Origin of the sequence: Candidatus Liberibacter africanus PTSAPSY (assembly GCF_001021085.1) — a bacterium.
Taxonomy (GTDB): domain Bacteria; phylum Pseudomonadota; class Alphaproteobacteria; order Rhizobiales; family Rhizobiaceae; genus Liberibacter; species Liberibacter africanus.
The window spans coordinates 122,501-180,171 of sequence record NZ_CP004021.1; the positions used below are offsets into that span (position 1 = coordinate 122,501).

The window sequence follows — 57,671 nt, forward strand, 5'->3', positions numbered from 1 at the left end:
GGCAAAACCAACTCCCATGGTGTGACGGGCGGTGTGTACAAGGCCCGAGAACGTATTCACCGCGGCATGCTGATCCGCGATTACTAGCGATTCCAACTTCATGCACTCGAGTTGCAGAGTGCAATCCGAACTGAGATGGACTTTGGGGATTAGCTCCGCCTCGCGACTTCGCAACCCATTGTAACCACCATTGTAGCACGTGTGTAGCCCAGCCCATAAGGGCCATGAGGACTTGACGTCATCCCCACCTTCCTCCGGCTTATCACCGGCAGTCCCTATAAAGTACCCAACATCTAGATAAAATCTAAACTTGATGGCAACTAGAGGTAGGGGTTGCGCTCGTTGCGGGACTTAACCCAACATCTCACGACACGAGCTGACGACAGCCATGCAGCACCTGTATGAAAGTCTCCGAAAAGAAAATATCATCTCTGATATCGTCCAACATATGTCAAGGGCTGGTAAGGTTCTGCGCGTTGCATCGAATTAAACCACATGCTCCACCGCTTGTGCGGGCCCCCGTCAATTCCTTTGAGTTTTAATCTTGCGACCGTACTCCCCAGGCGGAGTGCTTAATGCGTTAGCTGCGCCACTGAATGGTAAACCACCCAACAGCTAGCACTCATCGTTTACAGCGTGGACTACCAGGGTATCTAATCCTGTTTGCTCCCCACGCTTTCGCGCCTCAGCGTCAGTATCAGGCCAGTGAGCCGCCTTCGCCACCGGTGTTCCTCCGAATATCTACGAATTTCACCTCTACACTCGGAATTCCACTCACCTCTCCTGAACTCTAGACAATCAGTATTAAAGGCAGTTCCAAGGTTGAGCCCTGGGATTTCACCTCTAACTTAATCGCCCGCCTACGCGCCCTTTACGCCCAGTTATTCCGAACAACGCTCGCCCCCTTCGTATTACCGCGGCTGCTGGCACGAAGTTAGCCGGGGCTTCTTCTCCGAATACCGTCATTATCTTCTCCGGCGAAAGAGCTTTACAACCCTAAGGCCTTCTTCACTCACGCGGCATGGCTGGATCAGGGTTGCCCCCATTGTCCAATATTCCCCACTGCTGCCTCCCGTAGGAGTCTGGGCCGTGTCTCAGTCCCAGTGTGGCTGATCGTCCTCTCAGACCAGCTATAGATCGTAGCCTTGGTAGGCCTTTACCCTACCAACTAGCTAATCCAACGCAGGCTCATCTCTCTCCAATAAAATCTTTCCCCCAATAGGGCGTATACGGTATTAGCACACGTTTCCATGCGTTATCCCGTAGAAAAAGGTAGATTCCTACGCGTTACTCACCCGTCTGCCGCTCGTATAAAATACGCGCTCGACTTGCATGTGTTAGGCCTGCCGCCAGCGTTCGTTCTGAGCCAGGATCAAACTCTCATGTTCTTGCCAAAGGCATCTAACATGTAAAAAATCCAATGCTATAAAACATCTTCCAACGTCATAACAAAAGAAAAACATGAAAAAAAAAACAACGCCTCTAACATCGTAATTAAAATATAATTACAAAAATAAAAAATCGGCGTCCATGTCTCCCTTACTTCTCTATATTCTCTTCTCAAATAACGATACCAATACTAATACACATCAAATAACTAAGTCAACAAAAATTACTCATAAAAAATAACATCATACAACAATAAACATGCAACAAATATACAATATTTGACTCTTGTTTAAAAAAAATATATCCCCTTACAAAATTTGATATTACTGTTAAAAAGGAAATGTAAAATATTACAGATAAAATGACATTTTATAGCACAGTAAATAAAAGAAACATACTACTTTCGTTTGGTGACAATCCTCCTATTCTAGAAGATAAGGAGGATAAACTATTTATCAACAAACGCGAAGTTGTGATTAAGTGGTTATCTACAACATTTTTTGCAGGGATAACATCTGGAATCATTATAGGGGGATCGCTTTTAACTGCCTTAGATGGAAATCATAAAATAGTAATACCAGCAAAATTATCCCATCAATTATCAGATAAAAATGCTACTAATTTGCAAACAATACTATCTTCCATGCAAAGGGAACGGCTGTCCCAACAAAAAAAATCCAAGCATCCTGAAAAAATAATCATTGATGTTCCAACCCTTATAAAAGATCATGATAAAGATATCATCAGAAAAATTCCGTTTGCTTATGCCAAGATGACGTTTTCTACACCATATCCAAACACACATAATTATCCAAAATTTGATCCATTAAAAATTTTTTCTGAAGGGAAAGCTGAAGCATCATCTCAAATGTTAATGGATACAATTAACAACGTTGACACTTTATATGGAACAGAATCTAAACTTGAAATCACTATTAAAAAAATCAACTTTCCTATAGATATAAGTAATCTAAAAGTAGACGCTACTCCAAAAGACGAAGAAATTAAAAACGCAATCATACATCAGACTTCTTTATTAAATAACAAAAACAATCAATCATTTATCCTTTATTATACTGATCAAACCCAATCCTCACATAAAGGGAATGAAACCTCTATTGCTCATAATACAACATTCAGAATAATTGAAGAAAATAGGACAATAACAACACCCCAAATATTGATAGATAAAACCCCAGAATTTGCTGATGATTTAATTCCAATACAAAATAATACAACTATATTTGATGCCATGATACATGCCGGCTATTCTAACAGTGATAGCTCCACAATAGCTAAATTCTTACACGACAAAGTACATGTTGATAAACTAACAAAAGACAATGTTATCCGAGTTGGAATTTTACAAAAAGATGATAAATTTACAATAATAAGATTCAGCATCTACCATAAAAAAGAACATCTATTGACGATTGCTCTTAATGATAGTAACGAATACGTTCTAGGAGCTGAACCTGTCAAAATAGACATGAACAATCACACAAGTAATATACAAAATTATGATGAATCATCAAGTATTTATGATGGAATATGGCGTGCTAGTTCTTTCAATGGCATGAACAAAAATCTCGTGCAATTAGTCTTGAAAATATTAGCAGGAAACATAAACTTGCAAGCAAGTTTAAAACCAACTGATTTTCTCGAAACTTTTTTCTCTGCGAATCAAAGCACTGAAGATTCCGAACTATTGTATCTTTCTGCTCGTTTCGGAGAAACCAGAGCCCGCTTTTATCGCTTTCAAAATCCTATCGATGGATCAGTAGAATATTTTAATGAATCTGGCAAAAGTTATCGACCATTTTTATTGCGTACTCCTGTACCATCTGGACGCATGACTTCTGGATTTGGTGTACGGCATCATCCTATCTTGGGCTATTCACGCATGCATACAGGTGTCGATTGGGCCGCCCCAAGAGGAACACCCATCATCGCTGTGAGCGACGGTGTTGTTGAAAAATCCGGTTGGGCAGGTGGTTATGGAAAACAAACTATTATCCGTCATAAAAACGGATATATCTCTTCTTACAATCACCAAGATGCTATTGCTAAAAATATCCACGCCGGAGTAAATGTCAAACAAGGGCAAATAATTGGATGGGTCGGAACAACGGGACTGTCAACTGGTCCACATCTACATTACGAATTAATTGTCAACGGGATAAAAGTAGATTCCATGAAAATTAGAATTCCCGAAGGAAAAATCCTGAAAGGAGAAGACTTGAAACATTTTATTATGGAAAAGAAAAGAATTAATAACTTACTTAGTAATGGAGAAAAATTACCTCAAACATCTTTTTACTAATCATTTGATAGGACATTATTATATTAAATGTGAATAAAAAATATAGTATAAAATAGTAAAATAAAAAATGTAATTTAAAAAAAATTCATATTACAAATAAAAATTGCCTGATAAATTATCAATGAAGCACAATTATCCAAGTATAAAAATTTTATCAAAACAATACAAAATGCAATAATTGTATTTTCTAATACTTTTAACTAATTTTATTATAAAATAAAGTATTATTACCAATAGAAGAAAGCACCAAAAATTATAAAATATTTATCATATAATACTACAATACTATAACGTTCTAAATAACTCGAAAACATGGAATATTTTCTTCTGAGATAAAAACCTCAATAGAATTACCCTCAGATATTGTTTGAGAAAGAATTTTTTCAGCCAATGGATTCTTAATGTATCTTTGTATCACACGCTTTAATGGACGAGCCCCATAAGAAGGATCATAACCTTTATGAGATAGCCACTCAATTACTTGATCATCAAAATTCATCGAAATGTTTCTCTCTTTGATAAGAGATAACACTTTATTAAGTTGAATCAAAACAATCTGTGCCATATCCTCTTTACGCAACTTATTAAACAATATTATTTCATCTAAACGATTCAAAAACTCAGGCTTGAATGCAGAGCGAACAACTCCCATCACATTCTCATACACAGAATTAGAATCTTCTATTAGATATTCTGCTCCTAAATTAGATGTCATAATAATTAGAGTATTGCGAAAATCAACCGTACGACCTTGACTATCTGTCAATCTTCCATCATCCAAAACTTGCAATAAAATATTATGAACATCTGAATGAGACTTTTCTATTTCATCAAATAAAATAACTTGATAAGGATGCCTACGTATCGCCTCAGTCAAAGCCCCTCCCTCCTCATATCCAACATAACCAGGAGGCGCGCCTATAAGGCGAGATACAGAATGCTTTTCCATATACTCAGACATATCTATACGAATCATAGAGTTTTCATTATCAAATAAAAATCGCGCTAAAGACTTAACTAATTCAGTTTTTCCTACTCCAGTCGGACCTAAAAACATGAAAGAACCCATTGGACGCTGCGAATCTTGCAAGCCAGCTCGAAAACGACGCAACGCATTAGATACAGCTTTAACTGCTGGAAATTGTCCAACAACCGATTTAGAAAGCTCTTCTTCCATCCGTAAAAACTTTTCCCGATCACTTTCCAACATCTTGTCAACAGGAATACCAGTCCAACGCGATACAATAGAAGCAATATTATCAGATGTTACAACTTCCTGAACTATATCCTCTGCCACATGATCATTTTTCTCAACTTCATCCAATTCTTTTTCTGTTTTTGGAATCAAACCATAAGCAAGTTCTCCGGCACGTTCAAATTGTCCTTGACGTTGTGCTATAGCTAGTTCATTACGCATTAATTCTAAACGTTTTTTAAGATCAGCTGCATGGAATAGTTTTCTCTGACCTTCTTGCCAACGTAGAGTTAAAGCATGTGATTTTTCTTCTAAGGAAGATAACTCTTTTTCTAATTCCAAAAGACGCTCTTTAGAAAAAGAATCTTTCTCTTTTTTTAAAGCTTCTTTTTCTATTTTCAAACAAATGATCCGACGATCAATTTCATCTAAAACCTCGGGTTTTGTATCTATCTGCATACGTACACGAGAAGAAGCTTCATCCATCAAATCAATGGCCTTATCAGGAAGAAAGCGATCCGTAATATAACGATTAGAAAGGACAGCAGCACTGACTAATGCTGAATCAGAAATTCGCACTTTATGATGCTGTTCATATCTTTCTTTTAAACCTCGCAAAATAGATATCGTATCAGAAACTGTAGGCTCACCAACCAAGAGAGACTGAAATCTCCGAGCCAAAGCAGGGTCTTTTTCTATGTATTTACGATATTCATCTAATGTCGTTGCCCCAATACAATGTAACTCTCCTCGAGCTAGAGAAGGCTTTAGCAGATTAGAGGCATCCATCGCGCCATCAGTCTTTCCTGCTCCTACCAATATATGTAATTCATCAATAAATAAAATGATTTCTCCATCCTCTGATCGTATTTCAGAAAGAAGAGATTTTAATCGCTCCTCAAATTCACCCCTGAATTTAGCACCCGCAATTAATGCCCCCATATCAAGAGCCATTAATCTTTTACCCTTCAAAGACTCAGGAACATCTCCGTTAATAATACGTGAAGCTAAACCCTCAACGATAGCAGTTTTCCCAACACCAGGATCACCAATTAATACTGGATTATTCTTAGTACGACGCGATAAAACCTGAATCGAACGACGCATCTCATCATCACGACCAATGACTGGATCAAGCTTTCCATCCCGAGCTTCCTCTGTTAGATCACGACAATACTTCTTTAAAGAATCAAATCCTTGCTCGGCATTAACAGAATCAGCTACACGTCCTCTACGCATCTTTTTGATAGATTCTTCAAGAAGAGAAACCTGAAGTCCACATTTTTTAAGCAATTCACCGGCAGAACCCTTTTCTCTTGCCATTGCTAAAAAAAACTTTTCTACCGTAACAAAAGAATCCCCTGATTTCTTTGCCATCTCTTCTGCTTTAGAAAAAATCGTAGCCAAATACCGCGAAAGATAAACTTGGGAACCTTCTCCTGTCACCTTTGGAATTTTAGAAAGAGATTCTTTATTATAAACCTTGAGCTGACTAAGATCTCCTCCAGAACACTGAATCAGCGAACAAACAACCCCTTTGTCATCTTCAAGAAAAATATGCAAAACATGTTCAGGAACTAGATTCTGATGACCTTGAGCTAAAGCATACGTCTGAGCAGATTGCAAAACACCACGCATCAAATCCGAATATTTACCACTATCCATCATAATTCCCTATTTATTAAGTAATGCAACAGAACTACGCTTAGTTATCATACAACACAATCTTTATCTGTATCTCCCTTTACCACATGAGATTGTTGGAAAGAAGATTGCAAAACGCCACGCATCAAATCCGAATTTTACCACTATCCATCATAATTCCCTATTTATTAAGTAATGCAACAGAACTACGCTTAGTTATCATACAACACAATCTTTATCTGTAGCTCCCTTTACCACATGAGATTGTTCCTTTACCACATGAGATTGTTGGAGAGAGGAAGAATTTGGTTCTTCTGCAGATTTATTGCTGACTTTATTAGTATTATGAAATCCACGTGGACGCGGAGATCTTCTACGACGCACTTTCTTATAAGGAACATCTTGCTCCTGAGGTACATCGGATTTTTTAAATGCCGAATCCCCAATGTTAGGTTGTGCATCACCCTCAAAGACCACTTCCTTGGCTTCTTCAATCACTGTATGCTCTTCAAATCCACTAGATAAAGGTGCATTTTGTGTGCGAGAATTTTGCTCTTTGAGCAAAAGATTTGCTTGTTCATCACGCTGTAATTTTTCTTGCATTTGTGCTTGAGCCATAGAGACAAGACGATTGTAGTGTTCTGCATGTTGCAAGTGATTTTCTGCCACAACATAATCACCCGCACTCATCGCATCGCGTGCGAGAGATGAATATCTCTCCGCTATTTGTTGCGCAGTACCTCGAATCTTAACATCGTATCCATTACTATCATAATTGCGCACTAATGGATTAAGGTTTTTACGACCGAAATTTCCATTTCCACCGTTAGTTCCTCTTCCACGACCACGTTTATATTGTTGCAATACCCTCATTTATTACCCATCCAGTTTATGAACACTTTCTTATCACTATTTTTAGTAGAAAAATTTAACTAATTATTCCATTGAACCATAACACTTTCATTTTCTAATATTATAAAAACTTTTTTCAAAAAACCGCATATATCAACGATTAAACAACAAAACTCTATCGTTTCCTCCATAATCTTTAAAAGCATTGACTAGATATAATGAATGACTTTTAAAAATTTGTATTACGTCTATTTTTTGATCATAACCAATTTCTACACTACAAAATCCACCCTTACTCAAATGACGAGATATACCCTCTGCTATAGTACGATAATGAGACAAACCATCTTTTCCACCATCAAGAGAAATTCGAGGATCAAATTCCCTTACTTCAATATCAAGACAGTCTACAACAGCAGAATCTATATAAGGAGGATTAGAAACAATCACATCAAACAAACCTTCCACTGAAGAAAACCAATTACTTTGCAATGTACAAAATCTCTCTGAAACACCATTCATAACAGCATTCTTCTCGGCAACTTCAAGCGATTTACGGGAAACATCAACCCCAACACCTTTGAAAAGAGGACATTCCTTCAATAACGCAAGACAAATTGCTCCAGTACCCGTTCCAAGATCAAGAATATGTATCACATTATTCTTTTTTGAATGTGAACGAAAAAACGACAATACAGAATCAACCACTAACTCTGTTTCAGGACGAGGTTCAAAAGTATCAGATGAAAGAGTTAATCTTACGTTATAAAAATCTCGCCATCCCAAAATTCTATGTATTGATTCATGCTTCAGAGAACGAATAATTGCCTCGGCAAGAAAAAACCTCTGTCGATTTTCAAGAATAGTATCCGGATAGACAATAACTTGATGAGCCGATAACCCTGTCACCCTACATAAAAAAGAACAAGGATCTCTTAATATTTCCATCCCCGACTTCTTAAAACAACACCTTATCAAAGAAAAAAACTCTGCAATAGTATATGGTATATTTTGAACTAACAACGAATTATTCACTAACAAAACCTATCACTTTTGCCTGATGTGCGGTAATTAAAGCATTGATAATTTCATCAATATAACCCTGCAAAACATACTCTAACTTGTATAATGTTAAATTTATTCTATGATCTGTGATCCGACCTTGTGGGAAATTATACGTACGAATACGCTCAGAACGATCTCCTGTTCCTATTTGTGATTTACGATTTGCAGACCGCTCATTTTCCATACGTTTTCTTTCAACATGATACAAACGTGCTCTCAAAACCTTCATGGCTCGCAATCTATTTTGATGCTGTGATTTTTCAGAAGAAGTCACCATTATTCCAGTAGGAATATGCGTAATTCTTACCGCTGAATCCGTAGTATTAACGTGCTGCCCTCCCGCACCAGATGCACGCATAGTATCAATACGAATATCTTCTGGAGCAATATCTACATCTATTTCTTTTGCTTCTGGCAATACAGCAACAGTTGCTGCAGAAGTATGAATACGTCCATTTGTTTCAGTTGCAGGAACACGCTGCACTCGATGTACACCCGATTCGAATTTCATCCGAGAAAAAACCCCACAACCAGATATTGTCGCTATTATTTCTTTATATCCACCATCATCATTATCACTCGACGACAGAACCTCTACTTTCCACTTGTGAAACGCAGCATAACGCTCATACATACGAAAAAGATCACCAACAAATAATGCAGCCTCAGATCCTCCTGTCCCAGCACGAATCTCAAGAATGCAGCTTTTATCATCATCTATGTCTTTTGGCAAAAGAAAATAACTTATTTCACATTCAAGATCTTTAATTTCCTTTTCTATGTCTAAAATCTCAACCTGAGCAAGATCTCGAATTTCTGAATCACTATTATTATCATTAATAATTGTGCGCAAATCTTGTTCTTCACGTTTTTTCTGCTCATAAATATCAATCTTCGTTATTACAGGACTAATCGCAGCATACTCTTCAGTCAACTTAATATAAACATCTACAGAAGGCGATTCAGACATACGTTTTTCAATGTCAGAAAAACGATTCTTCAAATCGCATATTTGCTTGTGAGAAAGAAAGACCAAATTTCAAAACTCTCAGAAAAAAAATAACACCAATACATACTTAGATAAACAAAGAAAAATGTTTTAACATATCATTGAACAGCTATCCGATTTTTATTTATACTGAGACACAAAATATCTTTAACCAAGAAACCTATCATATCAAAAATTAGAGTATCTCAAACCTCATATCTTATAAGAAAGAACTTAATTCCCATTCACAATTACACTAATTGCAAGCATGGATAATAAAAAATTCAATAACGACCCAATAACTCAACTATACCACTATATAAAAAGCAAAAATGTTGCTATCTCAAAAATACGACACAACTGCTCGAATGGAATATACAGAGATCACAGGAAGAAATCATATGGAATATGCAAAACGAAAACGAAAAAGTCATTTTCATTACGAAAAATCACAATCATCTTCAAAGTATATGAATGTCAGTTTTTACTTTGGCAAATAACTAGCGTGGGATACCACGGAATAAACATTTCTGTCAACAAAAATCAAAAGAACAAATCAAAAACTCCTGGAATAAATAGAAAACACGATCGTAAATTACTTAACGTCTAAACCATAACAAGAATGTAAAGATCTTACAGCTAATTCAGTATAAGCACTATCAATCAACACAGATATTTTTATTTCAGATGTCGTAATTGCTTTAATATTGATACCCTTTTCTGCAAAACATAAAAAGAAAGCGGATGCCACTCCTGTATGACTTTGCATACCCATACCAATAGCAGAAATTTTGACTAGCTTATCTTCGTATTGAATAACGTCATAACCTATTTTTTCTTTATTATCGACTAAAATTGCAAGTGCTTTTTCTAAATTCGACGAAGGCATCGTAAACGTTATATCTGCATACTGACCATCTTCAGAAATGTTTTGAATAATCATATCAATATTAATATTAGCATTAGCAAGAGGAGCAAAGATAGATGCTGATATACCAGGGTGATCTCGCAAACGTCTCAGAGAAACTTGAGCTTCATCCTTCGTATAAGCAATACCAGTAATAACTTCTTGTTCCATAATATTTTCCTCACTACAAATAAGCGTCCCTGATTGTTCCTGTTTATTGGGATCTTCAAAACTTGAACGAACAAATAAACAAACTTTATGAAACATCGCCAATTCTACAGAACGCACTTGCATTACTTTAGCTCCAAGAGATGCCATCTCTAACATTTCTTCGAAAGAAATTTTCTTCATCAAGCGAGCCTTTGGCTCAATACGTGGATCAGTAGTATAAATTCCATAAACATCAGTATAAATATCACAACGCTCTGCCTTGATAGCCGCTGCTATTGCCACCGCAGATGTGTCTGATCCCCCTCTACCAAGAGTGCTTATATCATTGTCAGGGCTTAATCCTTGAAAGCCAGTAACTACTACCACCCTTTTTGCCTCTAAATGAGAAATAATTGTATTTTCATTTATATGGCGTATACGCGCCATCCCATGCACGCCATTTGTCATCATAGGAATCTGCCATCCCTGCAATGAAATTGCTTGAACTCCCAGTGACTGTAAAGCAAGAACCATAAGACCCGAAGAAACCTGTTCTCCTGTAGAAACAACAACATCTCTTTCACGTGCATTATTAGTATTGCTAGACGTCACTATCCGACATAATTCAGTAAGACGATCCGTTTCTCCACTCATAGCAGAAACAACAATAGCAACCTCGTGCCCACTATCAACTTCACGTTTAACATGCAAGGCTGCATTACGGATACAATTAACATCAGCCACAGAGGTACCACCAAATTTCATCACAATACGTGCCATATCAGATCAATAATAGCCTTCTTCTGTTCATTATAAATATTTGGTAATTCATACTTTAACTTCAAAAAAAATCTTGCTTGCAAATATTAAAAAATAGATCAATCATGTTTATACGATTTTATCAGGAGGTTCAAATGAAAAAAAAATATCCGAACTATACCACTAAAAACCAAGATGAAATAAATCAATTTTCAAACATATCATCAGAATGGTGGGAACCTACTGGAAAATTTAAACCTCTTCATCAAATAAACCCCTTAAGAATAGCATATATTCAAAAAAAAATTATGCAACATTTTCAATGCGATAATAATGATACCCATCCTTTCAAAGGCTTGCGCATATTAGATCTAGGATGTGGCGGAGGATTACTTTCAGAGCCTATGGCACAAATGGGAGCAAACGTAATAGGGATTGACCCTTCTTCAAAAAATATTGAAATCGCAAAAAACCATGCAAAGATGAATAATCTCAACATCGAATACCATGTAGGTTGTGCAGAAGAAATAATAGAAAATGGTGAAAAATTCGATGTAATTTTAAATATGGAAGTCATAGAGCATGTCGATAATGTCCATTACTTTATCCAAACATGCTGCTCACTTCTTCTCAATAATGGACTAATGTTTATTTCTACAATTAATCGTAATTTTAAAGCAATGTTATTCGCTATTATCGGAGCTGAATACTTGTTGCAATGGCTACCAAAAGGCACCCATCAGTACAAAAAATTTGTCAAGCCGACAGAAATAGAAGCCCTTCTAGCGGAAAATAATGTAGAAATTATAGATCGTATCGGCGTAGTATATAGTCCATTATGCAATAAATGGAAACTTTCTACAAAAAATATGGATGTCAATTATATGGTACTAGCACACCTTCCTAAAACAGAGGAATAATGTGTACTATTTGTGATCGACGATCATACCCTCTTTAATGGTGATTTGTCGATCCATCTGACATGCAAGATCATGATTATGAGTTGCAATGAGTGCAGATAAACCAAAACGGACAACTAAATCTTTTAAAACACTAAAAACCTGTTGTGCTGTTTTTGGATCTAAATTACCAGTAGGTTCATCTGCCAAAATAATCGAAGGGTTATTGGCAATAGCACGGCAAATCGCTACCCTTTGTTGCTCACCCCCTGAAATATTAGAAGAACGGCAACAAGCATATTGCGCTATCCCCATATAACTCAAAAGATCCATAGCACGTTGATGTGCCACAGTATAATTTATTCCAGCAATAATTTGAGGAAAAATTATATTTTCGACAACAGAAAAATCTGTTAGCAAGCGATGTGCTTGATATACAAAACCGATTTTAGAACAACGCAAAAATGCTTTTTTATTATCAGAGAGTTTATTGCATACTTGATTATCAATTATAACATCCCCTTGATCAGGAGCTTCTAATAAACCTGCGATATGCAAAATAGTCGATTTACCTGTTCCCGACGGAGAAACAAGAGCAACAATTTCACCTTTTTTCAAACTGAGACAAACATTATCAAGAACTGGAAAAGATTCGCCAATATGATTATAGCTATGCTTAATATTTTGTAGCAATAAAACTTCTTTACCACTCATAGTATCATCTTACTCATAGCGTAAAACTTTAATAGGATCTATCCGTGATGCTTTCCAGCTCGGGATAATGGTTGCAAATAAAGATAAAGAAAGTGACATAATCATTATCCACGAAACCTCAATCCACGAAATTTTAGAAGGCAATTCAGTTAATAAATATGCATCTATATCAAATACTACTATACCGAAGGTATGCAAAAAAAAATGTCTTACCGCCTCAACGTTTCGAGAAATCAAAACACCGAAAATCATCCCTGCACCAGTACCAGATACACCAATAAAAGAACCTATCATCAAAAATATACTCATAATAGAAAAATTCTGCGCTCCCATCGTACGCAAAATTGCTATATCCCGCCGTCTTTCTTGCACTAACATGATTAAACTAGAAATAATATTAAGGGAAGCAACAAGCACTATTAATGCCAGAATAACAAACATGACATTACTCTCAACTTCCATAGCAGAAAAAAACATTTGATAACGTTGACGCCAATCAACAATCGAAACACTATTACCAAGAATATCAAAAATATTTTTATGTGTTTTTTCTATGGAATCAGGATCTTTCACAAAAACCTCTATACCTGATACAGCATTTTCAAAATTAAAATATAACTGAGATTCCCGAAGAGACATATAAATCACTCCATTATCATACTCCGGAAAACGCATATTAAATATAGCTGCAATAGTATAAAACTTAGAACGAATTGCCATACCAGGCATCGTCGGCACAAGAAGCTGAACTTTATCTCCTATTGCCACACCCAAATTACGAGCAAGATCTTGCCCTATAACAATCTCTCCTTGATCAAAACCATTGGATATATTCCCATGAAAACCCTTAAATGATTTTTTTAGCTGAGAAAAATCATTTTTAGAAATACCTCGCACCATAACACCAGAGCCAACAGAACTTAAACTAGAAACAAATGCTTGACCACTAACAAAAGGCGCAACTCTTGTAACATCTGAAATAGAAATCAACTTATTGGAAATAGCTTTATAATGAACCAGTGGATAATGTCTCTGCTGTATAATGATATGTCCATTGATCCCTAGAACACGCTTGATCATATCTGCACGCAACCCATTCATTACAGACATAACAACGATTAAAACCATTACTCCTATCATTATACCGAAAAAAGATATAAAAGAAGCAATAGAAATAAAAGCATCTTTATGACTCGAAAATAGATATCTCCAAGCGACTATCACTTCAAATTTAGAAAAAATACGCATCTATCATACACGCTTTGTATTACGAGCGTCGACAAAACGACTAGAAGCATAATTAATCACTTCTTCCAATGACATATCCTCTCTTATACCTGTTGATCTATATTTAATTTCAACCTTTGAATCAGAAATAAATTTAGAACCAACAATGATTTGCAAAGGAAAACCTAACAAATCAGCCATTGCAAACTTTGATCCAGCCTGTTCATCTACATCATCCCAAAATACATCACATCCCGCTTGAGAAAGTCTTCCATAAATGTTTTCACATACATCACAACATGTTTGATCATGAATTTTGAGATTAATAAGATGAATTTGGAAAGGAGAAATTGCATCTGGCCATATAATACCCTGTTCATCATGCGAAGACTCAATAACAGCGGCAACAACACGCATAGAACCAATTCCATATGATCCCATCTGAACATAATGTTCTTTACCATCCGACCCCTTAAATGTTGCCGACATTGGAAGAGAGTATTTAGTACCAAAATGAAAAATATGACCTACTTCAATACCTTTCGCCGAAATCCTCTTATTCTCTGGCAAAGAGTGAAATAATTCCTCATTATGCACATCATAAGTCGCCGCATAAGGAGAGGTCCATTTATTAATAATATTTTTTAAAGATGCAACATCATCAAAATCAGTATCTTCTGAAGGAATAGAAAAGTCTATAAAATCCTTACAACAAAAAACTTGTGTTTCACCCGTATCCGCAAGAACAATAAATTCATGGCTTAAATCACCACCAATTGGACCAGATTCCGCACGCACTGGTATAGCTTTTAATCCCAAACGATGAAATATCCGAAGATACGAAACAAACATTTTATTATAAGAATGCTCTGAATCTTCAGGAGTTAAATCAAAAGAATACGCATCTTTCATCAAAAATTCACGCGAACGCATTACTCCGAAACGTGGCCTTACTTCATCTCGAAATTTCAACTGAATTTGATAGAAAGTGAGCGGAAGATCCCTATAAGATTTTATATAAGAACGGGCAATATCCGTCATTGCCTCTTCATGAGTTGGTCCATAAAGCAATGCTTTATCGTTTCTATCAACGATCCGAAGCATTTCCTTTCCATAAGAGTCATATCGACCACTTTCAATCCATAAATCAGCTGATTGCAACGTTGAAACACTCATCTCAATCGCACCTATGCGATTTTGCTCTTCACGAATAATCGAATTAACCTTATCAAGAGCCCTGTACCCCAAAGGAAGCCAAGAATAAATTCCCTTTGAATGTTGATAAATCATTCCTGTGCGCAACATAAATTTATGTGAGAATATTTCTGCATCTCTAGGATTTTCTTGCATAATTGGCAAAAAATACCTTGATCTTCTCATCTCTATACCACCCCTATATCTTCATTCAACAATCAAAATATTTATAGACATCAAACAACAAATTATCTTACAAAATAAATCTAAACCATAAATAAAGATATTAGAAACACCTCGTTAGAAAATTATTTGTTAAAATACACAACTATATCACTATCATCGGGAAGATATTTTATTAACGAAAACAGTAACAATAGGCTTTTTACCCCAAGTATGTTTGAGGTAAGAACGTAAAGCACTACTAATCGAATCTCGTAATAATTTTGAATCTTTACGACAAGATCGAGGAAAATTAATGACTGTTTCAATCACTGTTTTCAACAATATTTTGTTAATTTTTTCCCCATCAACACCATAAGAAGGTATACCAACATCAACAATTTCTGGAACACCAACGATATTATAATTATTATCAAGAAGCACATTTACAGATAAATGCCCCACAAAAGAAAGGGCTTTTCTCTTAGCAATACCTAAGTCTGCAAATTTACCAACCAAAAAGCCATCTTTTAGAAAACGCCCATGTACTACCTCACCTACAATCTCTATAGGATCTGGGAAAACACGTAATATCTTACCATTTCGAACAGAGGGAACATGCGCAATACCTTCTTGTAAAGCAAGTTCCTTATGCGCAACAAGATGTGCAGGTTCTCCATGGATTGCAATTAAAGATTGTGGACGAATCCACTGATACATACGTTTTAAATCATCACGATATGGATGACCTGAAACATGCACTGGATATTCTGCATCTTCAGATATAATCTGTACACCTTGTTCAATTAATTGATTTCGTATTTGCCCTATCGCCACTTCATTACCCGGTATAGATCGCGAAGAAAAAATAACAATATCTTTCTCAGCTAATGCTACATTACGCATTCCACCACGTGATAACTGAGCTAAAGCAGAACGGGCTTCTCCTTGACTGCCAGTTGCTATAATAATTAATTGTTCACGAGGATATGATCCAAAATTCTCTTCTGGAAGAAAATATTGATCTTGTTTGATAAGTCCCGTACCTACCGCAACGCTCACCACACGCTTTAATGACGATCCTAGAAGAATTATTTTTCGGCCAACTTGTTCAGCGATATCTATAATACTACAAATTCTACTAACGCTGGATGAAAAAGCTGTAATCAATACACAACCTTTAGCATCCTTAATGATATTATAAAGGTTTTTCTTAACATCCTTCTCTGATAAAAAAGATCCTTCACGCATGGCATTGGTAGAATCGCACATCAATGCAAGAACACCTTCATCCCCTATAGAACACAAAGTCTCTTCATCAGTGACATCACCCAATATCGTATCATCATCTAGCTTCCAATCACCTGTATGGACAATATTACCGACGGGAGAACGGATAACTAATGCCATTGTTTCAGGAATTGAATGATTTACGCGCACAGATTCTATAGAAAACGGTCCGATATTGACTTTATCCCCTGCCTGAAAAGATACACATGGAATCTTTTTAGGAACACGATCATATACTCCTTTTGCCTCTAAAAGACCAATAGCAAAAGGCGAAGCATAGACAGGGACCTTGAGAAATGACCATAAATCATGCAACGCACCATAATGATCTTCATGCGCATGCGTAATGAAAATCGCCATAAGGTTTTTCCGCTCTTTCATAATAAAAGTAATATCCGGAAACATAAGATCCACACCTGGCAAATAATCTTTGGGAAACGCAACGCCACAGTCAATCATTATCCACTTACGATTACTAGGAGAACCATAGCCATAAAGAGCCATGTTCATACCAATTTCACCCACCCCACCAAGCGGTAAAAAAACCAATTCTTCCTTTTCTATCATTTATGATCTTTCATTCTATATAAAAATATCTCCTGTAAAAATTTGACGAACAAAACCTTCTTTTTCTTCTAACAATAAATATCCAAAATCATCAACTCCAATGAAACGACCTAAAATAGAACTATGAGGTAAATTAACCGTAATAATATCACCTAGACCATAAGCAAAACGACGCCAAAGTCTCATAATTTCTTCCCTTCCAGTATCTTTTCTCCAAATATCCAATATTTTTGCAATATGTTGAAAAAAAAATGGGAAAATATCCTCCAAATGAGTATCACACCCCTCTTCTCTCAACGATGTAACAAGATACGGAGTACCTAAGGGGGAATTACTAACGTTCAATCCTATTCCAATCACAATTGCTTGTAAACCACTTTTTAAATCTAAAGTCTCAATCAAAATTCCAGCAACCTTACGTTGAGAAATCAACACGTCATTCGGCCATTTTATCTTAACATCTGCCCCAACAGGAAGCACAGATGCTACAATTGAACGCATAGCAACAGCAATAGCAAATGATAAGAGCGTTATAGAATCCTTCGATACAGAATCAACCAATAATAACGAGGCATAGAGATTGCCCTCATCCGAAATCCATTTTTTCCCCCTACGACCTCGACCGGCAGTTTGACGAGAAGCAATTATCCATAAATTTCCCAAATCACCGGATAATGCACGAGTAATACATTCATCATTGGTAGAAACGATAGTATCAACGAACTCATATCGAAAGTTACAGTTTTTTTTATATTCATCAAAATCAACAAGCATTTTCAAAATAGCGAAACAACCATCCTCGTAATCCATGAATACAAAATATTTTCAATTAAGAAATAACCAACAACAAATAGAGCACATGCAGAAATAACCCATTTCAACTCTCTTGCAACAATTATGATACCTGATGTTGTCGGATCAAACCAAAGGATGCTGATCATACGCAAATAATAGTAAGCTGATATAACAGAAGAAAGTAAAGCAATTATAGTTAAAGCGTAAAATTCTTTTTTTACCGCAGCAATAAGGAGAAAATACTTACCAAAAAACCCCGCAAAAGGCGGAATACCCGCTAAAGAAAAAAGAAAAATAGTCAAGGCAGATGTCAAAAAAACATCTTGTCGCGACAAACCTGCAAGGTCAGAAATATTTTTAATGTTTTTTCTATCCTTGCAACGGAGAGATAAAATACAGGCAAAAAATCCAATCGTCATAATCAGGTAAATAACCATATACCTAATCATAGCAATAATACCAAAAGTACCAGTAGAAAAACCAATCAAAGCATACCCTGCATGACCTATCGCGGAATAGGCCATCAGACGTTTCAAATTATGCTGTTGAATAGCAACAACAGAACCCAGAACCATTGAAACAATAGAAACAAACATAAAAATATGCAATACGTCAGAAAGAATAGGCCAAAAAACACTCGTGATGCGACAAAGAGCCATCGTAACTACAAATTTAGGGACAGTTGCTAGAAAAGAAGTAACAAACATAGGGGACCCTTGATAAACATCTGGTATCCACATATGAAATGGAACTAATGCCATTTTAAAGAAAAGACCCACTAGAATAAGTACAACTCCGACAATGAGAACAAAATATTGCTGTCCAGCAAAAAAAAATGTGGCTATTTGTGAAAAATTTGTACAACCCGTAAATCCATAAATGAAAGAAATGCCATAGAGTAAAAAAGTAGAAGAAAAAACTCCTAATACAAAATACTTCAAAGCAGCTTCAATCGACAATACATTCTTGCGATTCATAGCAATAAGAACATAAAGCGCCAAAGATTGTAATTCCAATGCCATGTAGAAAGAGATCATATCATTCGCTGAAGTCATACAAAGCATACCTAAAATAGCCATCAAAATAATTACAGGAAACTCGAAATGACTAAAAGGTTTCAAATGAATATAGCGGAACATCTCTACGAAAATTACAATGCTACTTAATAAAATAATATACTTTACAAAAGTTGAAAAGCGATCCGCAATATACAATCCCCCAAGCCCTATCCCCTCATAAGGCATAATAAGAAGAGAGATAAAAGCAGCTATCAGCAACAATATTGGAAAAAAAACCAAGTGAAAAGAATTTTTACGCCGCGAAAACACACCCATTAAAAGAAGGAAAAGAATGCCAGAAGCAATAATTATCTCAGGGATACAAAGACGAAAATCATTTATAAAACTTATAGGAATCATGATAATAGTTCCGTTTTCTCTATCTATTTATAGAAATACCGTTTCCTGTTTTCGATAAATAATTATCAACTACAGAAGAAATAGGAAAAGCAACAGTATTTAAAATCGGCATAGGATATATGCCAAAAAGAACTGTTAATACAGCAATTGGATATATTATATAACGCTCTCGTAATGACAAATCTTTTAAATTCTTCACTTCTTCACTTTTTGATACACCAAACACAACCTTACGATAAAGCCATAAAGAGTATAATGCAGACAATACAACACCAAAACATGCAAAAACAGCAAGCATATTATTATATTGGAAAATAGACATAATAACTAAAAATTCTCCGATAAAACCGGATGTACCAGGAAGACCTAAATTAGCCATGGTAAATATCATCATTACTACTGCATATCTTGGCATATTATTCACTAACCCACCATAAGCGAAAATATCACGCGTATGCATACGATCATAAATCATTCCAACACAAAAAAACAAAGCACTAGATACAAGTCCATGGGAAAACATTTGAAACATTGCCCCTTCAACACCGCTCTTTATCCCTGAAAATATACCAATTGTCACATACCCCATATGAGCTATTGAAGAATATGCTATAAGCTTTTTTATATCTGTTTGCACCATTGAAATGAGAGAAGCGTATATTATGGCTATTACGGAGAGAAAAAAGATTACCGGAGAAAAATATTGAGAAGCTAAAGGGAAAAGAGGTAATAGAAATCTAATCAAACCATAACCACCCATTTTAAGCATAATACCAGCTAAAAATACTGAACCAGCAGTTGGCGCTTGTACATGAGCACTAGGCAACCAAGTATGAAAAGGAAACATCGGAATTTTTATCGCAAAAGAAAAGAAAAAAGCCAACCACATCCAACACTGCGTATGGAATGGAAAACTACTACTTGCATAAAGACTAATAATACTGCTGGTCTTTTTGTCCCAACACATAAATATAATGGCAGAGAGCATAAGAACAGAACCAAAAAATGTATAAAGAAAAAACTTATACGCTGCGTAAACACGCTCGTTTCCTCCCCACACACCTATAATAATAAATAGGGGAATTAAACTGGCTTCAAAAAATATGTAAAACAACAACATATCTAATGATAAAAAAGAACCTATGGTCATGGATTCAAGGATAAGAAAAGCAATCATGTACTCCTTGAAATTCCCTTGAATAGATCTCCAACTCGACAAAATGCAAAAAGGAGTAAGAAAAGCAGTAAGAACTACAAAAATAATTGATATCCCATCAACACCAAGATGATAACTGCAAAAATAATCAATCCAATGATAATATTCTATCATTTGGAAGCCACTATTCCCCTTATCGAATAGAGCCCAAATAAATAAGGACAAAATAAAATTTATAGTGCTTATCCCTAAAGCAATACCGAAAAAAGAACGGCGACCATATCCCAAATAACAAGAGCATAAAATAAGAAATACTCCTAGGAATGGCATAAAAGTTATAATTGAAAGAAGAGGCAAATTCATTAAATATTTCCCTGCAAAAGCATTGCGATAATTAAGATAGAAATTCCTACTAAAATAGAAAACGCATAATGATATAGATATCCAGTTTGCAAACGACTTGAACAATAAGAACAATAGCGTATGCAGGCTGCAATGCCATTTGGACCATACTTATCTATTGATAAGTCAATGTATTTCCATAATATTTTGGCCAAACTAACTGTTGGGCGAACCAATAAAAAATCATAAATACGATCAAAATACCAAGAATTTTGAAGAAAATGATAGAAAAAAGAAAACTTCTTTGATAAAAAATTCGGGAAATATGGGAAAACAATATACATTAAAAAAGCAATAAAAAAACCAATATAAAACACTATAGAAGAAGAATACTCTACCCATATCGGTATTTCATGAAATCTTTCCAATATCTTATCAGAAGAAGAAGAGAAAATTGCCCCCTTCCAAAAGGAAGCATATGCACTACCAAAAAAGAAATCATGAAAAATAAATCCGAAGAATATCGCACCTATCGCTAAAATAAAAAGAGGAATTTGCATCACCAATGGACATTCATGAATCTTATGAAGAATTTTTTTATCCACTCGAACTTTCCCAAAAAAAGTCAAAAAGATTAATCTCCATGAATAAAAACTGGTTAAAAACGCTGCAAATAAAAGAAGATAAAAAACAAATAAAAAATGCGAAGAAAGATACGATATTTCCAAAATCATATCTTTAGAAAAAAAACCAGAAAGACCGATGCTTGTGGTTGGAATCCCGAATCCTGTCAACGCTAAGGTCCCAACAATCATCATCAAACACGTTCTAGGCAAATGCGCATATAACCCGCCCATACGACGCATATCCTGTTCTCCAGAAACTGCATGTATCACCGAACCAGATCCAAGAAAAAGAAGCGCTTTAAAAAATGCATGCGTGAACAGATGAAAAATAGCGGCACCATAGGCCCCACATCCTAAAGCAACAAACATATAACCCAACTGCGAACAAGTAGAATAGGCAATCACACGCTTGATATCATTTTGAACAAGAGCAACTGTTGCAGCAAAAAAAGCCGTAATAGACCCTATAACAACTATACAATCTAACATAAAAGGAGAAAGCGCAAAAAGCGGAGACATTCTCGCTACCAAAAAAACTCCTGCTGTTACCATTGTAGCTGCATGAATAAGAGCAGAAACCGGAGTCGGGCCTTCCATAGCATCGGGGAGCCATACATGCAATAAAAATTGAGCAGATTTTCCCATAGCCCCTAAAAATAACAAGAAACAAATGATCGTAATAGAATCATGCGGATGTATCTCTGTTCCGAAGAAAGAAAGATTTCTATGCGAAATCGTACCTTCGCCTACATAATTTCCAAGTTTCCAGTAGTTAGAAGCACTTTGAAAAACAACATCAAAATCCACCGAATAGAAAAGATAAATTATCGCAGAAATTGCAAGAATAAGACCTAAATCTCCTATTCTATTGACAACAAAAGCCTTCATTGAAGCCTTGAGGGCAGATTCCTTAAACGACCAAAAACCAATAAGCAAATAGGATGCTAGACCAACCCCTTCCCAACCAAAAAACATTTGTAAAAAGTTATCGGAAGAAACCAGCACAAGCATTGCAAAGGTAAAAAAAGATAGATAAGAAAAAAAAAGCGTCGGCGATGTGGATCATCATGCATATAACCGATAGAATATACATGGACAACTGCAGAAATAGAATTGATTACCACAAACATAACGGACGAAAGAGTATCAATACGCAAACCCCAAGATATATTCAAACCATTAGATGTGATCCAAGGAAATATTTCGTGTTTCACGACTTGAGAATCGTGCCCAAAACCTATTTGACACAACACAATCCAAGATAAAAATGCTGCTATTGCCATCAATATAGAGGTCAAAGTATCAGAAAAACCTTTCCTCATCAAGCAACCGAAAAAACCAGAAAAAATGGCTCCTATGAGAGGAAGAAAAACTATAACTTCGTAAATCATAGCTATGAATCAACCTTTCATTTGATTAAAATCATCAACAGAAATTAAACCACGATTCCTATAAAAAACAACCAAAATAGCAAGTCCTATAGAAGTTTCGGCAGCCGCAACTAACAAAATAAATAAAGAGAATATTTGACCAGAAATATCCTGCATATAGGAAGAAAACGCAATCATATTTAAATTAACCGCTAAAAGCATCAGCTCCATCGACATCAATATCATGATAACACTTTTACGATTAAAAAAAACTCCAGAAACACCAGTAATAAATATAACAGCTGATACAATAAGATAATGAGAAAGAGCTATGTTCATCTTAAATACCTTCCCCTGATTTCACTTTAACCATTACGATAGAGTTCTCAGGACTACTCTCTAATTGCTTAGAAATATCCTGTCTTTTAACACCTCGACGAGAGTGTAGCATGAGAACAATGACGCCAATCATAGACAACAATAAAATAAATCCAGATATTTCTAAAGGATAAGCATATTTCGTATATAAAAATTCGCCAATATTCTCTACGTTATTTCCCTTAAAAGCCAATCTAGAAAAGTCAGATTCAGATCTAAAAACTAAAAAATTACTTGCACATATAATCAATTCAGCCGCTAAAATTCCTATAAAAAAAGACCCTAAAAATCTACGTTTTTGTTTCGTCTCTGCTTTTACAACATCAATATCAAGCATCATAATAATAAAAAGAAAGAAAACAATGACAGCTCCTACATAGACAATTAGAGTAATCATTGCTATAAATTCCGCCCCCAAAAGAAGAAAGAGACCCGCAGAATTAACAAACGCAAAAATCAAGGAAAAAACTGAATATATGGGATTACGTGCTATAACAACTAAAAATGCAGAAATAATGGTCATAAAGGAAAACAGATAAAAAAACAAAGAATGCATAACCATCTTCACATACCCTCAAAATATCACTGGAAAGAACAATCGCAATTATTCAAATGCACAAAAAACCATAATTGATATTATCGATAAGGAGAATCAATCATAATATTGCGAACAATTTCACTTTCCCATCTATCACCATTATTGAGAAGACGCTCTTTGTCATAATAAAGCTCCTTACGAGTTTCCGTTGCAAATTCAAAATTAGGTCCCTCAACAATAGCATCAACTGGACAAGCCTCTTGACATAAACCACAATAAATACACTTTATCATATCTATATCATAACGCACGGTTCGACGTGTACCATCATTACGACGAGGCCCTGATTCTATCGTAATAGCCTGAGCAGGACAAACTGCCTCACATAACTTACATGCTATACACCGTTCCTCTCCATTAGGATAACGACGAAGGGCGTGCTCCCCTCTAAAACGAGGACTTGTCATACTTTTTTCAAAAGGATAATTAATCGTAACTTTAGCCTTTAACAAATACCGCATACACAGAAAAAACGCTGAAACAAACTCTTTCAGAAAAAGAAAGCTAATATTAAACCGAAAATTCCTCATCATAATCCCTTTCCCTTTATCTTAATAGATTGCAATCTTGAGGAAAAAAGAAACAAGCAAAACCATTGCAAGCGATAAAGGAAGAAAAACCTTCCATCCTAATCGCATTAATTGATCATAACGATAACGTGGCACAAACGCTTTCACCATGGCAACCATGAAAAATAATCCTAAAGTTTTAAAAAAAAGCCAAAAAAAGCCAGGAATATATCTGAAGAATGGAATATCCACTGGAGGCAACCAACCTCCTAAAAATAAAATACTCGTCAAAGAACACATGAGAATAATAGTTGAATATTCTGCAAGCATAAATAACAAATAAGGAGTGGAACTATATTCTACCATATATCCAGCTACTAACTCCGATTCCGCTTCTGACAAATCAAAAGGAGGACGATTGGTTTCTGCAAGAAGAGAAACAAAAAAAACAATAAACATTGGGAAAATAGCCAACCAGTACCAATCAAGAATTGAAGAAGGAAAACCTAAAAATGTCCCTATACCATGCTTTTGAGCATTGACAATATCGGTAAGATTAAGTGAACCAGCACATAATAAAACTGTTACTATAACCAAACCAATAGAAACTTCATAGGAAATCATCTGCGCCGCAGAACGCAACGCACCAAGAAATGCGTATTTCGAATTTGAAGCCCATCCCCCTATAATAATCCCATAAACTTCAAGAGAAGAAATAGCCATAATATAGAGTATTCCAACATTAATATCTGCAATGACCCAACCCTCAGCAATAGGCATAACAGCCCACGCAGACAAAGATAAAACCGCCGAAATAATTGGTGCTAAAAGAAATAAAAACTTATTAGAATTCCTCGGAATAACTGGTTCTTTAAGCAAAAATTTTAAAAAATCAGCAAAAGATTGTAACAACCCCCAAGGACCCACCACATTAGGACCACGACGCAACTGAACTGCCGCCCAAATCTTGCGATCCATCAGCAAAATATACGCAATAAAAATCAACAAACAAACCAAAAAAACAATTGATTTGATTGTCATGAATAATATCGGCACCAAAAAATCTTCTGCGAAGGAAGACATCATTCTAATCCCTTTGCACTATCGAAAATTCCTTTTTCACATTTTTTTGCAGCAAGAGAACATTGAGCCATAGTAGATGATGCTCTTGCTATAGAATTTGCTAAATAAAAATTCTCTATTGTTGAAAAAAAAGTTCTTGTCTGCATTTTTCCTACTTTTTTAGCTAAAGCATAAATACCATCTACAGGAGAAGGAATTATTGTATCTAATTGCATAAAGTGCGGATAATGAGAATATAAATGAGATCGCAATTGCGATAAAGAATTGAAAGGAAGACTACATTTCAATTCATCAGCAATAGCACAAATGATTGCCCAATCTTCTTTTGCCTCACCTGGAGGGAAAATAGCACGCATTCCCATTTGCACCCTTCCCTCCGTATTAACCCATAAACCTGATTTTTCTGTATATGCAGATCCAGGGAATATAACATCCGCAAATTGAGCCCCTTTATCACCATGCGAACCTATATATATAGTCAAAGCTTTCTTGTTATAAAAATCTAATTCATCTGCTCCCAACAAAAAGACAACGTCAGTTTTATCGAGAATATTCGTTGCATTGATATTATCATCAGAAGGAACAAAACCTAAATCCAAGGCTCCAACACGCGAGGCAACTGTATGTAAAACTGCCAAACCATTCCATAAATCGCTTATTCCCCCAATATCAATAACTAATTTCGCAATATTAGCCATTACTGCCGAACTATCAGAATCCTTAAGTGCTCCTTGACCTACTATAATCAAAGGACGAGAAGCTTCTTGCAAATTATTGAAAAAAGGATCTTTACCCGAGACAAGATCTTCTAAAGCTTTGCTTCCAACACCTAAATGTTGATATTTGTAGCGCAATTCTCCAACATCTCCAATAACAGCAATAGGACAATCACCGCGTTGCCAACGTTTACGAATACGTGCATTCAAAACAGCGGCTTCTAAACGAGGATTAGAACCAACAATCAATATCGCATCAGCCTCATCTATCCCCTGAATAGTCGGATTAAAAATATAACTAGCACGACCATATGAAGGATCAAGATACCCATCATTTTGTCGGCAATCAAAATTATCACAACCTAGAGATTGCATCAATAACTTAAGCGCATATATCTCTTCTACAGAAGAAAAATCTCCTACAACAGCCCCTAACTTCACCCCAGGAGACAAAACATATGACTTAACTGTCTGCAAAGCATGATCCCAACTAACAGGCTTTAAACGCCCATTGATACGCACATAAGGGCGATCTAAACGCTGAACCTTAAGACCATCCCAAACAAAACGAGTTTTATCTGATATCCATTCTTCATTGATTGATTCATTTACACGAGGAAGAATTCTCATAACTTCACAACCACGTGAATCAATTCTAATTGCAGAGCCAAGAGCATCCATTACATCTACACTATCGGTTTTAACTAATTCCCATGAACGACCTGTAAAAGCAAATGGTTTCGAAGTCAGAGCACCAACAGGACAAAGATCAATAATGTTACCCTGCATTTCAGACGTCAAAGATTGTTCAAGATAAGTAGTAATTTCAGCATCTTCGCCTCTTCCTATCAAACCTAGCTCTGGTATCCCTGCAACTTCAGTGATAAAACGAACGCAACGCGTACAATGTATACAACGATTCATCACTGTTTTTACTAAAGGACCTATGAATTTATCTTCAACAGCTCTCTTTTCCTCACAATAACGGGAAGATCCAAAACCAAAAGACACAGCCTGATCCTGTAAATCACACTCCCCCCCCTGATCACATATAGGACAGTCAAGTGGATGGTTAATAAGGAGAAACTCCATAACACCTGCACGAGCCTTTTTCACCATAGGAGACTTAGTGAAAATCTCAGGCAATTCACCGTTAGGCCCAGCACGCAAATCAAAGACATTCATCGCACAAGAAGCTTGCGGCTTAGACGCAATACCCTTAATCTCCACCAAACACATCCGACAATTCCCTGCGACAGACAATCTTTCGTGAAAACAAAAACGAGGAATTTCAGCGCCGGCAAATTCACAAGCTTGAAGAAGAGTAAAATCTCTAGGAACTTCAACCTCTATACCATCAACTTTTAACTTCATCATCATTTGCATAAACCACTTGTTAAATGACCTTTATTGTACTGATCAATACGCTCTTCAATTACAGGTCTAAAATGCTTTATTAATCCTTGTATCGGCCACGCTGCCGCATCACCAAGAGCACAAATTGTACGCCCCTCTATATTCTTACTAACTTCAAAAAGCATATCAATTTCACGCTTTTGAGCTATACCTTTAACCATGCGCTCCATTACTCGCATCATCCATCCAGTACCTTCACGACAAGGTGTGCATTGACCACAACTCTCATGTTTATAAAACACAGATAAACGCCATATCGCCTTAATAATATCTGTAGACCGATCCATTACTATGACAGCCGCAGTTCCCAATCCTGATCCCATCTCTCTCAGACTATCATAATCCATAATAGCACCTCTTATCTGATCGCCTGGAATACATGGAACAGAAGAACCACCTGGAATAACCGCTAAAAGGTTATCCCATCCACCCCTAATACCACCACAATGCCTTTCAATTAATTCATCAAAAGTAATAGACATAGATTCTTCAACAGTACATGGATAATTCACATGACCCGAAATAGAAAAAAGCTTTGTACCCCTATTATTTTCTCGACCGAATCCAGAATACCAACTTGCACCACGTCGTAAAATAGTCGGAACTACCGCAATAGATTCAACATTGTTCACTGTAGTAGGGCAACCATATAAACCTACATTAGCAGGGAAAGGAGGCTTAAGACGAGGTTGTCCTTTCTTCCCCTCCAGACTTTCAAGTAAAGCAGTTTCTTCACCACAAATATACGCTCCAGCACCATGATGTACAATAATATCAACATCATAGCCAAGTATACTATTCGAACCAAGAAGACCTTTAGCATAACATTCATCTACTGCAGTCTGCAAAGATTCACGTTCCCTTATAAATTCCCCACGAACGTATATAAAAGCACAATGCGCTCCTATAGCAAAAGAAGCAATGATACATCCCTCAATCAACGTGTGCGGTTCATGCCGCATGATATCACGATCTTTACAAGTTCCTGGCTCTGATTCATCAGCGTTCACAACAAGATAATGAGGACGATCAGAACATACTTTCGGCATAAAAGACCACTTCATTCCTGTTGAAAAACCAGCGCCACCACGTCCGCGCAAACCAGATGCTTTTATTTCATTAATAATCCAATCACGACCCTTTTCTAAAATCTTATCAGTATTATCCCAATGCCCCCTGCTCATAGAATCGCTAAGAGACTTTCCCTGTAAACCATACAAGTTGGTAAAAACACGATCTTGATCTTTTAACATATTCAAACTTTCTATAATTCTTTTTACAAAGAATTAGTTCACAGATCTTCAACTAATTTATATATCTATCCATTCCGCCACTTCACATTCCATAAGCAATACAAGCGCAAAATCAAAAACAACTCTTTTGAAGAAATTTCTTCAAAACCATCTAAAATATTCAAAAAAACAAACTCTTAAGAGAAGATTTCCTTCCCCTTTTTCCCCTTATCTACTTTTTTATTATTATTATTCCCCAAAAGTGATGTTAATCCTCCTGCAGGAGCAGAACTTATTCGGTCAATTTGAGGACCAGGACGTATAGTATCACCTTGTCCAGAAGAAAAAGCATCAATAATTTCTTCTAAACGCAATGGAGTTAAATCTTCATAGGTATCCTTCCCTATCATAACCATTGGCGCATTAACACAAGCACCCTGACATTCAACCTCTTCCCATGAAAGAGTTCCCTCTGAATTTCTGTGCAACGGTTGTTGATGAATTTTATTGCGACAAACCTGGATCAAGTCTTCACATCCCCGCAACATACAAGGAGTAGTTCCACAAACCTGAACATGAGCGAGCGTTCCTATTGGAGACAATTGAAATTGCGTATAAAAAGTTACAATTTCAAGAACACGGATATATACCATATTCAGCATATCAGCAACCACTTCAATCGCTGCACGACTGATCCAACCTTCTTGTTCTTGAGCGCGCATCAACAACGGAATAACCGCAGATTGACAACGTGATGCAGGATATTTACTTATAATTTCATTGGCCCAAACAATATTTTCTTCACTAAATGAAAAAGAAGAGGGTTGAAATTTTTCTTCTGCTAATCGACGAATAGACATATTCTTTCATACCTTTATCAAATTGTATAAAAATAAAAAATTTACACCGATAAAAATTTATCTATCAACCTCACCAAAAACAATATCCAAGGATCCTAAAATCGCCGATACATCTGCCAATTGATGACCTTTACATAAAAATTCTATAGCCTGAAGATGAGCATATCCAGGTGCACGAATCTTACACCGATAAGGCTTGTTACTACCATCAGAAACTAAATAAACTCCAAATTCTCCTTTAGGAGCCTCTACAGCAGCATAAACATCACCAACCGGAACATGATATCCCTCAGTATAAAGCTTAAAATGATTAATCAATGCTTCCATAGAACGTTTCATATCCGCTCTCTTGGGAGGGACAATCTTAGAATCACAAGCAGATACTGGACCTACTCTATTCTCTCCAAGCAATCGATTGACACATTGCCGTATGATTTTCACAGATTCACGCATTTCCATCATACGAACTAGATAGCGATCATAACAATCCCCATTTTTCCCAATCGGAATATCAAAATCCATCTCTGAATAACACTCATATGGTTGAGATTTACGCAAATCCCAAGGAGCACCAGATCCACGAATCATAACACCTGAAAATCCCCACCTCCATGCATCTTCAAGCTTAACAGAACCGATATGAACATTACGCTGTTTAAAAATACGATTCTCAGTTAAAAGATCACTAATATCATCAAGAGCCGACGGAAAAGAATCACACCAACAACCAATATCATCTACTAATACAGGCGGAATATCCTGATGCACTCCACCAGGACGAAAATACGCTGCATGCATACGTGATCCTGAAGCACGTTCGTAAAAAACCATAAGTTTTTCTCGTTCTTCAAATCCCCATAAAGGAGGAGTCAACGCCCCAACATCCATAGCCTGCGTAGTAACATTCAACAAATGAGAAAGAATACGCCCAATTTCAGAATAAAGAACACGAATTAATTGTCCCCGAATTGGAATTTCAATACCAAGAAGCCTTTCTACTGCCAAAACATATGCATGTTCTTGATTCATCGGAGCGACATAATCCAAACGATCAAAATATGGAACCGCTTGCAAAAAAGTCTTTGTCTCAATAAGCTTTTCTGTCCCCCTATGCAACAATCCAATATGCGGATCAACACGCTCTACAACCTCACCATCAAGCTCAAGAATAAGCCGCAAAACTCCATGCGCCGCAGGATGCTGTGGACCAAAATTTATAGTAAAACCATGAGCCTTCTTGCTACCCATCTATGTGGACTCCATCCCATAAAACCAATAAAATACATAGGAATACTCTTCTAAGGTACATTATTCTCCGAATCTTCTTTAGAAAACAAAGGGTTTAACCCTCCCAAGGAGACAAAAAATCATAATCGCGGTGTTCTTGCATCAATTCTACAGGGCTATAAACAACCTTTTTAGCATCATTGTCATAACGCAATTCCACAAAGCCAGTCACTGGAAAATCCTTGCGCAGAGGATGACCTTCAAAACCATAATCTGTTAAAATACGTCGCAAATCAGGATGACCTTTAAAGTGAATACCATACATATCCCACACTTCACGCTCAAACCAATCTGCTCCAGGATAAACACCTGTTATAGAAGGAACATGCTCTCCTTCAGCAACCTCCACTTTCACTCGTATACGACGATTATAGGTTGGCGATAAAAAATGATAAACCACTTCAAAACGACTAGGACGACTTAAAAAGTCTACACCACACAAATCCACAATATTTACAAAACAGCAATTCGGATCATCTCGCAGAAAAATACAAAGCGAAACTAGATCATCGCAACCAACATGAAGACACAATTCTCCTACTGAATTAACGGCGAATTTCACAGAACAACCAAAAGTATCAACTATGTAATTGCCAAAACATTCAATTTTCTTAACCACACTATTGCCTTTTAACGATTGATATTTCCAACACGACGAATTTTCTTTTGCAACAAAAGAATCCCATAAATAAGGGCTTCTGCAGTAGGAGGACAACCAGGAACATAAATATCCACAGGAACAATACGATCACATCCTCGCACAACAGAATAGGAATAATGATAATACCCTCCTCCATTAGCACAAGAACCCATCGAAATAACATAACGAGGCTCAGGCATTTGATCATATACTCTACGAAGAGCCGGAGCCATCTTATTAGTCAAGGTACCAGCAACAATCATAACATCTGATTGACGTGGCGAAGCACGCGGCGCAAAACCAAATCGTTCCAAATCATACCGAGGCATAGAAGCTTGCATCATCTCAACCGCACAACACGCTAATCCAAATGTCATCCACATTAATGAACCAGTACGCGCCCAAGTAGCCAACTGATCAGCAGATGTAACAAGAAAACCTTTATGCATTAACTCATTGCCGATCCCGACAAACTCCGCCTCTCTCTTCTCTAGTGAATCAGGATTATGATCAAAAACAATCTTACGATCAATCTTTTTCAATCCCATTCTAAAGCCCCTTTTTTCCATTCATAAATGAAACCAATAATTAAAATCCCTAGAAATACCATCATCGATCCAAAACCCAACCAACTAATTTTTTTGAAATAAACTGCCCAAGGAAATAAAAAAGCAATTTCTAGATCAAAAATAATAAATAACACAGATACTAAACAAAATCGAATGTCGAACTTTACACGTGCATCATCAAAAGGATCAAATCCACACTCGTAAGTTGATAATTTTTCTGGATCAGGAGATTTAAAAGCAACAATAAAAGGAGAAACCATAAGAGCAACAACTATTGCTGCTGCAATCGCTATAAAGACTATAATAGGCGTATAAGAAGCCAAGAGACACTCCATATTGATTAATTTCCACTGCCAAGGCAAATACCACCGATACTAAACGTAATCATTCTCGCAGTAATCCAATAACATTATATTAAAAAGAAAAATAATACGAAATAATCATCACACATGGCGCGAGTGACGGGGCTCGAACCCGTGACCTCCGGCGTGACAGGCCGGCGCTCTAACCAACTGAGCTACACCCGCTGTTAACGGCAATATCAATAATCAAAAAGACATTTTTGCCACTTACAACAAAAATAATCCCTAGAACCTATCTACTACAAAAACAATAGAAAACACAATTAAAATAAATGAATCAAAGAAAAATAATCCGAATAAAAGCATCAAAACTTTACTACATAACAAATGCTATTGCAATCTTCAAACATAGTAAAATAATTTATTTATAAGGAAAATGATATGCATTGCTTATCAACAAAAAAATCCAAAATTTATTTTTTTTTATTTGCGAACATTGAAAAATTATTGTATCACAACATAAATGCATGGGGGCGATTAGCTCAGTGGTAGAGCGCCTCGTTTACACCGAGGATGTCGGGAGTTCGACTCTCTCATCGCCCACCATAAAAAGTTTTTTCAGCATAAGATGTTGATTTATTTATTGTTTCTTTTCATATCTAACAAACACCTAAGTGCAAGATATGAGATAATAAAGACATAAAAGACGTTCTTATTTTAAGAAGAACAGTTATTTTTTATTCTTGATAGTTTAAATATTTTAAAATAAAAAATTTAACTAAGATCGTATCCCCACTATCAAAGAAGATAGCCAGGGAAATTCCAAAACATATATCCTTTTTTCGAAAATATTACATTATCAATAACAATAAATGAAATGAGTCAATGCCAACAAATATCCTAGAAAAATAAATCTATAAGGGCGCCCTATCTAAAGATTTATAAAAAATTTATTTACCAATATAACGCCAAATACTAGGATTTTTAAAATTTTTTCACGATACCGCGACCAGAAAAATTCCAACCACATTACTTTATAAAAAAAGAAGGAGACTCCAATAGTCCCCTTCTTCCATAGGCTAGTATATAAAACAGTACGAAAATGATTTACATCATATCCATACCACCCATACCTCCCATACCGCCCATGCCACCCATGCCACCCATGCCACCTGCAGGCATTTGAGGAGCTGTTGTTTCATCTTTTGGAAGATCAACAACAACCGCCTCAGTAATTAAGAGCATAGACGAAACAGATGCAGCAAACTGCAGAGCATTACGCACAACTTTCACAGGATCAATGATACCCATTTGGAACATATCACCAAAAACTCCAGTCTGAGCATTATACCCATAATTCACATTTTTGTTTTCCTGTATTTTGCTGACAATAAGCGCAGCTTCATCCCCAGCATTTTCAATAATTTGACGACACGGAGCAGAAAGAGTCTTGCGAATAATTTCTATACCAGCAGCCTGATCTTCATTATCCCCTTTAACAGACAACGCTTGAGCAGCACGGACAAGAGCAAGCCCTCCACCTGCAACAATACCTTCATCAGATGCAGCACGTGTAGCATCAAGGGAATCCTGATAACGATCTTTTTTCTCACTCAATGCCGATTCAGTCACATCTCCAACTTCTATGACAGCAACACCACCAGCCAACTTAGCTAAGCGTTCTTTAAGCTTATCACGATCATAATCAGACTTAGTTTCTTCAATAGATCTTTGAATTTCACCAACACGAGATTTAACTTTTTCCGGATCACCATTTCCACCAACAATTGTTGTCTCATCTTTAGTCATAACAATCTTTTTAGCAGAACCTAAATCAGCAATTGTGGCTTTTTCAAGCTTAAGACCAACTTCATCAGAAATCACAGTAGCACCAACCAAAACAGCAATATCTTGAAGAATTGCCTTGCGACGATCACCAAAAGCAGGTGTTTTCGTTCCAAGAACCGCTAAATTACAACGCAATCTATTAACAACAAGAGTTGCAAGCGCATCACCTTCTATATCTTCAGCAATAATGCATAGAGGACGACCCGACTGAGCCACACTTTCCAGCAACGGAAGCAACGGTTGCAACGCTGATATCTTCTTATCGTAAAGCAAGATATAAGGATTTTCAGCCTCAGCCGCCATTCTTTCTGAATTAGTTACAAAATAAGGAGATATATAACCCCGATCAAACTGCATACCCTTAACAACTTTAACTTCAGTAGTTGCGGTTTTTGCTTGATCAATGGTGATAATTCCATGCGGACCTATTTTCTCCATTGCATGAGCAATTTTTTCACCAATCTCTTTATCACCATTGGCAGAAATAGTCGCTACTTGAATAATTTCTTCACGACTTTCAACTTTCTTATGATTTACTTTAAGATAATCTACAACTTCTTGAACAGCGAGATTAATACCACGTCTTATATCCATCGGATTAAGACCAGCTGCAACATATTTACGACCTTCATTAATAATTGCCTGAGCAAGGCAAGTTGCAGTAGTTGTTCCATCTCCTGAATTATCTTCCGCATTAGTCGCCACATCTCGTATCATACGAGCACCGACTTCATGAAAATGATTTTTAAAACTTATACTCTTCGCAACACTCACACCATCCTTAGTAACACGAGGCGCACCGAAAGAGTTGGCAATTATAACACAACGCCCCTTAGGACCAAGAGTACACTTAACAGCATCGGCAAGCATATTAACACCGTATGCAATACTATCACGAGCATTCATACCCAACTTAATATCTTTAGCAGCCATAGATTAAAACTCCCTGATTCTACGAAATCAAATCATATAAAGGGATCAAAATGACCCCCATCATATTTTAATATTACTTATCTTTACTTATCTTTGTTTTTTTACTTGTCTTCAACTACGACACCTATAATATCCGATTCTTGCATTACTAGATATTCTTCGTCGCCCCCAAGCTTAATTTCTGTTCCAGACCATTTTCCAAACAGAACAACATCGCCTGGATTGACTTCAGGTTCTATTACTTTTCCTGTTTGATCTAAAACACCAGCACCAACCCATACGACCTCTCCGCCACAAGCAGAAGGTTTTTCAGAGACGGTATCAGGTATTATAAGACCGCTTTCTGTCATTGTTTCACATTGAACACGGCGCACAACCACACGACCTCTTGACGGACGAAAACAGCGCTTACCCACCATATATAAACTCCCCATTTAACAACAAAAAAACAAAAACGAAACCGAAAACACTTATAAAAATAACTTTCTGTTATTGCATCACTCTCATCAACACGATCGCTAGCAATAAATATTTAGGAACAAACCTTTACGAAGTCAAGGGTATGAACGAATTCATTGCATAATTAAATATCATTACAGAATAAATTGACAAATAATATCGTAAACTGAATATCTATGTATTATTATAAATAGACTTAAACACAAAAGGAATGCACATGACGAAAGAAATAGCATCCCTATGCGCAATTTTATCATCTTATGATGTTATTCTCTGTGATGTGTGGGGAGTGATTCATAATGGGAAAAGTTTTTTTTCTAGTAGCATTTCTGCCCTAGAAAAAGCACGCACAAATGGCTTGAAAGTGATATTATTCACGAACTCTCCACGTCCATCCTCAAGCGTGATATCTCAAATAAAATCACTCGGACCCCTTCCTCAATTCTGGGATGATATTATCTCCTCTGGAGACTTAACTTATCATCTTTTTAAAGAGGAATCACGAGATATATTTTTCATAGGACCCGAAAAAGATTATGCCCTACTTGAAACACTTGATGTTAACATAGTCAGTGAAAAGTCTGCAAAAACAATATTATGCACCGGACTATACAACGATGAAACAGAACATCCTGAAGATTACCATATACTTTTAGAGAGCTTTGCTTCACGCAACATTCCTTTTATTTGCGCTAATCCCGATATTTTCGCCAACCGTGGTAACAAAGTGATTCCTTGTGCTGGAGCATTAGCTCTTATTTATCAAAAACTTAATGGAATAGTTAAAATGATAGGGAAACCCCATTTTCCTATTTACGAAATGGCATTTAAAAAAATATCTACTTTATGTAATTCATTGGATAAAAAACGCATACTAGCCATAGGAGATGGTATAGAAACCGACATAAAAGGCGCTCTGCAATCTGGCATAGATGCACTATACGTCAGCGACGGTATACATAAACATGAATACATGTGCAATAATATTATTAAAGAAGAAATGATACAAAATTTCTTTGCAAAAAGAAAACTATATCCCCATTGGTGGATTCGGAAACTAATCTAAAGAAGGGCAATTATGCACGTTTTCCATAATATTGAAATTAATCAAGCACTGCCAAACCACTTAAAAGGCGGAGTAGTTGCCATCGGAAATTTCGATGGAATACATCGTGGGCATCACCTGATACTGGAACATGCAATTAAAATATCTCATAATTCTCCTATCATCGTTCTTTCATTCAATCCTCATCCCCGTATTATTCTACAATCATCTTCTCCAATCTTTCCATTAACATCACCTTCGATTCAGGAAAAAATACTAGAAAACATGGGGTTTTCTGCATTAATTAGATATAAATTTACTTTAGAAACAGCTCATTATTCCGCCGAACAATTTATACAAAAAATATTAGTAGAATGGCTGGAAGCCAGCAAAGTAATTACAGGCACCCAATTCCGCTTTGGAAAAGATCGTTCTGGAAATGGTCACATCCTAGAAAAAAGTGGCGAGAAATACGGATTTAATACCGTCCTCATTGATGAATTGCGTGATAATAACTCTCAAGTTGTGTCTTCGAGCAATGTTAGAAGCGCATTGACACAGGGGAATATCCATAATGCCACCCACCTACTCGGATATCATTTTACCGTTGAATCAGAGGTCATCCATGGAAAAAAAATAGGACGAACTTTAGGATTTCCTACCGCTAATATGCAACTTCCACCTGAAATATTACTCAAAGAAGGAATATATGCTATCCGTTTTCGCACACAAGACCAAATATCTTATGGTGGCGTGGCAAACTTTGGCAGAAATCCAACTATAACCCCGAACGGATCTCTTTTTCTAGAGAGTTTTATTTTCGACTTTTCTAAAGAAATATATGGACAAAAATGCACTGTTTCATTTTTTGATTACTTACGTCCAGAAATCAAATTTAAAGACCTAAAAGAGCTAAAAAAACATACAGCAAAAGACGAACAAAAAACACGAAAAATCCTCGAGAATTCTCATCCATTAAGCGAAATAGATCGCATAATTTGCTTCTAAGAAGCTCATTCTTTATATTCAAACAATCTATATTCAAAAAATCACAGAACCTCTTTGTTCAAACTAATGAATTTTCCTATTCTTTAGGGATAATTGCTATTGTCTGAAAAATATGCTACCACTTGCTCTCGCTTTTTTATTCTATTGCAAAGGAATATTACTCTATGTTTTTACGCTTTTCTTGTAAAAATTTACTATTCTACACCATTGCCTTACAATGTCTAACATTACTCAGCTCTGAAAGCCTCGCTTACGAAGAACATAATGAAAAATCTCAATCAGTGAGAACACAAGAAAAATATGACCATAAAAAAAAACCAAACAATATAATTAAAAGAAAAAAGGGTAAAATCAATCACAATGCACTAAATACGCCTCATAACAAAGGTCAAAACAAAGACAAAACAAACGATATACTCGACGCATTCCCCTTGCCTGAGCCCCCTATCCAGTATTATAACGCTAGTCTCTGAGAGAAAATATCCTCAGATTCAAAATCTTACTTAATAAAATAAAGGTTTTTTTATTTTTTACGCAATGGTCTTCTGGGTTATGAGCGCCTAAAATCAAAGGCTATCATCATGCCGTTGTGATATTAAGATGTTTACTTAATTAATGCTGTACTAGACAAAAGCAACCATAATAGTTTATAATGTCACCGTTAGTGAAGAGATTCTCTGTGGGTGATTAGCTCAGTAGGTAGAGCAGCTGACTCTTAATCAGCCGGTCGCTGGTTCGAACCCTGCATCACCCACCATTTTTTTCGTACTGTTGTTTCGTGATTAATTGAAGAATATTCCCGCATACCATTCTTTTCTATGCATTATTTTTCTTCATGAACAAATTGCATCTGGGTAGAAGCGGTATCCACTTCAGAAATAATTTTTTCAACGATTTCTAAGAAAATTTTACGAACAATGCTTGAAAAAATTATATCCTTCCTTTAAAAAGTATATCCTTCCTTTCTCCTAAAGATATTTTATAATAACCACCCAACACCCATGATAAAAACCATATCTATCCATATAAAAGCATAATCATGCTGAAGATTTTTTTATTATCATTAACCAAAAATACAGTTTACTAATGTCAAATAAAATATATTCTCGATCTGGTATTGATATATAGGATTGTAAATAATAACTACTGAGAGCTCTTGCTCATGTTACTTCTTTTTACGGGAAAAAAATCATGCACGATGTTACTAATCGCAATATCCAATATACGAAAATTTATACATTTGTCTTGTTTTTTCTGTTCGGAGGAATAACCAGTTTAAATTCTATTCTTATACCAAAACTACAAAATATATTTTCTCTCACCTATCTACAAGCAATGCTTGTTGAAGCTGTTTTTTTCTCCTGTTACTTCTTCTTCTCTATTCCTTCTGGCATGTTCATTCAACGATATGGCTATATGAAGAGCATTTGCACAGGACTAGTGATTATATCATTAGGTTGCATGTTGTTCGTAATCACTACTTATATTACAACTTTTTCGATGTTTTTATCTGCTTTATACATTGTTGCAATAGGAGTTGTAATGCTTCAGGTCGCTTTGAATCCCCTTGTCTCTCTACTTGGCGATCCTAAAACAGCAGCGAGCAGACTTACTTTTGCACAATCTTTTAATTCGCTAGGAACAGTGATTTTCCCTTATGTTGGCTCCATCTTAATATTAAACAATTTTGCTGGTCCAGAAACATCCAAATTGGCCAATACCATAATAGCCAATCAAAATCATGCAGCGAAAGTTATCTCCCAAATATATTTAACACTTGCCATCTTTCTTGTCCCTATAATTTTTTTGTACTGGGGAAAACGTGACTGTTTTACGGATTACACGGCAAAGCATATAAAATTCTTCAAAACACTCAATATGTTAGCAATCCCTCGATTTGCAATGGGCACAATATGCATATTCCTTTACGTTGGCGCAGAAGTATCTATTGGTAGCATTATGGTCAATTATCTCATGCGCCAAGACACCTTATTCTTAGGCGGAGTATCGGCCGGACATCATACCGCAATATATTGGGGAAGCGCAATGATTGGACGTATTCTTGGATGTTGGATACTATACCGTTTTTCTACAGAAAAAACTCTGTCCGCATTCGCAATAACAGCATGTTCTTTGGTGATGATTTCCTCTTACACTACTGGCTTTATATCAGGATGGTCTCTCATAGCAGTTGGTTTATGCAATTCTATTATGTTTCCTACAATATTTTCTCTCGCAAATCTTAACCTCAAAGAACGCGTATCCGAAGGATCTGGCATAATATGTACCAGCATATCAGGAGGTGTTATCATTCCTTTGGTTTTTGGACATCTTATAGACATCTCAAGTATAAGAGATGCATTCTTTGTACCAGCTATTTGCTATATGATCATCGCCATATACGCCATATCATGTTTTTATAAAAAAAGTTGATTCTAGAAAAAAACAATAAACAATCATAAATTACGCACAAAAAGAGATTGTCGCATAACTTGATGGCGAAGAGGTATCATTTTCCCCAAAACATGAAGGGTACCTACACGGAAAAGATGTAAAAAAGGATATTGCGCAAACAATGATCGATTAAATAAATCTACGCCTATAATGCGCCCAAGGATATCTCCACGACGCATCGAATGATAGCGACTACCTATATCCTCAAAAGACACCTGATCGCATTGAATCATGTTCAATAAAACGATAACATCTCGCATGGACAAATTAAAACCCTGACCATATATCGGAGGCAGTACATGTGCAGCTTCTCCAACCAATACCACCCTATTCTCACCAAAACAACGTGATACCATACTTGATAATTGAAAACTTTGCACATCTGTTACCACTTCAATCTTACCAACTATGGAATAAAGGTACTGTTCAAGCCTACGCGCTATTTCATTTATAGGAAGTTTATGATAAAAATCCGCTTCTTGAGATTCCATCATCCATACTAAGCTGGAACAATTTCCCTGCAAAGGAATTTGAGTGATAGTTCCTAGAGATTTATGAAATTCTACACATAAACCATGATGAGGCATTGAATGCTTAAAATTTAAAACAAGCGCTTTTTGCGGATAGGACCAATTTTTCTCTCCACAACCCATTTGTCGACGAATAGATGAGTTTCGTCCATCACTACCAACAAGAAATTTACCAGTAATTTTTTGTCCTGTAGAAAGGGAAATCGCAATATTTTTTTCTCCTATTTGCATTTCATCTGCTAGAGCATCAAAGCAATGAATAAGAGGTTCTTGTGAAATTTTCTTTGTAAGAGCTTCAATAAATGGATAATTAGGAATATTATAGCCAAACGCATCTATTCCAATTTCAGAAGATTTGAATACAGCATCTGGAGCAGTGATAAAGCAACCTGTGATATCAACTAATTTAAAAGAGGATACAGGCTCTACAACGTGCTGAAGAGAATCCCATATATCAAGCTCTTTCAAAAAGCCAACCCCCTCATCCATAAGCATAGTCGTGCGCAAATCATGAAAACAAGATACAGGAGAAACAAGCGCCGTCAACAAACCTTTTTTGGCAGCACCAATTGCAGCAACAGAACCTGTAAGACCACTACCGATAATAATCACATCAAAATGTTTCATTAACTACACCTTTACGGAACTTCATGTCTGTGCTATTTAAAATACATCGACAAGTACTATCAATCTATTCATTGTATATATTCTGGATTATGTTGACTAGTGGGTATAAACACAATAGTAATAATATATCTGTCTTGGGCACGAGGCGGAAATATGATATAGTATATATTGCAAAGTATTAGTAATTATCCAATGATTGTAAAATGAATTATAAAAATTTTTCGTATAAACGTGTTAGTGCGTTTTCAGTGCATATTTTGACATCTCTTGGATCTTTTATTGCGTTTCTTGGTGTTACAGCAGCCTCCCAATATCGGATTGTTGATATGTTTTGGTGGCTTGGATTAGCCTTGATTATTGATGGATTTGACGGACCAATTGCACGTAAGATGCGCGTAAAAGAAGTTCTTCCTAATTGGTCTGGAGATACTCTTGATAATATTATTGATTATTTAACCTATGTCATTCTCCCAGCTTTTGCGCTATACCAAAGTAATCTGTTAGGCACTCCTGGATCATCCGTCGCCGCAGGCGTGATTGTCATATCAAGCGCTATTTATTATGCTTATACGAATATCAAGACAGAAGAAAACTTCTTTTCTGGATTTCCTGCAGTATGGAATATGGTTGTTTTTTTCCTTATAGCATTAAATGCAAGCGTTATTGTTTCAACAATAATTATTATTACATCAGTAATTCTCACATTCCTCCCCATCCATTTCTTACATCCCATCCGAGTTGTGCGACTGCGTCCTCTAAATATTTTTATGTTTTTTTGCTGGTGTGCTTTAGGATTTTATGCATTGCTATTAAATTTCCAAGTATCTCGCTTGTTCTACTTCGTTTTTAGCTTATGTGGAATTTATTTATATAGTATAGGCGCTATATTACAAATCTTCCCCAATCTTGGAAGAAAAAGAAAATCTTCATAGATTATAAAAATAGTATCATAATATCGTAAGACTACGAGTTAAAACTTTGATTGATTAAAAAAATCAACAACATGCATTAAACTTTCAAGAAGTATAACTTTTTTCACAGTTATCTTTGAATATCAGAATATCAGCCTTACTCATGAAAACAACAATTATCTTATCTAGAGTAACCTATAATATTGAAATGTATCTCAAAAAATACAAAAAATTTTTGGATAAAAAAACTATTTTTAAAATATGATTATTTTATAAACTTTTAAATGGCTGGGATGCCTGGATTCGAACCAGGGATCGCGGTACCAAAAACCACTGCCTTGCCACTTGGCTACATCCCAACATAAAAAAATACTACTAATCCCTAACCTATAGGATTAAAGCATAAATGCGTCTTCAATTATCTAATAAGGTTTTGATCCTATATCTGTCAACATATAGAAATATATATCTTACGGTATTGTGGAAAAATATTTGCATTATCCATTGTACTTTACAATACCTGCCATATTCTTCTACAAATTCCAATATATTGAAAAATAACATTTGTACCGGAGGAGTATATTATAAAAATTATAATTTGAAATAATATTTTTAATTATTTTTTCACTATCATTATAAAAAACGATTTTTTACTCTTTATATCATTATCTCAATAATTTTCTTGATTCATTCCTATGACTTATAACTCAATAGATTGGATTATTTACAATTAAAAACATCTTTATCATTTTAATTACCATTGATATTCCTACACTATGCCGAATCTCAATAAATCTAAAAAATGAACAATCCCTACTGTCTTTTTATTATCATCCACGACCATAAGAACAGAAATGTTATGTTGTTGCAAAAGCTGCATGGCAACTGTTAGAAGAGTATCCTCTAAAATAACCTTAGGATCTTTTGTCATAATATCTTCAACAGTGAGTGCATTTAAATCTCTTTGAAAATTTCTGAATATATCTCCTTCAGTCACAATACCCTTTAATCTTTGACCTTCATCAACTACAGCAACACAACCAAACCTTTTTTCAGACATAATAGGAATAGCATCTATTAAAGATGATCCCATTTTGACAAGAGGAAGTCTTATTCCATAATGCATTACCTCTGAAGCACAAACAAACAATGATCCTAATTTGCCACCTGGATGCAAAGCATGAAAATCATTTTCTGTAAAATTACGAGACTCCATAAGGGCCATAGCCAATGCATCTCCTATTGCTAATTGCATAATAGTAGAAGTGGTCGGAGCTAAACCATGCGGACATGCTTCTAACTCTTTAGGCAATTGTAAAACAATATCTGCATGACATGCTAAAACAGACTTTTGTTCCGAAGTAATAGCAATTAACGGAATAGAAAATCGACGCGCATGACATAAAATAGCTTTAATCTCATTACTTTCCCCACTCCATGATAAAGCAATAATCAAATCATCTGGCGTAATCATGCCGAGATCACCATGATTTGCTTCGGCAGCATGTACAAAAAACGAAGGGGTTCCTGTAGAAGACAATGTGGAAGCTATTTTTGAGCCAATATGACCACTTTTACCAATTCCAGTAACAACAATACGTCCTTTGATATTCTTAATGCGTTCCACAGCACTAATAAAATGAGAAGACAATGTACCTTGCAGAGATGTTTCCAAAGAACATAATCCTTTCTTCTCTGCTATAATGCTTTGAAGAGCAGATTGAATAGCTAAATTATTCATAAGAAGTGACCTTATCTAATAAAACATACCTAATGGGGGGGATATCCAATAATTTTCCTAAAAAGTTAAAAAATAATTCCACATATTAATTTTAAAATATACTATTAGCAGTATAGTAATAAATATTTACATCTTTTTACAAGAATGTTTCTTTTTCTCAATTAAAATACGAATATTTAATGCCAAAAACCTATATTAAAAAATTGCTTTTTATGATCTCCCAGACATTTTACCAAATCCTTCAATCATAGCTTCTTGAGATTCGATTTGATGAATCTGCAGATGAATTTCATGCAGGGTAGACATCAAAAAATCAGCTTTTTTTTCTTCACCCCTTGCAGTCACTTGAGCAATTTGCTTTTCAATATCTTCTTTTTGACGCGATAATAACCGAAAACGTTTGTATAACGCGAGCGCCTGTTGATAACCTTGACGCACGTCTACAATATGTGCTTCAGGAGTTGCGCTCCACAACCCAGCATCTCGAATTTGTTTATCAAGCCGTTTTAATAATTCACTAAAGCCACGTGCACAAAGCTTTTTATTTAATACTTCATGCGAAAAATCTTTTTGCACAACAAAATCACTAAATAAAAAAGTCCACATTTTCTGTAATTCTTCATTATCATAACGAATATCAGCTAATTCTTGATATTGTTCTTGCAAAATTATTGGGTGATTAATCAAAGTCAATAACAGTGCGGCTTCCCGCAAAGATGGTTTTGTGGAAAGTTTTCCTTGTACAAGAGAAGATTGCATTAATCGTTGTGAAGGCCCTTTTTGATCTTTGTATCTTGCATTTTTTTTCCAATATCGATTGTATGCAGAATGTTCTGTTATATTTTGCCGAAACAACTTATTAAGACGATCCTTAATTACTTGCATATAATAATACCGTAATTTTTGATCTTTAATATAATTAACGCAATTTTTAAGACGCACTTCTAATTCAGCACGCGCGTCAGGAGTGTCAAAGGAATAGTTTGCCGTTTCACGATTCCACAACATATCTACCAATGGCAATGATTCCATAATCAATCGTTCAAAAGCTTCCTTACCATAGGATCGAACAAAACTATCTGGATCTTCACCTCCCGACAATAAAATAAAACTAACTCTATTCCCAGGGATTAAATGATTTAAGACAAGATCAATAGCGTTATAGGCTGCACGCAAACCAGGATCATCACCATCAAAACATAATACTACACGAGAAGATAACTTCCATAGAAGACGTAACTGATATTCTGTTAAAGCTGTACCAAGAGAAGAAACAACATTTTGTATTCCAGCTTGATGCAAAGAAATGACATCCACATATCCCTCTACAAGCACAATGAAAGAAGAGGTCTTTCTTTGCATATCCTGTCTTGTTGATTTTTGAATATAATTAAGAGCCCCAAAAAAATTATAAAGATTCTTTCCTTTATGAAAAAGAATTGTTTCTGGTGAATTAAGATATTTAACATTATCCCCTTTTGAAAGAGCACGCCCTCCAAAAGCAATAACTTTCCCTCTAGAAGAAAATATGGGGAAAATAAGACGATTGCGAAATCTATCATAAGGAGTAGTGATATTATCACCATAAATCAAAAGACCTGCTTCAATAATTTTTTCTTGAGAAAAACCTTTTTGAAGTAAATATTCCCTTAAAGAGTGACGATTATCCGAGGCATATCCTAACTTAAATATCTCTACAGAAGAAGAATTGATTCCACGTTCATCTAAATAAAATTGCAAACGCTTATCATGAGTTTTTTTCAAAGAACAGGAAAAAAAATGCGCAGCTGTTTCCATAAGATGTATTAAGCTCGTCTGTATTTTTGCTTTTTTCTCTAATGTGGGATCAATAACTGGTAATGAAACACCTGCTATTGCAGCTAATTTTTGTACAGATTCAATAAAAGAACACCCAAATAATGCTGATAAAAAAGCCAGATGATCACCTGTTGCATGACAACCAAAACAATAATAAAAACCCTTTCTATCATCACAATGAAAGCTTGGAGTTTTTTCATTATGGAAAGGACAACAAGCCCAATAATCACCTTTTACTGAATTCGTCTTTTTTCGATCCCAATCAACATGTTGACCAATTAAACCGGAAAGAGGAATACTAATAATAAGATCTTTTATAAAATCACGATAATAGTTCATATTTTTATCTACTTACATGGAATATAATTATTTTTTATTCTATTTTTAAATAGAATTTTCTTAACAAAAAAGTAGGAGCACTATAGCTTATATTCATTCATGTATTATTTTTTATTATTTGGACAATCTTTGTTACGCCTACAATATGTTGAAGATCAAAAGCAATTTCAGATGATATGGGGTATTGATCAAGCGTTATTTCTATCTCAGTTGTTTCTTGTGATTTAACGAAAATTAAACTTATCTTGCCTTTTTTATCACTACTTTTAGCTTGACGATTTTGGAAATATTTATGAATTTCTTTAAGAGGACTATTATCCCTAAGATATATTTTTACAGAATCCAACATTCTCATGGATTCCTTCTCCAAAGATTTTACCCATAACAACCGAACCGAATCTCTTTTAAGAGAAAGATTTTCTTCCTGAGGAATGAAAATGATATAAGGCTTTTTTTCTATTAATAAAAAGGGTTTTTCTTTTTCTAATTTCTGTTTTTCTTGTAATGTCAAACGATTAGGATCTTCTTCTGCGTCTTGTAATATCATTTCCGTCGAATGATCATAACAATCCTCAAGACATAAAAAATCCTCATTTGCACCTAATGACTTTCTTTTATCTCTTCGATTATTTTTCGGGAAAAAAACTGCTTCATATTCCTTCCCTGGTTCAGAAAAAGTTACCCACCCTATTCTAGATCCTTTTCGTGTTTTCTTTTGATGTTTAGCCATCACCATAGCTGCTAATTGGATATTACTTCCACTGATCGTAGCAATGCTTTCTTCATATCCCTTAATACCGATTTTTTGCAGTATTGGTTTATACACATCAAGAGGATGTCCTGAGAAATAAAAACCTAATACCTGTCGTTCATTTTCAAATCTCGCAGAAGAATTCTCAACTGAAAATTCTTCCAAAGTAATTTTATCAGACAACTTTCCTTTCTCACAAGAAAAAATATTTTCTTGTTCATTCGTACGATTTTTTTCAATCCACTGTGCATACTTTTGAATATTATCAATAGATTGCAACAGTTGCGCACGACTATATCCAAAAAAATCCAAAGCTCCTGAAAAGACTAAACTCTCTAATACTCGACGATTTAATTGTTTTGAATCAACCCTAGAACAAAAATCTTCTAAACTATCAAACGGTTTATCTGCACGTGCTTCCATGATATGATGTGCCGTTGTTGTTCCTACGCCTTTGATCGCAGCTAAAGAATAATAAATACAATTTTCCCCTACTTCAAAATTCACACATGACGTCCTAACAGATGGGGGTATAATTTGAATATTAAATTGACGCGCATCCTGACAAAATTTCTTAATTCTTTCTACATTATCCATATCCAAAGTCATGGAAGCAGCTAAAAATTCAACAGGATAATGTGCTTTCATCCAGGCAGTTCGATACGAAATAACAGCATAAGCAGCTGCATGCGATTTATTAAAACCATAGTCTGCAAATTTTGCTAACAATTCAAAAATATTCACAGCCATCGTTCTGCTGATGCCATTTTTACTTGCTCCAGAAACAAAACGCTCTTTTTGCTGATCCATTTCCTCTTTAATTTTTTTCCCCATCGCACGTCGCAAAACATCTGCTTCACTAAGAGAATATCCAGAAAGTAGTTGTGCTATTTGCATAACTTGTTCTTGATAGATAATAACTCCTTGTGTTTCCTTGAGAATAGGATCAATTAATGGATGAATCGAAACTATTTTTTCTTTTCTATTTTTTCTATTATTATAAACAGCGATATTATCAATTGGACCAGGACGATACAACGAGACGAGAGCGATAATATCTTCAATACAATCCGGTTGCATACCTTCTAGAGCTTGACGCATCCCAGAACTTTCCAACTGGAATATGCCTAATGTACCTTTTGTCGTTAAAAGATTATATGTTTCACGATCATCAAAGGGAATGAGCGAAAAATCAACATCTATTCCTCGTTGAGATAATAAATCAAGGCTTTTTTGCAATAACGTCAACGTCTTAAGACCTAAAAAATCAAACTTAACGAGACCTGCTTTTTCAACCCATTTCATATTGAATTGTGTTACCGGAATATCAGATCGTACATCGCGATACATAGGTATTAATTTTGACAATGGACGATCACCAATCACAATACCCGCTGCATGAGTAGAAGCATGTCGATATAATCCTTCTAATTTTAGAGAAATTTCAAGAAGACGATTGACAAAAGGATCGTCTAAAATTGCTTCGCGAAAGCGAGAGTAATCCTTAATAGCTTCTTTAAGAGAAATAGGATGGGCTGGATTATTGGGTATTAACTTACAAAGACGATCAACTTGAGAATATGGCATTTGTAAAGCCCGACCTACATCTCGTAATGCTGCTTTAGCTTGCAAAGACCCAAAAGTAATAATTTGAGCTACTCGTTCATGCCCATATTTATCTTGCACATATCGAATAACTTCATCACGTCGATCTTGACAAAAATCAATATCAAAATCCGGCATAGACATCCGATCTGGATTTAAAAATCTCTCAAAAAGAAGAGAAAAACGCAAAGGATCAATATCGGTAATTGTTAAAGCATAAGCTGTGACAGAACCTGCCCCTGAACCACGTCCGGGACCTACTGGAATATTGTTTTTTTTAGACCATTGTATAAAGTCAGCTACGATTAAGAAATATCCTGAAAACTTCATACGCGCGATAATATCCAACTCAAACTCAAGACGTTTTCTATAATCTTGTTCACTATATCCTTTTGCTATACCTTGAGAAAGACGTATTTCCAATCCTGCCATTGCTTTATTCCGCAAGTCAATTTCTTCTAATTTTTCAACATCATCACAATCTTGTTCAATAAAACGTGGCAAAATTGGCTTATGTACTTGAAGTATAAAAGAACATCTTCGAGCAATTTCTACTGTGTTATCAAGGGCTTCTGGCAAGTCAGAAAATATGGAAATCATCTCAGAACGACTTTTTAAATAGTGATCAGAGGTAACTCGTGGACGATCTTCTTGCGATACAACGGTTGAATGTGCAACTGCTATCAATACATCATGAGCTTCATAATCTTCTTCGGATAAAAACAAGCAATTATTGGTTGCAACTAATGGCAAATCATGTGCATATGCCAATTGAACCACTTGATTCTCAAGACAATGATCGTATCCTTTATGCCGCTGTAAATTGACATAGAGACGGTTATCAAAAATCTTTTTAAAGGTTAAAATTCGTTCTTCTGCTACTTGAGGATTATTGAATAAAAAAGCTTGATCTATCGGGCTAAGTTTCCCTCCTGTTAACATAATCAAGCCTTCTGTACCTATTTCTTTCAACCAAGATAAACAAATACGAACGGATTCTTTGCCTTGATCCATAAGGTACATGCGACTAACAAGCTCAATTAATCTTTGATATCCTTCAGCAGTAGCCACTAAAAGAACAATAGAAGGAACAGTTGAGAAAGATGTTTTCCCCCTATTAGTCATTGTTAAGGCATCTTGCATATCAATATCTAATTGACAGCCGATAATAGGCTGAATACCAGCTGAACAAGCTTTTTGCGAAAATTCTAATGCACCAAAAAGATTATTCGTATCAGTAATAGCAATAGCAGGCTGTTGATCCGCAACTGTCTTATCCAAAATATTATTTAACGAAAGAGCTCCTTCCAACAAGGAATACGACGAATGTACGTGTAAATGTATAAAACCAGGTGACTGCTCTATGGTTCTCGGCATGGGTAATTTCTTTTTTTGTGAAGATCCACTAATAAAAACCATATTTTAAAAAGATATCCTCAAAACCTGCTGTATTAGACAATTCATATCCAATCCTCCCAATCCTTCCGTATATCGATTTCTCTGGAATAGAAAATTTTGCAAAAAATCAAAATCCATTATTGCGTATAAGTCACTTTCTTTTTTCATTAAATATGTATTTCAAAAAAAATTGAATGATCAAGAAACGATCTGATTATCTTAATTTGATCAATTGTGTGAAAAAATTTTGTTATATAACTATATATGGAATATTGTCTTATGCAATACAGTAATGAATCAATGGAGTACATCCGAAATCCACTAACTACTTGCTTATATCCTTCAAAATATTACCTAAGAAAAGTGTATAAAACAATCGCGTGTATTATGTATTACTAGCAAAATCATAGTACTTAATAAAATTACATGCGAAGACACTTAAATATATTTGATCATTTCTCCATATCGAGACGAAATGCAACAACTGCATTAAAGCAACGAATCAAAAGAATTATCCGTTTTTGTTATCAAGGATGAATATGCCACTAAGAAACATCTTCTTGTCTTTTAAAAACAAGGCTGTTCTTTTGCGACAACTCACGTAGCTCACGAATAAGCGGTTTAATAACCTCATCTGGATTGCTAAACCAATCTACCGACCAAATACGTCGAATATGCCATCCCATACGCTCTAAAACTTCTTTTCGCAAACAATCTCTATCTCGTGCAGATTTTGCAGAATTATATGTTGCACCATCACACTCGATCCCCATTAAATAATATCCTGGATTATCTGGATCGTATACAGCTACATCAATGGGGAAACCCATATCTCCTACTTGGGAATCACACGAAAAACCTGCTTTTTCAATTTCATTGATGACAGAAACAGAAAAATCACTCTCTTGCTTTTTATTTTCTGTTTTAAGAGAATGCTCCATATATCCTGTTTCAGCAAAATGTAAAAAGTCACGCATTACTCGAACACCAAGATTCGAATCTGTATCTACTGTTATGTCTAAATACCGCATCGTACTAAAAACATCTATACGCTTTCTAGATCGGGTAAACAGTACATTAAGACGCCTCCATCCAACAGCCGAAAATAGGACCAAAACGTTGGAAAACACGCCCACCTACCTCATTTGGACCATACGTAAATGAGATAAAAATTCTATCTCGCTCATCTCCCTGAACATTTTCTAAATTTTTAATAAAAAACGGATCTGCATGCATGCGCAACCGGCTAATCGCATTCCCTACTTCACTATCTTTGCGACATAATTTATTAATTGCACTTTCAATAAGGTAACGTTGTTTAGTATTCATTGCTATAACCCCCAAAGATTCTTCGGGATACTGTAAAGCATGATCTTTGACAGCAAGCGCAATAATGCGAGCTTCTTCATGGTTACCTTGATCTACAAACACACCATTTTTTACATGGGTAAAGCCAATCCCATATCTTTCCATATTAGTGAATGGGGAAGGGAAAACGATAAGGCTATTATCATAAAAGTAATAATTTGAACAAGCGATGAGATTTTCATTAAGTGATCGATAGTGCCATTGCAAACGACGCATCGGAAATAGAGGCAATAATGCATCTAGAATACTCTCAGTCTGACTAACTGCCGCCACCTCTTCATCATAAGATTCTTGATCAGAATCGTAATCAAAAAATCGGGTAGGAGGCAACTGTTTCGGATCTCCAACAACAACAAGTTGTTTCCCGCGAGCAATAACACCTAAAGCATCTTCTGGTTTAATTTGCGAAGATTCATCCATAATAACGAGATCGAAACTTATATCCTTAGGCTCTAAATAATAAGCTACAGACATAGGACTCATCATAAAACAAGGCTTTAACTGAAGAAGCGAATTTTTAGCACGAGAAATCAACTGTCGAATAGGTATATTTCGTGTTTTCTTGCCTAATTCACTACGAATCAAAGATAACTCGGTGTACTCAGACTTCAATCCACCCGAAACCCCTTGGGTAATTTTCTGATTGCCAATTACACTCACAATACGCTGCCTTTGAAGAAACTGTAATCTCTTGTTGCATTCGTGAAATCTCTCTTGTTTTGCAGAAAATTGAACAGCGGAATAATGCATTAAATGTGGCTTTTCGGTCAATATCTCGCGAGAAAGTTGATGATATATGGCAGCGAGTAAACCAGATTCTAAATAATTTACATCAAGGGTATTATTAAAAATTGCTCTTTGGATTACCTTTAACCCTTTGTCTTGCATATCTCGAACCATGTGGATTATGTTTATCCATCCATTTAACCAACGTGGTTTCTCGATAGCTTCAGAATTACGCGAAATCAATGCAACAAGATCATCATTACAACGAGCTGACCATTGGCTCCATGTCTAGTTGCGTATCTTTGACAAAAATTTCCTGCTTTTTAATCTGTTTCTGCCAAACCATTATCAACTTTTTAAGATCTTTGACAAAACAATCATAAGCATCATGATCATCAATATTATTGATTGCTTGGTTTAATTCATCACAAAGAACATATTCTTTTATAGAAGATATGAATTCCAATGTGCTATTGATAACACCTAAAGATTGATCATTCCCATCAAAAACACTTGGTTTAATTTCTTCTCCAAAAAACTCTTTAATTAGTGATTTTTCTTCTAATACCAAATTTCTCTTCTGTATTTGATGAAGTTTTGTACTAACATCATGAGCTTCTCGTAAAAGCATACCAGGGTCTTTAAACCAACTTTGCCAAGATTCAAAAGTATGAGATAATCTTTGAATAATAGAATGAAAGATATTACCTTCCCCAACCAAAATAGAAGAACTCTTCTGTAACTCTTTTTGTTTAGGTAACAATGAATTAAGATATTGAATATTATGAAGAACTTGTGCCATTTTTTTGCTGAGTTCTTCACGATGAAGTTTTTGAATCCTTTTGAAAAGTTGGCTATCCAACATTAAAAAACTATTAATGATATCTTTATCTAAAATAGGATTATCTTTGCGTAATTGATGAACCTTGCGATACCACGCTCTTATATTTTGCAAAGCTACTACATCCGTCGATAACCCGCGGTAATGCTCTCCTAACGCATTGCTAAAATTTCTTTTTTCAAGCTTTTCTTTTTCAAGTACAAACTGATAAGCATTTGGTAATTGGGCATATAGTTTTTTCCACGAAATACTAGGATTTTTCGCTAAACTAAGAATAGATGCTTTAGCCTGTTTCCAAGGTGCACTCCACGAAGAGAATAATCCTGATGAGTTAAGTGTTTTATTAAGGCCTTGTAAAACTTTTGCATCTGGAAGTTTTTTCATATTGAAAACATCTTCCAAAGATTCTCGAAGAACATTCAAAGAATCCAATCGTTCAAATAGCTCTTCTAATATAGAATCTATACCGCTATTATTAAAAAAATCATCTCTCAAACGCAATAACGATACCGGCAATGCATTTGCTAATTCCATTAGCAAAATAGATTTTTCAAAACCTTGGCAATTAGGAACAATCTTCTGAGAAAAAACTAAAGGGAAACATTGCATCAATCCTGAAAAAGATTCCCAATACTTCTCGCATGATACCATAATCTTCTTTAGAGAGGATATTATATTGTTCACTTCTTTGAAAGAAATCTCTGAACTAATACCAAATTCTTCGCATAAATCCGGGAAATCTGGTACATGTTTACCCATTTTCAAATCATCTATTTTTTGAGGAACTAAACAATTTTTGATATTATTGAAATCTTCTCGCACGTGATTAAAATCTATAACCCACTGCTTAATAGATGCCACGGAAGTATCTTCTAACTTTTTAAATGCTTTAAAAAGAAGTCAATCGAGAAATAGGGGGAATTTGATCAACCGCTTCAATCAACTGTCCTTGCCAATATAATAATTTCTGCCGTTGACTTTGAACACCATATTTATTTAAAAAAATATTCATGACTTTGTTGCCACTCAATAAGAGAAGATTGCCAATTACTTAAAGAAGAAATCGTATTATTATAATTGAGTATATGAACATCAGAACTATGAACACCATACCAAGGATGGTTCATTAATTCCGTATTTTCACCTGCTTGTTTGTGAAATTCTACGATAACATCTTTAAATGCCTTTACTTGATCTTCTAAACGCGAACGCAATAAACGACCTGCATTTTCTCCTGAAATACCTTCTACATGCAATTGTGAAGGATCCAATGGTAAACCATGACGATATCGAACAGCTCCCATTAAAATTTGATGAATACTTAACTCAGTATTCTTCCAAACTTGATTTATTTCTTGAGCATATTGATTTAATTGCTCTTTTAATTCTTCATAACGTGTAATTTCCACATCCAGTTCTTTGGGAAGTACTCGCATATTTCTACTATCAATACTTTTACGAAGATCATCAAGAATCGCACGCTTATGTACCTTATGACTATGTAATTCTAAACAAAAATCTCCTAAACCAGCCTTTTCTAAACGTTTTTTGACCACTTCAATGGCCGCCATTTTTTGAGCACAAAACAATATTTTTTTGCCATGCAACATCGCCGTAGCAATAATATTGGTAATAGTTTGTGATTTTCCTGTTCCTGGAGGTCATTCTATCACTAAATTCTTACCATTTATCACATCAATCAAAGCACTATGTTGCGAACTATCGGAATCATCAATCAAAGGAAAATACTTATGTGTGTCTTTTATATTATCAATTTTATATTCCATATAATAATCAGAAGAATAACCTTCCTTATCATTATCAAGTGATTGTGCAGTAAAAATACGCTGTATAATATCGTGATGGAGAATGTTCCCTTCTCCATCTGGCCAACGTAGAGGGTCAAAATCTAGACACATCAACATTTTACTAAAGTTCAGCAATCCTAACACACCATAGCGACGTACTGCCCAATGTGATTTGCTTTCTTCTATAATTTTTTGAATTTGAAGAAAATAATCTTCTGGCCACATACCCTCTTCAATTGGTGGTAATATAATTCCAAAATCACTTTGTAATTTTTCTTTTAGAGAAAGATTCAAGAGTATTTCTTCACCCGTATAACGTAATTGGTATTGCGGAATACCTGGATGCGAAACAGAATTTCTTTTTTCTAATACAACAGGGATCGTAAACAACGGAGCTAATCGGGGATTACTATAATCATCTATTTCATACCATTCAAGAAATCCCAAAACAATATATAGTATAGAAGTCCCAGTTTCTTTTATAGAACTCTGTGATTTTTCGTTTATTAATCGTAAAACGCTTTCTAATTTATCTTGAAAGTAAACGGTTTGTATTTGATTGTCTGCCAAACGATTTTTAAAATAAGGTGGTTTTAATGGCTTATGCTCTTTAATTGCACGTTCCAAATCTTCTATATCTACATAACCATAATTCTGTATAATAGAGGTCAATTTCTGCAAACTAATATTTATATTATTCTCTATTACACTTACATCTATGGAATAATTAGAGCTTTTTATATGTGTAACAATTAAATCTCTTACTTTTTGAAGAATACGATAATTTTTTTCTTCATCGTCAAAACTATATTCTACAGGCAAATCGTAGTTAATGCTACAACCTAATTTATCAATCCAAGTAGATTCATTTATAGCATGATACTCATCAGCATCGGAAAAACCATGTTCCTGAGCTTGTTTTTTTGTGGGCATAGGAAGTGGCACAAACTGCATTACTTCTTCACTAAAAATTTGCTGATACAACTGATTAGGTGATGTATTGAAAATCCGCAATGCAGACTTTTGATCTATGCGGAAATTCAGTAGTTTATTCTGCATACTACGATCGAAAAGTTTACGACGCATATCTTCAAGACATTGACTTACATGTTTTATTTTATAATTATTCATCAAAAATTTCCCGCCTATCACATCCTTACAAAGAAATTGAATTGCATAAGACTCTAAAAAATAGGCTCTTGTATATTACGTGATTAATTAACCTCCCTCACATTGATTGATTATTCATCAACAAACCTCTCGCTGTTGAAAAATATAATCAAACTGCAAAGAACAGATTAGTTATAACAAAAATACGTGATTGCATGTATTCTTACTCGGCTCTAGCAGAATACTTTATATTCTATATTTTAATAAAAATAAACTTATTAAGGTTAATATCATTAATCTTTTGTAATATTGAACTATAATAACAAGTAAATTAGCAAAAAAAGTAACTTTTCATGTTGTTTTATTGATCAACATTATTAAATATAAAAATAAAAATTTTTATTATATCTATAATATTTCTTTACAATAATCCTTCTAATAAAATTTAGAATTGAGAACTTTTTGCTGTAATTTAAAAGTCAATTTTCTAGCAGATAATCCTTTACTAGAAAAAAAAATAATAGTTAACATTTATTTATTCATGTAGCAAACGTGTTTCTTATTTTTTATATTATAAGCTTTCTAAAATTAAAATATAATACGATAGGAATATAATATGGATTCTCCTGAAAATTCAAAACCTAAAAATAGCAAACCCTCTGCCAGAAAACCCAAAACTAAAATTTCTGCGGAAAATGAATTGCAATACATCAAAAATGATTTACGAGACATAAAAATTGATATCAGAGAATTTCGCGCTGATATCTATAATGAATTACATGAAGCAAGTTCTGTCTATACTTTATTAAAGAACGGAAACGCGCGAACTTTCTCATCAGTGAAAATGTTACGAGATTTAATTGAGGAAAATATTGAATATAATAATAAAAAACTAGAAGAAATAAACAAACATATCCAAAAAAATCAATTTATTTTACTTATTTATATGCCAATAATTATTGCAATAAATATACTAATATTAGCAAAATACCTTATATAAAATTATATATTATATGAAAGTAACAATAGAAATATTCTATAAATTTGTTTAAAATTCATCATTACTTTTATACTTATAAGTAATATTATTATTTAATTATATCAATGTATTTTAAAATATATTAAAATATCTGTTTTTCTCATATCAAATATAGGAAAATAAATTGATTTTTTCTTATTATTTCTTATACAAAAAGCATCAACGCTACCATTCGAAAAATCATAGGGAAATCACATGACCTTTCTGTTTAAAATTATAAACTTAATTTTAGAATTATATTCCAATATGATAATAATGAGAATTATAATCTCTTTTCTCTATACCTATAACATAGTCAATACATACAATGTTTTTGTACAAACGGCTAAACAAATACTTTATAATTCTACAGAACCACTCTTATCGTTAACTAGAAGAATTATGCCCCTATTGGGAATAAATTTTATAAAAATAGACCTGTCGCCCATCATTTCTCTAATCGCAATATATATTTTACAATGCTTTTTAAAATTTCTTATATTACAATAAAGTTTTTCTATAAAATATAATATACCTTATGAAAATTGACAGTCAGTCCTATATCAAGTTAAAACGAAATGATTTCTATACTTAGTATAAAAAGTCTCTAAAAAATATCCTCTACTTTATGAGGAGACTTCCCAAAAGAGCGCTCTTTCAAAAATATTCTTTTACTCTTTTAGTGCCCTTTGAATAGATTCTAATATGATC

General features: G+C 35.2%; 44 protein-coding genes, 4 tRNA genes, 1 rRNA gene and 2 pseudogenes (2 of these 51 running past the window's edge). 11 read left to right on the forward strand and 40 right to left on the reverse strand.

Going from position 1 to position 57,671, the window contains the following annotated elements:
• Nucleotides 1–1,388: ribosomal RNA gene (locus tag G293_RS00555) — 16S ribosomal RNA — on the reverse strand; it reaches 112 nt to the left of the window's first position.
• Nucleotides 1,389–1,750: 362 nt separating this feature from the next.
• Between G293_RS00555 and G293_RS00560 the strand changes: the two genes are divergently transcribed.
• Nucleotides 1,751–3,712, forward strand: coding sequence for a M23 family metallopeptidase (locus G293_RS00560; RefSeq protein ID WP_047263852.1), 1,962 nt, complete (start codon nucleotides 1,751–1,753; stop codon nucleotides 3,710–3,712).
• Nucleotides 3,713–4,007: 295 nt separating this feature from the next.
• On the opposite strand, the gene clpB is transcribed toward G293_RS00560, so the two are convergent.
• The 5 genes from clpB to G293_RS00585 all read right to left on the reverse strand — a co-directional run bounded on the left by clpB (nucleotide 4,008) and on the right by G293_RS00585 (nucleotide 11,293).
• Nucleotides 4,008–6,572, reverse strand: coding sequence for an ATP-dependent chaperone ClpB (gene clpB / locus G293_RS00565; protein WP_047263853.1), 2,565 nt, complete (start codon nucleotides 6,570–6,572; stop codon nucleotides 4,008–4,010).
• A gap of 198 nt (nucleotides 6,573–6,770) precedes the next feature.
• A complete protein-coding gene (locus G293_RS00570) occupies nucleotides 6,771–7,424 on the reverse strand; it encodes a DUF4167 domain-containing protein (protein ID WP_047263854.1) in 654 nt (217 codons plus the stop codon).
• Between the two features lie 132 nt (nucleotides 7,425–7,556).
• Nucleotides 7,557–8,438, reverse strand: coding sequence for a peptide chain release factor N(5)-glutamine methyltransferase (prmC, locus tag G293_RS00575; RefSeq protein ID WP_052775000.1), 882 nt, complete (start codon nucleotides 8,436–8,438; stop codon nucleotides 7,557–7,559).
• Nucleotides 8,431–9,504 (reverse strand): peptide chain release factor 1, encoded by a 1,074-nt coding sequence (gene prfA / locus G293_RS00580; protein ID WP_047263855.1) that lies wholly within the window; start codon nucleotides 9,502–9,504, stop codon nucleotides 8,431–8,433. Before prfA ends, prmC begins: the two co-directional genes overlap by 8 nt.
• A gap of 547 nt (nucleotides 9,505–10,051) precedes the next feature.
• The gene (locus tag G293_RS00585) at nucleotides 10,052–11,293 is read right to left on the reverse strand and encodes an aspartate kinase (RefSeq protein ID WP_047263856.1); all 1,242 of its coding nucleotides are present in this window, start codon (nucleotides 11,291–11,293) and stop codon (nucleotides 10,052–10,054) included.
• A 134-nt stretch (nucleotides 11,294–11,427) separates the two neighbouring features.
• Here G293_RS00585 and ubiG point away from each other — a divergent pair, with 134 nt between their 5' ends.
• Nucleotides 11,428–12,192: a bifunctional 2-polyprenyl-6-hydroxyphenol methylase/3-demethylubiquinol 3-O-methyltransferase UbiG gene (ubiG, locus tag G293_RS00590; protein ID WP_047264640.1), complete on the forward strand. Its 765-nt coding sequence runs from the start codon at nucleotides 11,428–11,430 to the stop codon at nucleotides 12,190–12,192.
• A 6-nt stretch (nucleotides 12,193–12,198) separates the two neighbouring features.
• On the opposite strand, the gene G293_RS00595 is transcribed toward ubiG, so the two are convergent.
• From G293_RS00595 to G293_RS00690, 20 genes and pseudogenes are all read right to left on the reverse strand, one after another.
• Nucleotides 12,199–12,885: an ABC transporter ATP-binding protein gene (locus G293_RS00595; protein ID WP_047263857.1), complete on the reverse strand. Its 687-nt coding sequence runs from the start codon at nucleotides 12,883–12,885 to the stop codon at nucleotides 12,199–12,201.
• Nucleotides 12,886–12,894: 9 nt separating this feature from the next.
• Nucleotides 12,895–14,133, reverse strand: a complete 1,239-nt coding sequence (locus tag G293_RS00600) for a lipoprotein-releasing ABC transporter permease subunit (protein ID WP_047263858.1) — start codon at nucleotides 14,131–14,133, stop codon at nucleotides 12,895–12,897.
• A gap of 3 nt (nucleotides 14,134–14,136) precedes the next feature.
• Nucleotides 14,137–15,492: a proline--tRNA ligase gene (gene proS, locus G293_RS00605; RefSeq protein ID WP_047263859.1), complete on the reverse strand. Its 1,356-nt coding sequence runs from the start codon at nucleotides 15,490–15,492 to the stop codon at nucleotides 14,137–14,139.
• A gap of 153 nt (nucleotides 15,493–15,645) precedes the next feature.
• The gene (locus G293_RS00610) at nucleotides 15,646–17,325 is read right to left on the reverse strand and encodes a ribonuclease J (protein WP_047263860.1); all 1,680 of its coding nucleotides are present in this window, start codon (nucleotides 17,323–17,325) and stop codon (nucleotides 15,646–15,648) included.
• A 15-nt stretch (nucleotides 17,326–17,340) separates the two neighbouring features.
• Entirely contained in the window at nucleotides 17,341–18,099 is a 759-nt protein-coding gene (locus G293_RS00615; RefSeq protein WP_047263861.1) for a biotin--[acetyl-CoA-carboxylase] ligase, read from the reverse strand.
• 2 nt (nucleotides 18,100–18,101) lie between these two features.
• Nucleotides 18,102–19,538 carry an NADH-quinone oxidoreductase subunit N gene (locus tag G293_RS00620; protein WP_047263862.1) on the reverse strand — a complete coding sequence of 479 codons (1,437 nt, stop codon included), beginning with the start codon at nucleotides 19,536–19,538 and terminating at the stop codon, nucleotides 18,102–18,104.
• Between the two features lie 19 nt (nucleotides 19,539–19,557).
• Complete coding sequence (locus G293_RS00625; RefSeq protein WP_047263863.1) at nucleotides 19,558–21,057, reverse strand: NADH-quinone oxidoreductase subunit M; 1,500 nt, start codon at nucleotides 21,055–21,057, stop codon at nucleotides 19,558–19,560.
• Nucleotides 21,057–23,053: pseudogene (gene nuoL / locus G293_RS00630) on the reverse strand (NADH-quinone oxidoreductase subunit L). The gene G293_RS00625 and the pseudogene nuoL overlap by 1 nt, the downstream one beginning before the upstream one ends.
• Before the next feature lie 9 nt (nucleotides 23,054–23,062).
• Nucleotides 23,063–23,371, reverse strand: coding sequence for an NADH-quinone oxidoreductase subunit NuoK (gene nuoK / locus G293_RS00635; protein ID WP_047263864.1), 309 nt, complete (start codon nucleotides 23,369–23,371; stop codon nucleotides 23,063–23,065).
• Between the two features lies 1 nt (nucleotide 23,372).
• Complete coding sequence (locus tag G293_RS00640) at nucleotides 23,373–23,972, reverse strand: NADH-quinone oxidoreductase subunit J (protein WP_047263865.1); 600 nt, start codon at nucleotides 23,970–23,972, stop codon at nucleotides 23,373–23,375.
• Between the two features lie 74 nt (nucleotides 23,973–24,046).
• Nucleotides 24,047–24,538 carry an NADH-quinone oxidoreductase subunit NuoI gene (gene nuoI / locus G293_RS00645; RefSeq protein WP_047264641.1) on the reverse strand — a complete coding sequence of 164 codons (492 nt, stop codon included), beginning with the start codon at nucleotides 24,536–24,538 and terminating at the stop codon, nucleotides 24,047–24,049.
• A 21-nt stretch (nucleotides 24,539–24,559) separates the two neighbouring features.
• The gene (gene nuoH / locus G293_RS00650) at nucleotides 24,560–25,600 is read right to left on the reverse strand and encodes an NADH-quinone oxidoreductase subunit NuoH (RefSeq protein ID WP_047263866.1); all 1,041 of its coding nucleotides are present in this window, start codon (nucleotides 25,598–25,600) and stop codon (nucleotides 24,560–24,562) included.
• A complete protein-coding gene (nuoG, locus tag G293_RS00655) occupies nucleotides 25,600–27,693 on the reverse strand; it encodes an NADH-quinone oxidoreductase subunit NuoG (RefSeq protein ID WP_047264642.1) in 2,094 nt (697 codons plus the stop codon). Before nuoG ends, nuoH begins: the two co-directional genes overlap by 1 nt.
• Nucleotides 27,693–28,985 (reverse strand): NADH-quinone oxidoreductase subunit NuoF, encoded by a 1,293-nt coding sequence (nuoF, locus tag G293_RS00660; protein ID WP_047263867.1) that lies wholly within the window; start codon nucleotides 28,983–28,985, stop codon nucleotides 27,693–27,695. Before nuoF ends, nuoG begins: the two co-directional genes overlap by 1 nt.
• 200 nt (nucleotides 28,986–29,185) lie before the next feature.
• A pseudogene (gene nuoE, locus G293_RS00665) lies at nucleotides 29,186–29,824 on the reverse strand (NADH-quinone oxidoreductase subunit NuoE); the annotation flags it as partial.
• 57 nt (nucleotides 29,825–29,881) lie between these two features.
• Complete coding sequence (locus tag G293_RS00670) at nucleotides 29,882–31,072, reverse strand: NADH-quinone oxidoreductase subunit D (RefSeq protein WP_047263869.1); 1,191 nt, start codon at nucleotides 31,070–31,072, stop codon at nucleotides 29,882–29,884.
• A 94-nt stretch (nucleotides 31,073–31,166) separates the two neighbouring features.
• A complete protein-coding gene (locus tag G293_RS00675) occupies nucleotides 31,167–31,697 on the reverse strand; it encodes an NADH-quinone oxidoreductase subunit C (RefSeq protein ID WP_047264643.1) in 531 nt (176 codons plus the stop codon).
• Between the two features lie 44 nt (nucleotides 31,698–31,741).
• A complete protein-coding gene (locus G293_RS00680; RefSeq protein ID WP_083965931.1) occupies nucleotides 31,742–32,299 on the reverse strand; it encodes a NuoB/complex I 20 kDa subunit family protein in 558 nt (185 codons plus the stop codon).
• On the reverse strand, nucleotides 32,290–32,655 hold the full coding sequence (locus G293_RS00685) for an NADH-quinone oxidoreductase subunit A (protein ID WP_047263870.1): 366 nt from the start codon (nucleotides 32,653–32,655) through the stop codon (nucleotides 32,290–32,292). Before G293_RS00685 ends, G293_RS00680 begins: the two co-directional genes overlap by 10 nt.
• A 115-nt stretch (nucleotides 32,656–32,770) precedes the next feature.
• Nucleotides 32,771–32,847: transfer RNA gene (locus tag G293_RS00690), tRNA-Asp, on the reverse strand.
• A gap of 306 nt (nucleotides 32,848–33,153) precedes the next feature.
• Here G293_RS00690 and G293_RS00695 point away from each other — a divergent pair.
• Nucleotides 33,154–33,228, forward strand: a tRNA-Val gene (locus tag G293_RS00695).
• Nucleotides 33,229–33,729: 501 nt separating this feature from the next.
• Here G293_RS00695 and groL read toward each other — a convergent pair.
• Nucleotides 33,730–35,403: a chaperonin GroEL gene (gene groL, locus G293_RS00700; protein WP_047263871.1), complete on the reverse strand. Its 1,674-nt coding sequence runs from the start codon at nucleotides 35,401–35,403 to the stop codon at nucleotides 33,730–33,732.
• Nucleotides 35,404–35,504: 101 nt separating this feature from the next.
• The gene (locus tag G293_RS00705; protein ID WP_083965932.1) at nucleotides 35,505–35,822 is read right to left on the reverse strand and encodes a co-chaperone GroES; all 318 of its coding nucleotides are present in this window, start codon (nucleotides 35,820–35,822) and stop codon (nucleotides 35,505–35,507) included.
• A gap of 257 nt (nucleotides 35,823–36,079) precedes the next feature.
• Here G293_RS00705 and G293_RS00710 point away from each other — a divergent pair, with 257 nt between their 5' ends.
• From G293_RS00710 to G293_RS00730, 5 genes are all read left to right on the forward strand, one after another.
• Nucleotides 36,080–36,928, forward strand: a complete 849-nt coding sequence (locus G293_RS00710; protein ID WP_047263872.1) for a TIGR01459 family HAD-type hydrolase — start codon at nucleotides 36,080–36,082, stop codon at nucleotides 36,926–36,928.
• A 12-nt stretch (nucleotides 36,929–36,940) separates the two neighbouring features.
• Entirely contained in the window at nucleotides 36,941–37,915 is a 975-nt protein-coding gene (locus tag G293_RS00715; protein ID WP_047263873.1) for a bifunctional riboflavin kinase/FAD synthetase, read from the forward strand.
• Nucleotides 37,916–38,079: 164 nt separating this feature from the next.
• Nucleotides 38,080–38,388, forward strand: a complete 309-nt coding sequence (locus G293_RS00720) for a hypothetical protein (RefSeq protein WP_047263874.1) — start codon at nucleotides 38,080–38,082, stop codon at nucleotides 38,386–38,388.
• Nucleotides 38,389–38,596: 208 nt separating this feature from the next.
• Nucleotides 38,597–38,672, forward strand: a tRNA-Lys gene (locus tag G293_RS00725).
• A gap of 434 nt (nucleotides 38,673–39,106) precedes the next feature.
• Nucleotides 39,107–40,348, forward strand: a complete 1,242-nt coding sequence (locus G293_RS00730; protein ID WP_047263875.1) for a sugar MFS transporter — start codon at nucleotides 39,107–39,109, stop codon at nucleotides 40,346–40,348.
• A 23-nt stretch (nucleotides 40,349–40,371) separates the two neighbouring features.
• Here G293_RS00730 and G293_RS00735 read toward each other — a convergent pair whose 3' ends face one another.
• The gene (locus G293_RS00735) at nucleotides 40,372–41,526 is read right to left on the reverse strand and encodes an FAD-dependent monooxygenase (protein WP_047263876.1); all 1,155 of its coding nucleotides are present in this window, start codon (nucleotides 41,524–41,526) and stop codon (nucleotides 40,372–40,374) included.
• A gap of 203 nt (nucleotides 41,527–41,729) precedes the next feature.
• Between G293_RS00735 and pcsA the strand changes: the two genes are divergently transcribed.
• Nucleotides 41,730–42,458 carry a phosphatidylcholine synthase gene (pcsA, locus tag G293_RS00740; RefSeq protein WP_047263877.1) on the forward strand — a complete coding sequence of 243 codons (729 nt, stop codon included), beginning with the start codon at nucleotides 41,730–41,732 and terminating at the stop codon, nucleotides 42,456–42,458.
• 264 nt (nucleotides 42,459–42,722) lie between these two features.
• Here the strand turns inward: pcsA and G293_RS00745 are convergent.
• From G293_RS00745 to G293_RS05895, 10 genes are all read right to left on the reverse strand, one after another.
• Nucleotides 42,723–42,796, reverse strand: a tRNA-Gln gene (locus G293_RS00745).
• Nucleotides 42,797–43,206: 410 nt separating this feature from the next.
• Complete coding sequence (locus tag G293_RS00750; RefSeq protein WP_047263878.1) at nucleotides 43,207–44,178, reverse strand: KpsF/GutQ family sugar-phosphate isomerase; 972 nt, start codon at nucleotides 44,176–44,178, stop codon at nucleotides 43,207–43,209.
• Between the two features lie 210 nt (nucleotides 44,179–44,388).
• Nucleotides 44,389–46,335, reverse strand: coding sequence for a DNA primase (gene dnaG, locus G293_RS00755; protein WP_047263879.1), 1,947 nt, complete (start codon nucleotides 46,333–46,335; stop codon nucleotides 44,389–44,391).
• 97 nt (nucleotides 46,336–46,432) lie between these two features.
• A complete protein-coding gene (dnaE, locus tag G293_RS00760; RefSeq protein WP_047264646.1) occupies nucleotides 46,433–50,068 on the reverse strand; it encodes a DNA polymerase III subunit alpha in 3,636 nt (1,211 codons plus the stop codon).
• Between the two features lie 566 nt (nucleotides 50,069–50,634).
• Complete coding sequence (locus tag G293_RS05875; RefSeq protein WP_244464411.1) at nucleotides 50,635–51,219, reverse strand: hypothetical protein; 585 nt, start codon at nucleotides 51,217–51,219, stop codon at nucleotides 50,635–50,637.
• Complete coding sequence (locus tag G293_RS05880; RefSeq protein ID WP_244464412.1) at nucleotides 51,167–52,426, reverse strand: DEAD/DEAH box helicase; 1,260 nt, start codon at nucleotides 52,424–52,426, stop codon at nucleotides 51,167–51,169. Before G293_RS05880 ends, G293_RS05875 begins: the two co-directional genes overlap by 53 nt.
• 16 nt (nucleotides 52,427–52,442) lie before the next feature.
• A complete protein-coding gene (locus G293_RS05885) occupies nucleotides 52,443–53,885 on the reverse strand; it encodes a hypothetical protein (RefSeq protein ID WP_244464413.1) in 1,443 nt (480 codons plus the stop codon).
• Between the two features lie 28 nt (nucleotides 53,886–53,913).
• Nucleotides 53,914–54,036, reverse strand: coding sequence for a hypothetical protein (locus tag G293_RS06000; RefSeq protein ID WP_280136108.1), 123 nt, complete (start codon nucleotides 54,034–54,036; stop codon nucleotides 53,914–53,916).
• Nucleotides 54,017–54,634, reverse strand: coding sequence for a hypothetical protein (locus G293_RS05890; protein ID WP_244464415.1), 618 nt, complete (start codon nucleotides 54,632–54,634; stop codon nucleotides 54,017–54,019). The genes G293_RS06000 and G293_RS05890 overlap by 20 nt, the downstream gene beginning before the upstream one ends.
• Before the next feature lie 51 nt (nucleotides 54,635–54,685).
• Nucleotides 54,686–55,963 (reverse strand): DUF4011 domain-containing protein, encoded by a 1,278-nt coding sequence (locus G293_RS05895; RefSeq protein ID WP_244464416.1) that lies wholly within the window; start codon nucleotides 55,961–55,963, stop codon nucleotides 54,686–54,688.
• 595 nt (nucleotides 55,964–56,558) lie between these two features.
• Between G293_RS05895 and G293_RS00770 the strand changes: the two genes are divergently transcribed.
• Both G293_RS00770 and G293_RS05515 read left to right on the forward strand, forming a co-directional pair.
• Nucleotides 56,559–56,942 carry a hypothetical protein gene (locus G293_RS00770; RefSeq protein WP_047263880.1) on the forward strand — a complete coding sequence of 128 codons (384 nt, stop codon included), beginning with the start codon at nucleotides 56,559–56,561 and terminating at the stop codon, nucleotides 56,940–56,942.
• 234 nt (nucleotides 56,943–57,176) lie between these two features.
• On the forward strand, nucleotides 57,177–57,470 hold the full coding sequence (locus G293_RS05515) for a YggT family protein (protein ID WP_083965933.1): 294 nt from the start codon (nucleotides 57,177–57,179) through the stop codon (nucleotides 57,468–57,470).
• A 161-nt stretch (nucleotides 57,471–57,631) separates the two neighbouring features.
• Here the strand turns inward: G293_RS05515 and ppa are convergent, their stop codons facing one another.
• Nucleotides 57,632–57,671 carry the final stretch of an inorganic diphosphatase gene (gene ppa / locus G293_RS00775; RefSeq protein ID WP_047263881.1) on the reverse strand. 491 nt of this gene lie beyond the right edge of the window, so 40 of the gene's 531 nt are visible here — the last part of the coding sequence; its start codon lies beyond the right edge, outside the window; its stop codon occupies nucleotides 57,632–57,634.

Coding starts and splice junctions, on each gene's coding strand:
- ubiG (WP_047264640.1), top strand. CDS start 11,428: ATGAAAAAAAAATATCCGAACTATACCACTAAAAACCAAGATGAAATA.
- G293_RS00730 (WP_047263875.1), top strand. CDS start 39,107: ATGCACGATGTTACTAATCGCAATATCCAATATACGAAAATTTATACA.
- dnaG (WP_047263879.1), bottom strand. CDS start 46,335: ATGAACTATTATCGTGATTTTATAAAAGATCTTATTATTAGTATTCCT.
- G293_RS00625 (WP_047263863.1), bottom strand. CDS start 21,057: ATGAATTTGCCTCTTCTTTCAATTATAACTTTTATGCCATTCCTAGGA.
- G293_RS06000 (WP_280136108.1), bottom strand. CDS start 54,036: ATGAATATTTTTTTAAATAAATATGGTGTTCAAAGTCAACGGCAGAAA.
- G293_RS00600 (WP_047263858.1), bottom strand. CDS start 14,133: ATGCGTATTTTTTCTAAATTTGAAGTGATAGTCGCTTGGAGATATCTA.
- nuoK (WP_047263864.1), bottom strand. CDS start 23,371: ATGAACATAGCTCTTTCTCATTATCTTATTGTATCAGCTGTTATATTT.
- G293_RS05515 (WP_083965933.1), top strand. CDS start 57,177: ATGACCTTTCTGTTTAAAATTATAAACTTAATTTTAGAATTATATTCC.
- G293_RS00585 (WP_047263856.1), bottom strand. CDS start 11,293: ATGGCACGTATTGTGATGAAATTTGGTGGTACCTCTGTGGCTGATGTT.
- G293_RS00610 (WP_047263860.1), bottom strand. CDS start 17,325: ATGATAGAAAAGGAAGAATTGGTTTTTTTACCGCTTGGTGGGGTGGGT.
- nuoG (WP_047264642.1), bottom strand. CDS start 27,693: ATGATGAAGTTAAAAGTTGATGGTATAGAGGTTGAAGTTCCTAGAGAT.
- G293_RS05895 (WP_244464416.1), bottom strand. CDS start 55,963: ATGAATAATTATAAAATAAAACATGTAAGTCAATGTCTTGAAGATATG.
- G293_RS00570 (WP_047263854.1), bottom strand. CDS start 7,424: ATGAGGGTATTGCAACAATATAAACGTGGTCGTGGAAGAGGAACTAAC.
- G293_RS00720 (WP_047263874.1), top strand. CDS start 38,080: ATGTTTTTACGCTTTTCTTGTAAAAATTTACTATTCTACACCATTGCC.
- nuoH (WP_047263866.1), bottom strand. CDS start 25,600: ATGTCTTCCTTCGCAGAAGATTTTTTGGTGCCGATATTATTCATGACA.
- G293_RS00770 (WP_047263880.1), top strand. CDS start 56,559: ATGGATTCTCCTGAAAATTCAAAACCTAAAAATAGCAAACCCTCTGCC.
- clpB (WP_047263853.1), bottom strand. CDS start 6,572: ATGGATAGTGGTAAATATTCGGATTTGATGCGTGGTGTTTTGCAATCT.
- G293_RS00750 (WP_047263878.1), bottom strand. CDS start 44,178: ATGAATAATTTAGCTATTCAATCTGCTCTTCAAAGCATTATAGCAGAG.
- nuoI (WP_047264641.1), bottom strand. CDS start 24,538: ATGAGGAATTTTCGGTTTAATATTAGCTTTCTTTTTCTGAAAGAGTTT.
- groL (WP_047263871.1), bottom strand. CDS start 35,403: ATGGCTGCTAAAGATATTAAGTTGGGTATGAATGCTCGTGATAGTATT.
- G293_RS00595 (WP_047263857.1), bottom strand. CDS start 12,885: ATGAGTGGTAAAGAAGTTTTATTGCTACAAAATATTAAGCATAGCTAT.
- G293_RS00715 (WP_047263873.1), top strand. CDS start 36,941: ATGCACGTTTTCCATAATATTGAAATTAATCAAGCACTGCCAAACCAC.
- G293_RS05890 (WP_244464415.1), bottom strand. CDS start 54,634: ATGTTGCATGGCAAAAAAATATTGTTTTGTGCTCAAAAAATGGCGGCC.
- proS (WP_047263859.1), bottom strand. CDS start 15,492: ATGAGAAGATCAAGGTATTTTTTGCCAATTATGCAAGAAAATCCTAGA.
- pcsA (WP_047263877.1), top strand. CDS start 41,730: ATGAATTATAAAAATTTTTCGTATAAACGTGTTAGTGCGTTTTCAGTG.
- nuoF (WP_047263867.1), bottom strand. CDS start 28,985: ATGTTAAAAGATCAAGATCGTGTTTTTACCAACTTGTATGGTTTACAG.
- G293_RS00685 (WP_047263870.1), bottom strand. CDS start 32,655: ATGGAGTGTCTCTTGGCTTCTTATACGCCTATTATAGTCTTTATAGCG.
- G293_RS00705 (WP_083965932.1), bottom strand. CDS start 35,822: ATGGTGGGTAAGCGCTGTTTTCGTCCGTCAAGAGGTCGTGTGGTTGTG.
- G293_RS00670 (WP_047263869.1), bottom strand. CDS start 31,072: ATGGGTAGCAAGAAGGCTCATGGTTTTACTATAAATTTTGGTCCACAG.
- G293_RS00735 (WP_047263876.1), bottom strand. CDS start 41,526: ATGAAACATTTTGATGTGATTATTATCGGTAGTGGTCTTACAGGTTCT.
- G293_RS00710 (WP_047263872.1), top strand. CDS start 36,080: ATGACGAAAGAAATAGCATCCCTATGCGCAATTTTATCATCTTATGAT.
- G293_RS00680 (WP_083965931.1), bottom strand. CDS start 32,299: ATGGGATTGAAAAAGATTGATCGTAAGATTGTTTTTGATCATAATCCT.
- G293_RS00620 (WP_047263862.1), bottom strand. CDS start 19,538: ATGATTCCTATAAGTTTTATAAATGATTTTCGTCTTTGTATCCCTGAG.
- G293_RS00560 (WP_047263852.1), top strand. CDS start 1,751: ATGACATTTTATAGCACAGTAAATAAAAGAAACATACTACTTTCGTTT.
- G293_RS00615 (WP_047263861.1), bottom strand. CDS start 18,099: ATGCTTGTTGATTTTGATGAATATAAAAAAAACTGTAACTTTCGATAT.
- G293_RS00640 (WP_047263865.1), bottom strand. CDS start 23,972: ATGGTTATGCATTCTTTGTTTTTTTATCTGTTTTCCTTTATGACCATT.
- dnaE (WP_047264646.1), bottom strand. CDS start 50,068: ATGCCGAGAACCATAGAGCAGTCACCTGGTTTTATACATTTACACGTA.